This is a genomic window from Terriglobales bacterium (assembly GCA_035543055.1).
Taxonomy (GTDB): domain Bacteria; phylum Acidobacteriota; class Terriglobia; order Terriglobales; family Acidobacteriaceae; genus JAIQFD01.
In genome coordinates this window covers 1-47,282 of the sequence record DATKKJ010000048.1, presented here as the reverse complement: position 1 = coordinate 47,282, position 47,282 = coordinate 1, and the positions used below count along the sequence as shown (strand labels likewise).

Below are 47,282 nucleotides of genomic sequence, written 5' to 3'. Positions count from 1 at the left end.
GGTCAGCGCCCGGCAACCGATCATCGATTCAGCCGAACACAACCTCCTGACGTTTTATCGCGTTGCGCCCGCCGCCTTTGCCAAGGGCCTGGCCCTGAATTTCTTGTGGCACGCGCTGGCGGTGTTGGAAGTGTTTCTGATCCTGCGCTTCATGGGAACGCACGTCGCGGCGGTCGGCGCCTTCGTGGTCGAGGGCCTCACCAAGATCATTAACCTTCTCGGCGTGCTCAACCCGGGGAACCTGGGGACTTACGAAGGAGGGAACATGCTGATTGCCAGGTTTCTGGGTGTGCCGGCCACTACCGGATTGACTCTTGCATTGTGCCGGCGCGCGCGCAGCATCTTCTGGGCAGTCATCGGGGCCGTCTGCATGATCGTGATGCGAAAGCCAAGGGAGTTGAGCCAAAGTGCGGCGGCAGAGTAGCACTTTGGATGTGGCAGCTTCGATCCGGACATGTGAGAGGCAGCCCGTAGTCTAGCGCTCTGTTGTGGCGGCAGCTTCCTTTTTTGGGGGCTTCACGTAGTCCCGATTCAGCTTCGATAGGCCCGTAGCCGGCGACGACAATACCAATGAATTCGAGAATGTAACCACGTTGCCCGTGGGCTGCTGCGTTCGGCTGTCGATCTCCCCGACTTGGAATTGCAGCCAACCAATATCGGTCACGTCCCCCATGACCCCTGAAATCTGCACTCGGTCGCCAATGCGTATTCCGCGCCTTCCCACCAGCACGAAGTAACCAGCGGCGGAGACGATGAAACTCTGAAGCGCTACCGCGATCCCGGCCGTCACAAGTCCGAAAAACGTAGCCAAAGACGTCCAGTCGGAGGCAAAGGCAAACGCGCCGACCACCACCATCGTGAACCAAAGGACAACCCTCTGGACCACGAGCATGACATGCCGGCGCTCAACATCGCGCACGTGGCGTCGAGTGGCCCTTCGCGCAACCACACCTATGATGAGCAGTGCGCCAATGACTACCGCGACCCCAAGCACATGCAAAATGAGGTTCTTCCATGCCTTCTCATTTTCGCTGACCACGGCTGCACGCCAAGTGTTAAGGTGGGAGGTGTAGGCGCCGAGCAGCACGATCTGCTTATCCAGCGCCACAATTGCCGGCGCAAGCGCCTTCACCCTGCCTCGAAGCTCGTCCAGTTGCGCCTTTTGCAGTTGCAACGCCTGGGGATCGTTAGCCTGAAGCACCTTAGTCGCCATCACCGAGAACTGTTTGTCAAAGTAAGCGGCGAGAGGATTACGGAGCGCTTGGGTAGATAGCCTCAGGTTTGCAGTTTCGCGGATCTCTTCATCGACGATGCGAAGTTTTCGCGCCAGCGCTGAAACCTCCGAACTGATACCGAGGATGCCGGTACCGCGTGGTCCGATGGCCGCTCCCAGATCGGAATTCAGCGTTTTCGATGGTGGAACCGCGTTAGTGACGTTGGGAACAGTTCGTGCAAGGTCCTCGACGGTGGAGGTTAAATCGCCGGTGCCGCGCCCTCCAGTTGTTCGCGCAAATTCAACTACCTCGTGAAGACTTGCCAATCCTGCATTGAGAAGATCCAGGCGGCTTCGCGTAGCATCCAGGGCAGCCAGCAATTTGTGGCGGTCCGCTCCGCGCGCGGTCACAAGCTGCTTCTTGAGATCCTCCATTTGCTGGGTTGCTTCCCGGGCTGCAATCTCCGCCTGGGCTTGCACCTGAATAACCCGCGCCAATTCCGGCGAGGCGCCGCCCGCGGCCGCAGTGTCCGTTTGTTGGGTTCCGCGCGGAGATAAAGACGCAACCGATGCCTCGGCTCTTGCGAAATCAAACGATAGTTGAAGAATCTGCGCTGCGATGACCCGATTGTCTTCCAGAAACACAACATCGACCGGATTGGCCGCGATTTGTGTTTCGACCCCGAGGTGGCGGTACCATGCGATGGACTGCGTCAGGAACGCGATCAGTTGCTGGTCGGATGGCAGATCAGAAACCGCAGGCGTAACTTGGGCGGGCAGCCCGGACACAAGCACCGCCACGAGGAGCGCAATGTGCGTGCGATTCCGCGACATTGAATGCCATTGTATGAGAAGTGAGCCGACTCAGTCCCCTCTAAACCAACAGTACCTCTTACGCAGACCAAGCCTGTAGAACCGGCAGCCAGGCGGACAAGCGTTGTTGGCGGCTAGAAGTCGCCGGAGAGAGTGAGTGAATTGTGAGTAATGAGACGTGGTAACAAATCTGGTAACAACCATGGCTGAAACTGCCTACTTGTTACCAAAAGAGGGGTCGGGAAACCGTTGAAACCATTTGTTTATGGTTCCTGATAGCAGGTCAGTAGGTTGAAGGTTCGATTCCTTCCGCGCTCACCAACTCATCCCCGTTGCAAGCCCTGTGTTTCCGCAGCCTTCCAGCGATTTCACTGATTTGCCGCAGGTGGCCTCAACCGCTTGCGCGTTGCTTCGAATCGCCCTGTAGGACGACCGCAAGCATGATCAGGAGAGGAACGAAGGGACAATCGGCAACCCGAGACAGCTTGGCGCTCGCCGCGGGGACCCAGTTGAGCATGTGCCGGCGGAGGAAATCCGTCTCGAGCTGCGCCAGAGCGCCGGTGTCCGGCGCATTTTCCCGGGTGTAGCGCACCGCCGCCAGAAACTCGAGCTGGGTGATGAGATAGTCGGGGACAGCCTGGTTTGAATCCCACTTCAGCCCGAGGGTGTCGTAGAACCACGTGTTCTCGAGCGCGATCTCCTGCGCCGGCTTCGTCTTGTCGTGCGCAGACTCGAAAAGTGGGACCGGAGGCTCGGGGACACCAACATCGAACAGGGCGATGTAGGTGGCTTCGTACTCCGCATAGTCCGTGAACCAGTCAAACTCCGGGGGACCTCCCGCGCAGCCCAGACGCCGCCAGAGCTCCGGAAGCGCAGCCCTCAAGGCCGGTTGCGCGAGAATGTCGAAGCGCTCTGGTGAGGGTGCTCCGAAGGCGAACGCGAAAAATCTGTACAGGTCGAGGTCTTCCCAATCGAATCTCGGGGAAGTGCGCGTCTCGCCGGCTACTGCCATGGATGCACTCACTTCAGGACCTGCCATACGGAGAAGTACTTTCGCCCGTCGCGGTCCTGCTGGCTCCCATTCCACACGGCGAACGCCAAGGGCGTGCCCCCGGCGAGGTCGGGCAGCTCGAAGACCACGGTCCACCGGCCCTTCTCGTAGAGGCTGCGAGCGGGGAAGGTCGCTCCACTCCGGTGAGTGGTGCCCCGTCCGGCAGCCTGCATCACCATCGGCCCGCGCACCGCGCTCCAGTAGTAGATCTGCACCGGGTCCTCGGAGTCTCCCATCTGCAGCGATGGAGCCATCGCTCCCGGCTTTTCGGGGAACATGACGGCGGCCGCATCGAAGAACCGGTCATTGGCTTCCGTGGGGACTTTGAGGAACCGCGTTTCTGGAGCGGTCTTCGGCACCTCCGGCAGGGCAGCGGAGTCCTGGGTGGGATCGGCCCAGGACATCTGCACCAGCAGCTTGCCGCCGGCGCGCGCGACCCGGGCGTCGAGCACCGCGACCTCCAGTGTCGCCGGCTCATCCGTGTCATACAAAGGCGGCGTGCGGTTCAGGCTGATCCGGTGGACGGGGACCTGACTCCACGCGGCCGAGCCATCGAGCAGGGCGCCGGCCGGGACCGGCAGCGCCGTCGCGTTCAGCGTCTGGCCTGCCGTTGTCCTGCCGGCCTGCGCGCCGGCAAGCGTCGCCAGAACGACCGTGGCGATGAGCAACGCGCCTCGACGAATGTGCATGGCAATCACTCCTAAAGCTTGATCTGAACCAACTCGGGCTTGATGCGATACCGTGTCTCCGCGTCGCGGCCGATCAGCAGTTGCAGAAGTTCGCTGCGTCCGCCAGCCTGTGTTGTCTTCAGCTCGGCCTCCAGGCGTGTGATTAGGTCCTGTACCTCGGGGCCGAAGAGGTAGATCAGGTAATCGAGCGGCAGACGTGGATCTTCCAGGATGCTCTTGTCGTAGTTCCCGCGTTTCGGAGGATTGAAGGGCGGGACGTAAAAGACGTTGGGTTGCGTGCCCTTCTCTGGAAACAGCGGGAGCGCTGCACGGTGAACGAGCACAAGTTTATGTACCGGCGACTCCGGATCGTCGAGCAGGCCGACAAAGCGCAGCCGCCCCGGACACTGCGCGGCGCAGGCGTTCACTTCGCCCTTCTCCAGCCGGGGATAGCAGAAGATGCACTTCTCCGACTTGCCGGTCACTTCGTTGTAGTAGATCTTCTTGTAGGGGCAGGCCTTGATGCAGTAGCGGTAGCCCTGGCAACGGTCCTGGTCGATGACTACGATGCCGTCTTCGTCGCGCTTGTAGATGGCCTTGCGCGGGCACGCCTCCAGGCACGCCGGATAGGTGCAGTGATTGCAGATGCGCGGGAGGTAGAAGAAGTAGTTCTCATCGCCGTTCATGCCGCCGACGTCCTCGTCCCAGTTCACGCCCGATTGCGGGGCGGGCGAGGGCATGACCGGCTTCTTCTTTCCCTCGTAGAGCCGCTGCTCGTAGTCGAATTCCCAGGCGTGTCCGTAATCGTCCATGGTGGGCAGCGGGCTGGGCTGCAGCTGGCCGTCTTTCCAGCCGCCGCCGATGCGGTCCCACTGCCGCGGATATCCCATCCCGGGGCGGGTCTCGACGTTGTTCCAGTACATGTACCCGGTGCCATCGCGGTCGGTCCACAGCTTCTTGCAGGCGATGGTGCAGGTCTGGCAGCCCAGGCACTTGTTCAGGTCCATGACCATCGCATATTGATGTTTTGACATGGCCTCTCCCTTACACCCTGGCCTTTTCGATCTCGACCTTGATGTCGCGGTTGTTGCCGGTCGGCCCCCAGTAGTTCAGCCGGAAGTTGACGTGTCCGTACTTGCCGATGAGCTGGGTGGGCTTGATCTTGATGTAGGTGAGTGACTGCCAGCCGCCCTGCTGGAAGCCCAGATACTTCTCCCAGCCGTGATACATGGTGACGCGTCCCGGTTTCTCTCCCGGCAGGAGTTGCAGGCGGCAGACGCATTGCCCGACGTTGTTGTAGATGCGGACCCAGTCGTTGTCCTTGAGGCCGCGCTTGCGGGCATCGTCGGGATGCATGTAGACGATGGGCCCGCCGCGCTGCAGCCGCAACATGGCGCGATGGTCGCGCCAGGTGGAATGGATGGACCAGCGCCCGTGCGGCGTATTCCAGTACAGCGGATACTTTTCGGGGAGCGGTTCCTTGAATGTGGGCAGGGCCTCGCCTAGTTCCAGGTACCAGGGGTGGTCGATGTAGAACTGCTGCCGCCCGGTGAGGGTACGCCAGGGGCGCTTCTTCTCCAGCTGGTGCTTGAACGGCGTGTAGGCGATGCCGTTCTCCACGTCGCTGTTCCACGACTCGGGGTCGGTGGCGACGAAGCGCTGTGGCTTCTCTAGCAGCCCCTGGTAGGTCATTCCCTTGGTCTCTTCCGCGTTGGCCAGGATGAAGTTGGCCGCCTGCTCGTCGGTGAGGATGGCGCCCTTGCCCGTCCAGTCGTGCGCCAGCTTGGTGAAGTCGCGGTTCCATTCGAAGGCGTCGTCGCGGAAGGGCTTCAAGCCCTTCTTGGACGCGACCTCCGCCATCTTCTCAGCCAGGGCGTGGAAGATGTCCCAATCGGTTTTGCTCTCGAACAGCGGTTCGAGCGCCTTGCCGAAGGGATGGATGTAGCTGTGGCAGTCGGTGGAGTTGAGGTCCACCTTCTCGTAGTAACTCGCTGCCGGCAGCACCACGTCGGAGTAAAGCGCCGTGGTGTCCATGCGGTAGTTGATGTCCACGATGAGGTCGAGATCGCGCCACAGGGACGATTCCAGGATCTCGTTGCCCTTCGCCTGGTTGAGATAGTTGGCACGCCACACCACCATGGCGCGCGGCTTGCGGCCGCCCTTGGGCCATAGCGGCATCCAGCCATTCTTCACCGATTCCTGGATGTACCAGTCGATGGGCTTGCCGTTGTAGAGGTGCGGGTCCTTGCTGGTGGAATGGACATAGCTCCACAGCGTGGTGTTCTGGAAGCGCTGCTTCTTGCGCCCTTCGGGGAAGGCGAGCTGGAAGAAGCCGTGCTCCGGCCAGATGCGTTCCTGGCCGACATAGTGGTTAAAGCCCCCGCCGTTCTTGCCGGTGTTGCCCGTGAGCGCGACCAGCAGGATGAACGAGCGGTTGATCAGGTCGTTGTGGAACCAGTGGTTCGTCCCGGCGCCGTGGATGATCATCGCGGGCTTGCGGGTGCCGAGTTCTCGGGCGAAGAGTTCGATCTCCTTTGCCGGGAGCCCGGTGCGAGCGGCCACCCTGTCCAGCGTGTATTGCGCGAGCTCCTGCTTCAGCATCTCGAAGACGGTGGTGACCTCGGCGGTCGTACCATCCGCCAAGCGGACGCTGAAGCTGCCGGCCAGAGCCGGATCGATGCCACTCAACTCGATGGTCTTCTTGTCTGATCCCATCGAACCGGGCGTGGGCACGGCCCGCTGCTGCTTCGTATCCCAGACGTAGAACACATCCTCCTTGCCCTTTGCCTCCACATCCGACTGCCGCAAGAAGCGTTTGCGTGTCTTGAGTACCAGCAGCGGCAGGTCGGTCTGCTCTTTGACGTAGGGGATGTCGATGAGGTTCTGGTCGATCAGCAGCTTGGCCACGCCGAGGGCGAGAATGCCGTCGGTGCCGGGATTGATCTGGAAGAAAAGGTCGGCATGGGTCGCGCTGGCGTTGTAGTCCGGCGAGATGCAGACGATTTTGGCGCCGTTGTAACGCGCTTCGTAGGCGAAGTGCGCGTCGGGGATGCGGGTCTGCGAGATGTTCGAGCCCCAGAGCACGATGTACTTGGAGTTGAACCAGTCAGCGCATTCGCAGGCTTCCGTCTGGACGCCCCAGGTGAGCGGCTCACCCGGAGGCAGGTCGCAATACCAATCGTAAAAAGAAAGGAACACGCCGCCGATGTAGTGCGCGAGCCGCGAGCCGGCGCAGAAGCTCACCGGACTCATCGCCGGGATCACGCTGAAGAAGGTGTTGGTATCCGGTCCGTGGTGGTAAACGTTGTCGAGCAGCTTTTCCGCGACCAGCGTGAGCGCTTCGTCCCAGGTGGCCCGCCGCCACTTGCCCTCGCCCCGCTCGCCGGTCCGGATCAGCGGGTAGCGCAGCCGCTGCGGGCTGTAAACGTACTCCACGAAGCAGCCGCCCTTCTGGCAACCGCGCGGGTTGTAGTCGGGCAGGTCCTGGCTGATGCGGGGATAGTCGGCCGCCTGCTCTTCGCGCACCATCACCCCATTGCGGACATAGACCTTCCAGGAGCAGGAACCGGTGCAGTTGGCGGAATGCGTCGAACGCACCACTTTGTCCCAGGTCCAGATCTTGCGGTAGAAGTCCTCCCAGCCGCGATAGGGATAGGTGCGGAGCGGATCGAAGTCGCCCACGAGCGTGCTGAGCACCGGTTTTTCCTTGCGCGAGCAGCCGGGGATCGCCAGGGCCGCGGTCGCCAGCGCCGCAGTCTCAATGAAGTTGCGCCGCGACCAGCTTTTCTTCTGCTCTTTATCGCTCATGGTTACCTCCAGACGCTGGAATCGCGTTTTGCGCAACAGCCTTGTCGCGCTTGTGCTCCCCCAGCGTGCGCACGTAGGCGAGAACGTCAGCGACATCCTGATCGCTGAACGCCGGCGCGTCCGGCCGCTGGAAGGCCGGCATCGCGGTGCCCTGCCGTCCGTGGCGGATGGTGCGGACGATGAGCTCGTCGCTGGCCGCCTTCTGGAAGACCGGGTTGCCGATCTCCGGTGCGACCCCGCCGCGGCCATTCATGCCGTGACAACCGGCGCAGTTGCCGAGAAACAGCGTTACGCCCCGTTTGGCGTCACCCGACAGGGTGAGCGGGGGCATCTTCTCGGGCACAGGAGCTCCGGCCCGCAGGTACTCGGTCACAGCGGTGATCTCCTCCGGCAGCAGGCCGCCGGCGTGCTTGTCCCAGGCCGGCATCTGCGTGCCAGGCCGTCCCTGCCGGATGTTGCCGGCCAGATACTCGGGGCTGGCGGCCGCGACCAGAGAAATACCGCGCACCGCGGGAATGAAGCGTTTGAAGGTCTTGTCCCAGCGGCTGTAAGTCCCGCTGCCATGGCAGGCGAAGCAATATTGCCGGTAAACCTGCTCGCCGGAGAGCGGCGCCGGATGCAAGGCGCGGTATTTCTGCTCGATCTTGTCCGGCGCCAGGTAGCTCTCGGGGATGTCGCGCTTCCACTGTGAAAGCATGTATACGGTCAGCGCCAGCGCCTCTTGCCGGGTGACGGTCGGGTTGCGCATCTGGCTGCCGGTTACGACCGCTCCGGGATCGCGGAAGTGAGCTTCCTGCCATCCCCAAGTGGTGTGCGGCGCCTTCAGGTTCGCCATCGTGAGCTGGTGGCGCGTCTTGGCGCCTTCGTTATCGAGCGCCGGCCCAAGCGCGCCTCCACGTCCACCGAGCTTGTGGCAGGAACCGCAGCTCTTCTCGCGATAGAGCTTCATCCCAGCGGCCAGCAGCGGGATCTGCGCCGCCGGCAGCTTTTCCGCGTCGTGACAGGTGACGCAAGTGGCCTGGGTCAACTCCGCGGGCAGCAGAGGATAGTCCCAGAAAGCGTCTTCGGCCTTGGCGTCGCGGAAGTTGGTCGCAGGGCCCTGGCCGTGATGGCAGATGGTGCATCCGAAGCGGTCGACCGGATGGATGTCGAGGATGCCGGCAGGGTGGACGCGGTGAGGCAATGCCACATCGGTCATCCTGGGGTCGTCGATGCCGTTGTGGCAGGTGACACAGCGGTCCACCGTCCCCAGGGCCGGCAGGCTGACCTGCTTCAGCTCGATGCGGAACTTGCTCTGCAACTCGCGGCCGCGCGCGTCGGTGGCCTTCTGCCGGAGGATCTCGCGGTACTGCCGCTGCACGCCGCTCCACTGGGTGAAGTAGTTCTCGTGGGCCGCGGAGGCCAGCAGATAGATGATGGTGAGAATGCTCGCCCCGAGTACGGTCCAGCGATAAATGCGCGAGGGATCCTTCATCTCATCCCCCTAGTGCACCGGCCACTGCGAAGGCCACCAATAGAAATGCCAGTTCGGTCCTCGGTGGACGGTGGCGAAATAAGTCAGAATCGTGAAACCGACCAGGAAGCAGGTGAAGAGCGCGACTGCCGCCAGCCGCACGGAGTCTCTGCGCCTCAGCACTACCAGCGACCAGGCCGCGAAGATCAACACCAGCAGCGAGCCGGGGTTGAAGGTGATGATCCAGAGCTGGTGGATCTCGGGGAACCAGTTGCGCAACCAGCCGTAGTCCACCGTGAAGATCAGCATGCCCACGGTCACGAGTACCGCAAACAGCAGGGAATTGAGAAAGACGGAGCGTTCCCCCTTCGTCCCGAACCACACGCCTTCGCCGCCCGACCTGCGGTCGAGGAACGGGATGAGCGCGAGCCCCACGACGACGATCAGCGGGATCAGCAGTCCTCCGGTGAACGCGGAGTACGAAACCAGCTCCTGGATGCCGAGGAAGTACCAGGGCGCCTTGGCCGGGTTCTCAGGAATGCCAGGATTGGCCAGTTCCTTGAGCGGCGCGTCCCAGTAGAAGGAGAGTATGAGGGTCGCGGCTACGGTGATCATGAATACGGCCAGCTCCGCCCAGAACAGGTGCGGCCAGGCCATCACCGTGTTCTCCGGCCCTCGGTTCACCGTAGGGCGCTTGCCCTTCACCAGGGCCATCAGGCCGTAGGTCTTGGTGGGCACGGGCTCGAAAACCGTGCGGCGGGCGCCGCCCCACTCGGCCGGGCCTCCCATCGGGTCTTCCGGGCGGGCGAGGCCGCCGTCTTTGCGGATGCGCCAGAAGTGCACGCCCAGCAGGGTCACCAGCGCCAGGGGGAGCAGGAACACGTGCAGGACGTAAAAGCGGATCAGCGCGTCCTGCCCGACATAGTTCGCGCCCAAGAGCAGCCGCTTCTGGAAACCGCCGGGGTCGAGCCAGCGCGTGACGCCCACCGCGTCGGTCAGCTCGCGCGGCGAGTTGGCGATATTCGACCCGATGGTGATGGCCCAATACGCAAGCTGGTCCCAGGGCAGCAGGTATCCCGTGAAGCTGAGCGCCAGGGTGAGGACCAGCAGCCCCAATCCGACCAGCCAGTTGAACTCCCGCGGTTTCTTGTAGCTGCCGGTGAAGAACACCCGCGCCATGTGCAGGAGCACGGTCAGGACCATCAACTGCGCCGCCCAGCGATGGATGTTGCGGATGAATCGCCCGGTGTAGACGGTGAAGTGGATGTCCTTGATGGACTGGTAGGCCAGGTCCGTGGAAGGCTTGTAGTAGACCATCAGCAGAAGGCCGGTGACCACGGTGATGCCGAACGTCGCCGCCGCCATCAGACCCAGACCAAAGGTCAGCGTCGGGCTGAGCGTGCGCACGTGCACCCGCACGCTGTGGATGTGCAGGAAGAGGTTGTGAAAAGTGGCTTGTGATTCTTCGCGCTCGGATTCCGGCGTCTTGCCCAGGCGGAACCACGCGTCCTTCACGGTATGAGGGAGTTCGCGCAGGTTGTGAACGAATTCCTGGGTCGCGGTTGCCATGGTTCGCCTCCTAGACGCGGTAGCGCGTGCCGGCGGGCACTTCGTTGTCGGCATTGATCACGAGCTGTCCATCGGCGGCGCGGCTTACTTCCAGCCAGGGCAGGGGGCGCGGCGCCGGACCGCCCACTACGCTTCCGCGCTCGTCAAAACGCGAGCCGTGACAGGGACAGGCGAATCCCTCCTTGGCGCGCGAGACGATGCATCCCAGATGAGTGCAGGTGGTGGAAATCGCGTAGAAGCCTTCGTCATCGCGGAACAGCACCAGGTTCTCCTCCGAGAACAGGGTTTCGGTGCCGGGCGTGAACTGCTCCGGAGCGCCCAGCTTGAAGCGCCGCACCGGCCCGGGCAGCACTGCCGGGTTGGGCAGACGGAAGAGCCCGGCGGCCGCGGTGCCGACCGCGGCGATGAAGCTGCCCAGCGACGCGATACTGAGAAAGCTGCGCCGGGTCACGCGGGGTGGGTCGAGTCGGGACATGGCTTCCACTCCTTGGCAAAACTGAATCGCTCCATGGTGATGGCGGTCGTGGGGCAACGTTCGGCGCACAATCCGCAGCGGATGCAGCGCTCTTCGTCCTTGATGATGGCGGAGAGGTCGGACGGGTCCAGTTCCAGCGTGTTCACTGCCGTCTGCAATTCAGGCGCCGGCGCGATGCGATCGAACGACACCAGCTTCAGGCAGACCGTGGGGCAGACATCGACGCAGCCGCCGCACAGGATGCAACGCTCACCGTCGAAGATCGTGTTGATGCCGCAATCCAGGCAGCGCCCGGCTTCGGCGCGCGCCTGTTCGTCGTCGTAGCCGACCTCCACCAGCGACGAAGGGTCCCTCAGGCGCTGCTCCGCAGAAAGCGTGGGAATGTGCAGGCGGGCGCGGCGCTCGTAATGCTTTTCCCTGCGGTAATGCTCCAGAGGCGCGTGGAACTGCACCTCTTCCGGCGCAATCTCCCGGCCGCGCAGATAGCGATAGATGGAGCGAGCCGCTTGCTTGCCGCTGGCGATGGCGTGGATCATCAGCCGCGGCCCGTAGGCGATGTCGCCGGCCACAAAGACCCCAGGCGCAGAGGTCGCGCAGGTGGCGGGATCGTTGACGATCTGTTGTGGGGAGCGCATCTGGATGCCGTCGCGCTCCGCATTCAGGAAGCTGAGGTCGGCCGATTGCCCGACCGACAGCAGCACCGTGTCGCCCTCGACCTCGGTGGTTACAGTCTCATCGAACTTCGGGGCGAAGCGCTTGTTCTCGTCGTACACCTGGGTGCAGCGGACGAAGCGCACGCCGCGCACGAACTTCTGGCCGTTGATCTCACGGACCAGGATCTCCTTCGGCCCCCAGCTGTTGTGCCGCAGCACACCCTCTTCCTGCCCCTCGAGGATCTCCACCGTGTCCGCGGGCATCTCCTCCAGCGATTCCAGGCAGACAAGATTGACCTGGCGCACTCCGGCCATGCGGGCGGCGGTGCGCGAGACGTCGTATTCCTCCTGCCGCAGCACGGTGCGCGCCACGTCATAGGCGACATTGCCGCCGCCGACCACGATGACCCGCTCACCCAGTTCCACCTTCTTGCCCAGCGCCACGTCGCGCAGGAAATCCACGCCGCCCAGCACGCCGATGGCGCCCGCATTGGGGATGGGCAGCGCCCGCGAGCGCTTGGCGCCACAGGCGATCACCACTGCCGCAAAGTCACGCCGCAGTTCGTCGAAGCTCACATCCTTGCCCACCTGGACGTTACAGCGGATCTCGACACCCATGGCTTGGATCACCGCGACTTCGGCCTGGATCAGCGCGCGCGGAAGGCGATATCCGGGGACGCCGGTGGCCAGCATGCCGGCAGGGATCGGGTCCATTTCGAAGATGGTCGGGCGGAATCCCATGAGCGCGAGATCGTGGCCGGCAGCCAGGCCGGCCGGCCCGCAGCCGATGATGGCGACGCGTTCGCCGCTGGGCTGGGGGAACTGGGAGTCAGCCAGGAAATCAAGGAGGTGGCGAAGCTCGTCAAGGTCGTCACACTGCCGCTCGGCGCTCTGACTCTTCAGGTAGGGGAACAAGCCGGCACCGGCGTCGGCCCGGGATTCACTGCCGAACTTCTCGCAGACAAAACGCTTGAGTGCCCGGATGGAGATGGGCTGGTCGATGCTGCCCCGGCGGCAGGCGGCCTCACATGGAGCTCCGCAGATGCGCCCGCAGATGGAAGCCAGGGGATTCGGCCCGCGGGCGATCAGGTAGGCGTGCTCGTAATCGCCGGCGGCGATGGCGCGCACGTAGCCCCGCGCATCGGTGTGGACCGGACAGGCGTACTGGCACTTGATCTGTTCGCGCCAATACTCCCGGTCTGCGACTCGGATCTGGTATTGCGGGTGGTCCAACGACACCACCTATGAAGAATGAATAAGGTAGAGACTGGACCTCAGACCCGGCCCCGTCTATGACAGAAGTCACACCTCACAGCGACTGCGATTACAGTGCCCGGCACGCCCGAAGCTCGAACCCGCGCGGGCTTCCGTCCTGGCACGGGTGCCCACGGGCTCCTGCTTAATATACCTTGACACGTATATTCCATTTGGAGTATATTAAGAGCATGGAATCTGTGTTCGAAATCATCGCAGAGCCGAACCGCCGCGCGATATTGGGCCTGCTGGTCTCGTCACAACAGTCGGTGGGGGAGATCGAGCGTCAACTTCGTATGCCGCAGCCGACCGTGTCAAAGCACCTGCGAGTGCTGCGCGAGGCCGGTTTCGTGGAATCCACGGTGGACGCACAACGTCGTCTCTATCGACTGAAACCTGCACCGCTTCAGGAGGTGGATGCCTGGCTGGCTCCGTTCCGCCGGTTCTGGTCCGCTCACCTGGATGCTCTCGAACGCCACCTTGACCGTATGGATCAATCAACACTGACGAAAAAGAAGACAAGGAGAGGATGACCGATCGCGAACAGTACGCACCCGGTCCGGCCAGCGGGGCAAAGGTACGAAAGGACGGAGAGAAGTGGACGCTCATTCTCGTCCGGGAACTGCGCCACTCGCCGGCAAAAGTCTGGCAGGCGCTTACCGATCCGGTGCATCTGCGCGAATGGGCGCCCTTCGACGTCGATCGGAACCTGGCTGCCGTGGGGCCGGTGAAGCTCTCGACGGTCGGGACGCCGACACCGCAAGTCTCCGAGACCACCGTGAAGCGGGCCGAGGCGCCGAGGCTGCTCGAGTACAGCTGGGGTGGCGGCGACCTCCGCTGGGAGCTCGAGGCGCTCGGCAGCGGCACGCGCCTCACGCTCTGGCACAACATCGATCGCCGCTTCATCTCGTGGGGCGCCGCCGGGTGGCACATTTGTTTCGATGTTCTGGATCACCTTCTCAGCGGAACTCCTATCGGACGCATCGTCGGCGCCGAGGCCATGAAGTTCGGCGGCTGGCAGCGATTGAACGCCGAGTACGCAAAGCAATTCGAAGGAGGCTCGTAAGATGGGAGTCACCAAAGCGAGGAGCATCGCCTACTGGACTTGCACCACACTGGTCGCGTTCGTCATGACCTCCGGCGGGTTCGTGAATACCTTCGTCGAAGCATCGATCGCCGGGCTCGTCAAGTTGGGCTACCCTCATTACTTCGGGCCGATCCTCGGCGTTTGGAAGATGCTCGCGGGCATCGCGATCCTTGTACCTAGGTTTCCGCGACTCAAGGAATGGGCCTACGCAGGGATGACCTTCGAACTGACGGGTGCCGCGATCACGAACGCCGTCGCTGGCGCCGCCAATGCGGGGGCGGGGTATGTAGGCCACATCGCAGCGCCGCTCGTCATCGCGGCGCTGGCGCTCGTCTCATGGGCGTTGCGCCCCGAGAACCGCACTCTGGGCGTCCCAGTCGCGCGCTGGCTGGGGCCGAAGGAGGGCAGATCCTCGCTCGCCACGGCAGCAAATCAGTCGAACGCCGCACTCGCGGGGAGATCCCGGTGAACTTAGACTCCGAAAATCCAAGCAGCGTCAATGGGTGGGGACGGGCCCCACAGCCCGCTTCAGACCGCAAACGCGAGCGGCCGCCCGTTTAAGGATAAAGCCCATGCCAAACGTAACCCTTTCAAAGAAACAACGTGAAGAACTACTCAGAGCATTGAAAACCCGTTTTGAGAAGAACATGAACCGCCATAAAGGTCTTGAATGGGCTCAAGTACAGGCAAAGCTGGAAGCGAATGCTGAAAAACTGTGGGCACTCAATGAAATGGAAAGAACTGGCGGTGAACCGGACGTTGTTGGCCTTGACAAAAAGACGGGCGAGTACAATTTTTGTGATTGTTCAGCGGAAAGCCCTAAAGGCCGCAGAAGTGTTTGCTACGACCGTGAAGCGCTGGAGTCAAGGAAAGGACATAAGCCGGAAGATAACGCTGTTGATATGGCTGCTGCCATGGGCATCGAGCTCTTAACAGAGGAACAATATCGAGAGTTGCAGAAACTCGGAAACTTCGATACGAAAACGTCGAGCTGGGTGAAAACACCTTCTGATATCAGAAAACTCGGCGGCGCCCTCTTTTGTGATCGCCGCTACGACACTGTTTTCGTGTATCACAACGGTGCGGAATCCTATTATGCCGCTAGGGCGTTCCGCGGCTCGCTAAAGGTCTAACTTTGCACCGGGAAGAGCCCATTCTCGATAACTCCACAGAGCCTGCGGTGCGCGGGGTGCTGCATCGCCCGGACACGCCCAAGGCTGCCCTGGCGCTGACCCACGGCGCCGGCTCCAACTGCAGCGCGCCCTTGCTGGTGGCCTTGGCACAGGCCTTCGCCGAGGCCGGGTTCGCCGTCCTCCGATTCGATCTTCCGTTCCGGCAAAAGCGGCCGCACGGTCCTCCGTCGGCCGGGGCAGCCGTCGCGGACCAGGCGGGGATCGTCAGGGCGGTCGAAGCGTTGCGCACGCTTGTTCCGGGGGAAACGTTTCTCGGCGGACAGTCCTACGGCGGCCGCCAGGCCACGATGGTGGCAGCGGAGCGTGGCGACCTGGCCGCGGGATTGCTCTTGTTGTCTTATCCACTCCATCCTCCCGGCAAAGCGGGGCAGCAGCGAACACGGCACTTTCCCCAGCTCCGACCTCCGGCCCTGTTTGTGCAGGGCACAAAGGATCCGTTCGCCTCCCCTCAGGAGATTGAAGCCGCGCTCGGCCTGATCGGTGGCAGAAGCTCGCTCCTGCTGGTTGAGGGAGCTGGTCATGATCTTGGCTTCGGACGCAAGCAGGCGAATGCCGCTGTGGTCCCGCTAATCGTGAGCCGCTTCCTCAAGTTCATCGGCGACAAGCATTCCTAGGCCCACGCTCGTCGAGCGGGCGAAACACTCGTGCATCCAGCGCTTGGGCGATGGAATCCAAATCCTATGGAACCGGCGAATCGCCGGAAGCAGGGAAGTGCAACGTGGCCAGAGTCGAAGGGGTAGATCCGAAACAGACTTCATTCCTCATGCGGCAGGTGTTCAAGAAGGTGCGCAAGCTGCTGGGTCGTGACCTGACTCCGCAGAAGATCCAGGCCCGCGTGCCCCGCGTATTTTGGGTCGGTGTGCTGACTGAATGGCTGCTCGGCCAGAAAGCACAGGTGCTGCCGCGGCTGCGATCGTTGGTGATGCTGCGGACGGCGGTGCGCGTCGGATGTCCGTTCTGAATCGACGCCAATTCTGCCGGGGGCAGAATGTACGGAAGCAGCGACGATGAGATCAGCGCCATTCGCGACGGCAACTTCCAAGGCTTCGCGCCTCAGGAAGCCGCGTTGCTGCGCATGGCCGACGCCATGGCGGACACCCCGTCGAACGTGAGCGACGGGCTCTACTCCGAGCTGCGGCGCTATTTTTCTGAAGAGCAACTGATCGAGCTCGCCGCCAGCGCCGCTCAGGAGAACTATCGCGCGCGCTACAACCGGGTGTTCGATGTCGGGAGCGACGGGCTTTATCGCAGGGGGATGCACTTCAAGCAACGCCAGTCGGCGGCCGATTGAGCGCCAGCTGGCAGAGCCAAGGGATGTCCGGTAGCCTTCACTTATGATGCAAACTCGTGCATCTCGGGGGGGGAGGAGGTCCACCTAACTCGCTGAAAATGCGAGACCGGCGTTGGTCTCCAAATTGCACCTCAGTAGCCAAGCCCTCGTCTTTTTTCCGTCCTTAAGTTTCTCTTTGGCCAGTGAGGAGAGTCTTGTATGAAAAGGCCTGCCGGGTTGCTCGCGGTTTCTCTTCTGCTGCTGTTCGCCTCCACTGTCGGGTCAGCCGATACTCTTCTCGGAACAATCAGCGTCAGCGCGGGTTTCGCCCAAGCGCCCCAGATCAGCGGTTCCTTTCTGGAGATCATGGCGGGGCCATACGATCCGATCAACATAACCTGCAACCCCTGTTTCACGGCAAACTTCGCGCCCTCCAACTCTCCCCAGTCCGTTGACTTCACCGCCTCGGACGCGAACTTCGCTGCCATTGCCGCGGATTTCAGCAGCGCGGTGGATTCTTGGTTCATATGGTACTTTCCGGACGGGGGGCTCGGGGGCGGCGGCCAAGGCGTGGGGCCGTGGGGAGCGCCAGGCTCGACCCCGACCCATTTCACCATCACCATGTCCGGGTTCCAGTTCGTCCAAAAGGAGGACTGCGACTTCGGGTTCAACCAGATTCTGCCCTGCACGGTTACGGCCGGAGTCTCGGGGCCCCCAGTCTTTGAAGGCTACCCTCTATTTACGGTGACCGTGGAGGCGTTCGGAACTCCTGCGCCGGCCCCCGAGCCGGTAAGTCTGTTGCTGCTGAGCACGGGTTTGGCCGCTGTGGGTGCGACACGGCGCAAGGTAAAGCGCTAGCACATCAAACCGACACATATCCCCCCACCTTCGCTACGCGCCTGCTGCGACTGCGCGTCGCTCTTCGATCCGAATCACTTCGCCGGTGCTGCCGTTGACTTCCACCCGTTCCCCCTGGCGCAGGATGCGGGTTGCGCCCTTCACCCCCACGACAGCCGGGATGCCGTATTCGCGCGCTACGATCGCCCCGTGGCTGACGATCCCGCCGACCTCCATGATCAGCCCCGCCGCTGTCAGGAACAGCGGCGTCCACGACGGGTCGGTGAACTTGGCCACCAGGATCTCGCCGGTATGCAGCCGCGCCCCGTCGGTCGGATCGAACAGGACGCGCGCCGGCCCCCGCACCACGCCGGGCGAAGCCCCGGCGCCTTTCATCACCTGGCCGGCAGGCGCCGGCCGCATCACCGCCTTGCCGTCGCTGCGCACGATCAGCGGCGGATCGATGCGCATGTTGGCCGCCAGCTCGCGCCGCCGCACCGCCACCTGCTCGCGGACCCACGCTTGGTCCAACTGGCCGGTCGACAGCTTCTCGATCTCCGGGATGGAGAGGAAGAAGTAGTCATCCGGTTTCTCCAGCAGCCCGCGCTCCGCCAGCCGCCGCGCGACTTCCAGCAGCAGGTCGCGGGCGTGCGCCGCCCCGTAGAGGGTGTAGAACTTGAACGCCTCGCGCAGCGGCATCCGCTCCTCGATCACCCGCACCAGCTTCGCCGCCAGCAGCCGGCGCAGGGGATGCCCGTGCAATCCCCGCCGCAGGTCCTCCTTCGCTTGGGCGTGCTCTTTCTTCTGGTTCTCGTAGTGCTGCCGCGGCGTGGCCTGTCCCGAGGGGTGCGCCAGGTAATTGCGAACGCTCTCGTACACGAAGGTCGGATCGTCACGCCAGCGCGGGCAGGAGAAATCGAACTCCCGCACCGCCCGGTGTCCATGCTCTTTCAGGAACTCCGCCATCTGCGCCAGGAATTCCTGCCCTGCCTCCGACTGCTCCAGGACCTCCGGGATGCGGGTGACGTCCTCGCTCGCCAACACGCGCCGGACTTCTCCGTCCGCCTTCTGCGCCAGGTCCCAGATGGCCAGTGCGGTTTCCACCGTCGGATTGCGGCCCAGTCCCGAGATCAGGCGGGGCAGCAGGTGCGCCAGGCCCCACCTCTCCAGGCACCACGACAGGATGGTCGCCGCCGGCAGCGAGGGCCCGGAGGCAAGCAGCGGGAACAGCGTCCGGACCATGTTTTCGGTGGCAAAGTGCCGGGCGAGCGCGACGATTTGCTCCTCGCTCATCAGGCGCATGTCGGTGCGGCTGAACTCGTCCACCTCGCGCCGGCTGAATTCCAGGTCCTTCCACGCCTGCTTGGGGTTAGCCCTCGACCAGATCCGGTAGATCGCCCGCACCCCATGCCAGACCCTGAAAGGCAGCTTCATCGGCACCAGTTCGCCGGAAGCGTTGATCGGCCCCAGTACTTCCGGCAGCTCCGCATCCAACATCCCGGCAAAACGCGTGGACAGCCTTGGAAACCGCTTTGGGGAGAACAACGCGCTCCAGAAGTTCATGTTGAAGTAGGCGCGCCCGTCCACCAGGTCGCCGATTGCCGGCAGCATCTCGCACTCGTCCGCATGCTCGATGAATCCGGCCCCCTTCAAGAAACACGGCATCACCAGGTAGTTCCAGAAGGACCAGGAAAAGGGCGTATGGGGGAAGGGCATGGTGTCCCGCATGTTGTAATTGCCCCAGAAGACCAAGTGGGTCTTGGCGAACTCGGCATTGAAACGGCTGCCGAAGCGCACCACCGGCGCGCGCGTTCCCGCCGCGGTGACCGTCCGCGCCTGGAGTAGGAAGATGTTCCCGCCCGCGACCGCCCATTCCACGTCGGCGGCGCGTCCCAGCAGACGCTCGCAGGCCAGGCCCAGCTCGGCGATCTGCCCCAGCAGCGGCGTTAGCAGGGCAGCGGTTTCTTCGCCTTCACGCTCAATGACCTCATGCGGGGAGCGGCGCTTCAGGCGGTATCGGTCGGGCGTTACCTGCGCCGAGACCACCTTGTCGCCCAGCCCCAGCGCCGCCTCGATTACCAGTTCATCGATCGCCCCGCTGACAGGATGAACGGTGAACAGCACCCCGGCAGCTTCGGCGGCAACCATGCGCTGCACCACCACTGCCATGGCGACGCTGGCGTCGGGGATGTTGCGGTCGCGGCGGTAGGCCACAGCCCGCTCGGTGAACATCGATTTCCAGCAGTCCTGCACTGCCACCACCACGGCGTCGTCGCCACGGACGTTCAAGTAGGTGTCCTGCTGTCCGGCGAAGGAGGCATCCGGCAGGTCTTCCGCAGTGGCCGAGGAGCGCACCGCCACCGCCGGCGAGCCCAGCGCCCGGTAGGCGCGGACGATCGCCGCGCGCAGTTCATCGCTCATCCCCGCCCGAAAGGCCTCGGTGGTGACGCAGAAACCGTCGGGGACGGAAAGCGACGCGCGCAGCATGGCCCCGAGCTGCGCGCCCTTTCCTCCCGCCAGGGACAGCGATTCCTGCCCGACCTCCGTCAGTGGCACGACCAGCGGCACGTTCGCACCTGCTGGCCGGAAACAGTAACACCCTTCCACCCCCGCGCCCACCTCGGGCTGGCGGCTCTTTCCCAATCTGGCAACCGGGGCAGAGGCCCGTTCTACCTTGATTTCGCCTCGCACCCCGATGTATAGTCCGGCAAATTTTTTCGGTTGCTGCTGTCAGATCGAGAACAGACTCAGACAGACCTCTGGAAAAAGGGAGGCTATGAACCGTTTGCATCGCGGTTTCCGCCATGTTCTCCAAACAAGCATCGTATTGGCCATCTGCGTTCTGCTGGCTGCGCCCGCGTTCGCGCAACAAGCCACAGGCAGGATTGTGGGCACGATCACGGACCCACAGGGCGCCGTCCTGCCGGGCGTCACCGTGACCGCGATCAACGTTGCCACGGACGTCAAGAGCCACACCGTCACCAACAAGGACGGTTACTACCAGGTCCTGAATCTTCCGGTCGGCAACTATCGCATCACCGCCGAGCGCGACAATTTCCGCAAGCTGCTCACCGAGGCCCAGAAGCTGGAGATCAACCAGGCGTTGCGCATGGACCTGAAGATGGAACTGGGCGCGCGCACCGAGACCGTCACCGTCGAAGCCAATGCGGTCATGGTGGATACCGTCAATGCCACCCTGGGACAGACGGTCACGGAACGCGTGGTCCAGGACATGCCCCTGAACGGCCGCAACGTCCTCGACCTTGCCCTGCTACAGCCCGGCGTCACGGAAGTGAACCCCGGCGCGACGGACAACGCACAGCAGGGGACTTACGGCATCGCCGGCGGCAAGTCCGATTCCGTCACCTTCCTGCTGGATGGCGGCGTGAATAACGGCATTCTCGGGAACGAGGTGATCTTCAATCCCAGCCCGGACACGGTCCAGGAGTTCAAAATCCTCACCAGCAACTACTCGGCGGAATACGGACGCAACGCTGGCGGCATCATCAGCGTGGTCACCAAGTCCGGGACCAACACACTTCATGGCAGTGCTTACGATTTCCTGCGCAACGACGCCCTCGACGCCAACAAATACTTCAACAACCAACAGGGAATCCCGCGGGATGTGCTGAAGCGCAATCAATTCGGCGCCACCCTCGGCGGCCCCATCTACATCCCCGGCGTCGTCAACGGCAAAGACAAGTACTTTTGGTTCCTCAGCTACAGCGGGCAGCGCCAGACCCAAGGGATCACCGGTCAGGCGGTGCCGGTCTTCACCCCGGCGGAACTGGGAGGAGACTTCTCCCACGCGGTGAACAATGGGCCGGATCCCAACGTCGCGGCCTTCCTCCTGGCCAATCCTTACTATCAAGCGAACGTTGCCAATGCGGCCAACGCCATTATCGACCCCGCCAAGATCGACCCGGTCGCCGCGGCCTACATCACGGCCAATTTGATCTCCTCCGATCCCAGCGGCTCCAGGCTCCCGCGCGGCACCAGCACCGACAACAGCGATCAGATCACGACCAAGTTGGATGCGCAGTTCAATCCCAACAATAAGCTCAGCGCCACCTTGGGCTGGGGACGGAACCCACTGCTGAATCCGTTCAGCTACACTTTCGGATCGACTCCGTCGGATGCCTTAGGCTTCGGCAGCACCAGCGACAATCATCGCTGGTTCGCCAATATCGCCTGGAACCACACCTTCTCTGCGTCGCTGCTGAACGAGGCCCGGTTCACGGCCCAGCGTATCACCCACTTCCAGGCCATTCCGGCAAGTGCAAACGGCGTTCCCGCCAGTCAGCTGCCTACCCCGGCCCAGCTGGGCATCGCCGTGACTCCCGACCAGGTCACCGGGCCGACGCGGCTCTTTTTCGACAACGGCCTGGACGTCGGATTCAGTCCGCAGGGGCCCACCACCGAAACCGACAACACCTTCACTTGGGCCGATACCTTGAGCTGGGTGAAGGGGAAGCACACCATGAAGTTCGGCTTCCTGTTCTCGCCGTATCAGGACAACACCAACTACGACTTCTACGTAGACGGGGAGTTTGACTTCATTTCCTTATGCGGCAGCCCACCCGTCCCCTGCTACAGCGGAAACTCCTTTGCCGATTTCTTGCTGGGGCTTCCCAACATCTACTTTCAGTCCTCGCATGCGCCGTCCAACATCCGCAGCAAGGCCTACGCCGCTTTCGCGCAGGACGAGTGGCATGTGCGCAAGAACCTGGTGATCACCTACGGGTTGCGCTACGAGTACAACTCGCCCAAGCGGGACACTCAGGGGCGCACCTTTTCCATCGTTCCCGGAGCACCGCAGTCCACGCGCTTTGTGAACGCCCCCAGCGGATTGGTGTTCCCCGGCGACGCGGGCGCGCCGGACGGCTCGAACTTCCCCGACCGCAACAATTTCGCGCCCCGCATCGGCTTCGCCTGGGACCCCTTCGGCAATGGCCGAACCAGCGTGCGCGGCGGCTTCGGCATGTTCTATGACTTCCTCAAGGGCGAGGACAACCTTCAGTTCAACGGTCAGCCGCCTTTCTTCGGCTACAGCTTTTTCGGATTTCCAGCCGCACCGATCCTGGCTGCTCCGAACGATATGAGCACGCCTTATGCGGCCAGCGGGAACACAAACCCATTTCCTTCGACCCCGCCCGCCTCTAACGTTGACTTCAGTCCGTTCCTGCCTTACGGGATCGGCCTCTACTTCGTGGATCCCCACCTGAAGACCCCGTACACCTACCAGTACAACCTCAGCATCCAGCATGAGCTTGCGACCGGGCTGGTCCTGGAAGTGTCCTATGTCGGCAACTCGACCCATGGCCAGACCGCCCTGGCCGACGCCAATCCCATGGTGCCCGGTACCACCGATCGTGTGCTCAACCTCCTGCCGGGGAATAGCACCTGTGTATTCAACACCTATGCCTGTACCTTCGGTGCTCTTCCTGAATTCCAGAACGTAGTTCGGGCGAATTACAACAGCCTGGAGGCCAGCCTCACCAAGCGCATCACCGGAGGCCACTGGTATAGCAGCAGCTATTTCACGTTCGCCTACACCTGGGGTAAGTCCATTGACAACGCCTCCGGCTTCCGCAACGTCAACTCGCAGGTGCCGGCATACAACCACGAGCTATTCCGCGCAGTTTCGGATTACGACGTCACCAATCGCATCGTCTTCAGCGGAGGATGGGACCTGCCCTTTGACCGTGCCTGGTCTTCCGGGCCGAAGCGCCTGGTCAAGGGATGGAGTATCTATCCGATCGTCACCTGGCGCAGCGGGTTCCCCATGGACCTCAACGGGCAGTTGTCTGACTCGGATCCTGCTGACCCCGGGACCTCAGGCTTCGGCGACCCGCTACTGACCCGGGTCAATGTAAACACGAACAATGTGCCGATCTTCAACCCACACCAGATCCAGACCTTGGGCGGCAACACCGGCAGCTTCTATTTCGATCCGACCGTTTTCGACAACACCATCTACGCGCCCGGAAGTTATGGCACGTACCCGAGAAACTACCTGCGGGGACCGAGCCGCAGCAACTTCGATTTCGCTATCAGCAAGAAGACCCCGCTTTCGGGTGAGCGCTTGGTGGTGGATTTCCGCGCCGAATTCTTCAACATCTTGAACTCGACCCAATTCCAGATGCCCGACCTCAACATCTTTTCGAGCACCTTTGGCCAGGTCACCTCGACCTATCCACCGCGCATCATTCAATTCGGGTTGCGATTCAGCTTCTGAACTCGAGACCCCGGGGGCGACTGCAAAGCCGCCCCCGACGTCACCTTCACATGCACTGTCGCCGCCGCATCGGCGAATGCTCCATCAATTCCATGAAGAAGTCATTCCTCCATGTTCTCGCGGCGCTGCTTTCCTGCCTGTCCTCACTGTCCGCGGCCGACAAGCCGCGGATCACGCTGGACGAGTACTTCGATTCCGTCTCCATCTCCGACGTGAAAATCGCGTTCGATGGCCGCGCGGTGGTCATCGCCACCGAGCGCGCCGATTGGGAGAACAACCGCTACCGCAAGGACCTGTGGCTCTGGCGTGCCAGCACGCGGGCCCTGGTCCCGCTGACCCAGTCCGGCCACGATTCCGATGCCCAGTGGTCGCCGGACGGCCGCTGGATCGCTTTTCTCTCCGACCGCACGCCGCAGAGCGACGTCGGCGTCAAGCAGGATGCCGAGCCCGCCAAGGAACAACCGGCGCACCTCTACGTCATCAGCGCCGAAGGCGGCGAGGCCTTCGCCGTCACCCGCGGGGAAGAGGAGGTCCACGCCTTCGCCTGGAGCGCCGATTCCTGCGGCCTGTACTTCTCCACCCGCGTCCCCTGGAGCAAGGCCAAGCGGGAGGCCTACAAGAAGGAGTGGCAGGACGTCACCCACTGGCGCGAGAGCGAGCGCGGCGACGTGATCGCGCGCATCTCGCTGGCCGAGGCCACCTCCCGCGCCCTCGCCATCACCCCCGGCAGCGCCGTTGCTGAGGACGAGAAAACGAAAAAGGAGAAGGATGCGAAGGAGGAAACCGCGCTCACTCCGGGCGCAGTCCTGCTGGCCACCATTCCGTTGCGTGTCCGCAATCTTGCCCCGTCGCCCGACGGCAAGTGGCTGGGCTTCGACACCGACTCGATCTCCCAGCGCGTCGAGACGCCGCAAGCTTACGAGATCTACCTCCTCGACCTGACGGCGGGCGGCGGCGCGCCGCGACAACTCACCCATAACCAGGCCATCGAGGAAGACCTGGGATGGAGCCCGGACTCCCGCGAGCTCTTCTTCATGGTGCGGATGGGAGCGGTCGAAAGCAAGTACTCCGACGTGCAGAACCGCGTTTACTCGGTCACCCCGGCGGGAGAGGTCCGCCGCTGGGGCGAGAAATTCCTGGGAGCGGTGGACAGCTTCGCCACGCAGCCCGACGGGGCCCTGGTGATCGCCGGACAGCAAGGAACGCAGCAGCCCCTGTTACGGATCACCTCGCCGGCGGCCGCGCCCGTCTCCCTCTCGCGACAGGAAGGGACCTACGGCAAGCTGTCCGTCGCCAAGGCTGCGCCTGCCATCGCCTATGTCTATTCGCGGCTGAACATTCCGTCCGAGGTGTACCTCTCGAGTGACGGCTCGCCGGCCTCGGCCACCGCCATCACTTCATTCAACAAGCTATTCACCGAACGCGAACTGCCGCAGGGCAGGCCCTACCGTTGGAAGTCGGACGACGGCACCGAGGTCGAGGGCATGCTGGTCTATCCCCCCGGTCAATTCGGGGGGAAGAAGCTGCCCACGCTAGTGCTGATCCACGGCGGACCGCAGGACGCCGACGGCGATCGCTTCGGCGCCGATTGGTACGAGTGGGCCATCCTGGCGGCCAGCCGCGGCTGGCTGGTGTTCCGTCCCAACTACCGCGGTTCCAGCGGCTACGGCGACAAGTTCATGCGCGAGATCGTGCCCCACTTGGTCTCGGTCCCGGGCAAGGACATCCTCACCGGCGTGGACGCGCTGGTCCGGGACGGCATCGCCGATCCCGACCGGCTGACCATCGGCGGCTACAGCTACGGCGGCTACATGTCCAACTGGCTTATCACCCAGACTTCGCGCTTCAAGGCCGCGGTCACCGGTGCCGGCGCCGTCGAGCACGCCGCCAACTGGGGCAACGATGACCTCACTTTCGACGACGCCTTCTTCCTCGGCGGCGCTCCCTGGGAGGTTCCGCAGATGTACCACGACGAAGCCGCGCTCTGGCAGTTGAACAAGGTGCGCACGCCCACCCACATCGTGGTCGGGGCCGAGGACATCCGGGTCAGCGCCGCCGAGAACTACCTTCTGGAACGTGCCTTGCACACCCTGAACGTGCCCTCTTCTCTCCTGGTGTTTCCCGGCGAGGGGCATTCGCTCAAGAAGAATCCCTGGCACGGCAAGATCAAGGTGCGGGAAGAACTGAACTGGCTGCAGAAGTACGTGCCGCTGCCCTGAGATCTCCGCGCATCGGTCCCGCCGCGTTGTTTCCGCGACGCCCTTCTTCCCGCATTGAACCCGCCCGGTTTTTCCGATAGCTGCGATTGGAATTTTGCGTTTCTCTCTGGACGCCGATGCGGCTATGAAGGAGATGTACTTTTCTCGCGGAGGAGCTGCCATGATCTGTCCGTACTGCAACGTCGAATACGAGACTCACGCGCCCTGCTTCTGTCATCCGGCGCCACAGGCCGTGGCGGCTGCTCCCGACCCCGGCAAGCCGGCCTTGAAGGAAGAGCGTCTGCCTCCTACAGGCCTCGATAACCCGTTCTGGAAGCCGGAGGTGAACCTGCCCCCCGCGCTCTCCTCGACCCCGGCGCCGCCCCGCGGCCGTCCCGGGTTCTCCGTCTGATTCCTGGTTGCGGTGACTCGAGCCCTGGCTCCGGCCAGGGCTTCTGCTTGGTGGGGGAAAGGCTACTGCTTCTCGAAGACCAGTCTTTGGTCGGTCTCACCCTGCGGTGTAGTGATGTGTTTCTGGACGGACAGGGTCTTGCCGTCCTCGGAGACGGTCCAGCGGCTGGTCCACCTGACGCCCCGGCTCTCGTGCGCCGGCCGGGCCTTGTCGCGCGCTTCGAAGATCAGCACCGGCCCCGCCCAGTACACCCGTGTCCAGAGCTCGCTGTCGCGGCTTGAGTCGGTGACCCGTTCCTCGCCGTCGGTGGTGAATTCCAGGTGCGTCTTCTTGCCGTCCTGCTCCAGGTCGAGCAGCAGGCTGGCGCCGTTGTGGCGGATGCCGTAGACGAGCGAATCAGGCGGGGGCATGGCTCCGAAATCGCTCTTCTCCAGGTTCAGCTTCCATTGTCCGGAGAGGTTCGGGTGGTCATCGGCCCGGCCCACGGCCGTGAGCAGCAGGCAGGTGCAGAGCGTCGTCAAGATCTGCCGGAGCCACCTCATTCGGCTGCTCTGCATGTCGAGGATTGTAGCGCCCCGCACCTCGTTGGTCACCCCCTTCCGTTACCTCGGTTACCTTGCTGGCCCGGCGGAACTGGGCGATTCTGCGGCTGTTGGCGCATTTATTCATCCCGGACTTACAGATCCCAGTGGCAGGCAGGTGCAGGATGGAGCTCACGGTACGGGCGCATCACGCCGGGAACGTGGTGGTGGTGAGATTCGCCGGGCGGATGGTCCTCGGACCGGCCATGACGGCCGCCACCGATTGGCTGCGCGAACTCATCACCCGCAACCCTCAGGTCGTGCTCGACCTGAATGAGCTGTTCTTCGTCGATCCCAGCGGGATCGGCGCTTTGCTCAGCCTTTACACCTCGGCCACCTCGTGCGGCGGAAAGCTGCGCTTCGCCCGCCCCTCGCGCAAAGTCGCCCGTCTGCTGGAAACCACCAAACTCACGACCGTCTTTCCGGTCCATGACTCCGAGGAAGCGGCCATCGCCGCCTTCGTTGCCGGCTAGGTCAACCGCTCCCGCCCGCGACGCCGCCCGCGCCGCGGGCATTTTTTTTGCTCGCGCGCTGCAGTAGAATGCCCCGCCATACAGGAGAACTCATGCCTAGCACCCGCAAGACCGCCGCCAAGAAACCTGCCAGGACCAAGTCGAAGACCGGCAAGTCTTCCCCCAAGCGCAAGTCCGGCACTCCCGCTGGCCCGCTGGTGAACGTCGCCCGCAAGATCGGCACCACCCTGGGCGAGGTCGCGGTGCGCACCGGACTCGTCAAGCCCGGCGGCGGTGAGCCTTCCGGCCAATAGTGGAGCCCTTATGTCTGCTGCCAACGCCGAACCTCTCTCGCCCGCCAGCGTGATCGACGAAGTGCTGCTCAACTGCGAGCGCTGGGCCCGCGACTTCGCCTGGGGCCACCTGTCTCCCGAACCCGTCCGTGAACTGGTGGTGGTTTCCTGCATGGACTCGCGCCAGCCGCTCAAGGCCATGCTCGGCCTGAATCCGGGCGATGCCCACTTCATCCGCAACGCCGGAGGCCTGGTGAGCGACGACGTGCTGCGCTCGCTCCTGATCTCGGTCCATCTGAAGGGCACGCGCGAGATCATGGTCATCCAGCACACCGACTGCGGCCTGCTCGATCTCCGCGAGAGCGAGCTTCGCTCCCGCCTGGAGCGCGAGTACGGCATGCACTCCCAGGGGCCGGCCCATTTCGGCGGCTTCAGTTCGCTGGAGGGAAGCGTGCGCGAGCAGATCGCGCGCGTGCGCTCGCATCCCTGGTTCCCGCACGACGTGCCCGTCCGCGGCTTCATCTACGACGTCAACACCGGCAAGATGCGCGAGGTCCGCTGACCCTTGTGTCCTTCGTGAAGCCTTTGTGCCCTTTGTGGTGAGGTTTTCTTAAGCTCCGGCCGCGTGCGTCTTCTCCGCGGCCCCGCCGCGCAACCACAGCCAGCCAACGCTCGCGGCCATGCCCAGGAACCCCAGGGTCCGCACCACCGCCGCGATGCTCCTGTCCTGCTGCAGCAGCCCCAGCTGCGACAGCATCAGGTACCAATCGTGCTCCACCGGGCCGTCACCGCCGCCCAGGCTCACCAGGTCGAGCTGCTGGATGCGCGCGTCGGCCATGTACGTCGCCACGTAGAGGAAATTTTCGAAGAAGACGAACAGGCAGAACGCCGCCGCCGCCGTCTGCCGCCTGTAGGCGAACGACGCCGCCAGCAGCAGCGGCACCAGCAGCTGCATGATGGTCCCGCCCCACAGCCCCAGCGTCTGCCCGAACCAGCCGAACAGCGCGTGCCCCGATTCGTGGACCACCAGGTTGACGTTGTCGACGAACAGGAAGCCCTCGCGATTGCGCAGCGCGTACACCAGGAACAGCCCGTAGCACGCGGTCCAGGCGATCAGCGCCCAGCGCGGGACCGGCCGCCAGGGCCGGGAGAACGCCTCTCTCAGGTCTTCCAGCACGCTCTCGCCATCCTGTCCGAAATCCGTGCCTGAATCAATATCAAGCCGTCTTCCTTGTGCTCTTTGTGCCAGCCTTGGTCCCCTTTGTGTTGAGGTCTTTGGTTTTTGGACCCCCAGCTACCCAATTCCCCAATTCCCCGATTCCCCAATTACCACCGGCCATGTCCTCTCACCGGGTCATGTCCTGCCGTCCCCTGTTCCCCCGATACTTGCGGCATTTGGCAGTCCGTTCCAGCATATGCAGAACAAATTGCGCTGCATTTCCGCGCAGCGTGGGAGACGTTATGGCCCACATGCATACCACCGAGATTACGAGCGTTCCCCCCAGCCCGCCGGCCGAAGCTCCTTCGGAGCCCATCGCTGAGATCAGCGCCACCCTGTTGCGCGCCCAGGCCTTTCTTTCCGGCTGCGCCATAGCCCTGATGGTGCGTGAGGGTGCGTGGCTGGTCTGCCGCGCCAGCAACGGCGCCGCCGCACCCGAGATCGGCGCCCGCATGGAAGTGGACCACAGCTTCCTCGGCCTCTGCGTCACCCAGAAGAAGCCGCACAGCTGCGAAGACGCCGATTCCGACCTGCGCGTCGAGAACGTCGCTTACTCGCGCCTGCGCCCCAAGTCGATCCTTGCGGTCCCGGTGCGCGCCGGACAGGAGGTCCTCGCCGTCCTCGCCGGTTTCTCCGCTGCCCCCAATGCTTTCACCCATACCCAGATCGCCATCCTGCGCACGGTGGCCGATGCACTCAGCCGCCCGGTGCAGCAGCTCCCGTTGTCGCCCCCCGCCGATGCTCCGGCCCGTTCGCCGGAGCCCTGGCCGTCTTCGCCTCGCGATGCCATGCAGGAGAGAGCGGCGAAACCGGAGCCGCAGCCGGCCGTACCGCCGCCTCCGCCCGCCCCGCCGGTCGCCAAGCCGCGCGAGGAGGTGCTGGCCCTGGCCGATGAGCCCGCCCCGCCCCCGCGCCCGCCGGAGCCGCGCCCCACGCCACCCACGGTGCGGATCGTGAAGCTGCCGGTTCCCCGGACTCTCGATCTGCCGCGTCCGCGCCCCCGTTGGCGCTTCCGGCCGGCGTTGTTCCGCATCGCCACTCTCACGGTGCTCTGCCTGATGTGCGCGCTGGCGACCGCCGGCTGGTATTCGACCCGCATCCCCGACGCGCCTCGTGTGTACACCGCGCCTATCCTGACGCCGCCCGTCCCGCCCACGACCCAGGCTGAGCCGGTGGTCGCACGCGTGCCTGAAGTCCACGAGGCTTCCGTTTCCGCGATAGCCTCCGCTCCGGAACTGAAGCCGCGGGCCGACGTTGCCACCCACCCCGAGCCGCCAACCGCGGAGCCTCCGGTGTCGGCCATCGCGCCTCCGACTCCGCTGCTCCCCAAGTTGCCGCCGGCCGAGGCGCCTGCCGAAGAAGCTCCGACCCTGGCCCTGAACTCCGCTGCTCCGCTGCCGGCGCTGGTCGCCCCGCACGCGGCTGCGCCCGGGATCCACCAGTCGCACGCTACTGCGGCGCAGCTCGTGCAGCAGGTCCCGCCGCGATATCCGCCCGTGGCCCTCAGCCGCCGCATGGCCGGTGAGGTCACGCTCTCGGTGTTGATCCGCAAGGACGGCTCCGTGGGCGACGTGAAGGTGCTCAGGGGCAATCCGGTCTTCCACATGAGCGCGCTGGACGCAGTCAGGCAGTGGCGGTATTCGCCCGCCACCCTCGACGGCCAGCCGGTGGAAGCTCACGCTGACGTGGTGCTTAAGTTCGACCTGCCGGTACGGCGCTGAAGAGCGGATAGACCGTCCGCTGGCGCTTTCTTGCTACTAGGTACCAGGTACTTGGTACTTGCTCTCCGTAGCCACAGTGTCGAATCGCCGAATCCGAAACCCGCATTCAGCGCAGCGGTGAGAATTACGTCCCCAACTGAGTACTGAGTTGACCACCCCCCACCCCGGAGCGTTCCATCACATTTACGCAATCAGTACATTCGCTGCCACCGTTTCTTACTACAATCGGGACGATGGACGAATTCGCGAATGCGCTGACGCACGGCATCGGGCTGCTGCTGGCGCTTATTGCCGTACCGGTCCTGATCATGCTGGCCGCAATGCATGGTTCCGCATGGCACGTGGTCGGCATTAGCGTGTATGGCAGCAGTCTCATCGCGCTCTACGCCGCGTCAACTCTCTACCACTGGGTGCAGCATCCGCCGGCAAAGCGCATCCTGAGGATCATCGACCATTCCGCCATCTACCTTCTCATCGCCGGCACGTACACGCCATTCATGCTGGTGAACCTGCACGGACCATGGGGTTGGACACTGCTCGCGCTGGTCTGGACGATGGCGCTGTTCGGGATAGCGTGGAAGCTGGTGAACCTGGAGCGTTACGTGGTGGCTTCGACGATCGTCTACATCGCCATGGGATGGCTGGTGTTGATCGCGGCCCGGCCGCTTTTCCGCGCCGTTCCGCTACGCGGCCTGGCCTGGCTGCTGGCCGGAGGACTGGCCTACACCGTGGGCATCGTGTTTTTCGGGTGGTCGCGCATCCGCTTTAACCATGCGGTGTGGCACCTGTTTGTGCTCGTCGGCAGCGCCTGCCATTATGTCGCGGTGATGCGCTGCGTCCTGCCTCACGGTAGCGTGTAGCGCGGCGGCTTCGTCTGCCCCGATCGGCAGTCCGGGTAGTCAAGCTCCTCAAAGATTCGAAACGTGTTCCAGCTCGGGCACGATTTTCGCGGCGGGAGGCTTCACGTAGCAGTTACACAAGCAGATCTTGCATGCACCGTACCCCTTCGCACCAACAGCTAGCCGGTGGTCTCTCTTTTCATGCCCGCACTTGCAGTTTGCAGTATTCATGTCGCCTTCGGGACACGGGCTCCAACTCGGCGGTCTAAGGCAGGAGAACTTCAGAGGGACTGACTTAGTTCAGTAGATCTGAAAGAGGAGGGAAACTGCTCACTCCGCAACCACCCTAGTCTTATGCGACGGTAATGTCAATGATGCGTCCAATCAGGGTCAGCCGCCTGGCCGCGCCTCCCGCCCAGCGCTGGCTGCGCCGCAAGTTCCGCGAGCTCATCCGCAAGGGCAGGTTCGAGGATATCGCCAAGATCTCTTACGGCTGGCCCGGCTAGTTCCTATTTACCCGATTACTCAATCACCCAATCTCCCGCCGGAGTTAGTACCTCATCCCCTCCGTACTGAACAGCGGACCGGGCGATTCGCCCTCGGCGGCCGCTTTCAGCCGGAACATTAGCTCTCCCCAGGTGGTGTTGCAGGAGACGAAGTAATCGGTCTCGTTGCGCCAGTCGGCGTGGGAGAACTGGAGTTGGCTACCGGTTTTGGTCGAGCTGAGGCGGAAGAGGATGCGGGTGTCTTTCCACTCCTTGCCCGAGCTGACCAGCCACTCCACCTCGGTGGGCGCAGCCGCCCGGACCCGCCGCAGGCGATAGATGGTCTGCCGGTTGAAGAATCCCAGTTCCACAGAATCCGGGCTGACGTCGGTGATGTCCTCCGCCCACCACTGCGCGAACCCCTCGCCCGAAGACAGCAGCGGAAAGATCCGCTCCGGCGGCGCATCGATCGCGATCGAATGTTTGATGGCAGGCATGGCGGCTGCTTCAAATTACCCGATTACTCAATTACCCGATTTCTCCGCTTCTCCCGTGTCCTCCGTGGTTAGTTGTTCTCTCCGCAGCAGCGGGAACAGGATCACGTCGCGGATGGACTTGGAGTCGGTCAGCAGCATGGTGAGGCGGTCGATGCCGATGCCTTCGCCGCCGGTCGGCGGCATGCCGTAGGAGAGCGCGCGCACGTAGTCGTGGTCGATCTCCGCCATGGCCTCTTCGTCACCCGCCTGCCGCTGGCGCACCTGGTCCTCGAAGCGCCGCAGTTGGTCTTCGGGGTCGTTCAGCTCGCTGAAGGCGTTGCCGATCTCCAGGCCGCCCGCGAACACCTCGAAGCGTTCCACCCAGTCCGGCTCGCCGCGCTTCTCCTTGGAGAGCGGCGACACCGATTTCGGGAAGTCGTAGAGGATAGTCGGCTGGATCAGCTTCTTTTCCGCGACCGCCTCGAACATCCCGACGATGGTCTTGCCCACGTCCTTGGCCTCGAACTTGACGTAGTCCGTGTGCTCGCGCCCGACGCCGTCCAGCGCCGCCGTGGGCGAGATCGGGGCGCCCCCGCGCGCCTGGTTCAGCGTCTCCACGAATGGCTTGAGCTTGGCGGGGTCGTGGAAGTCGGCCATCGCCGGTGCGCTGCCCGCCCACGCCGGCCAGTACTTCACCACCGACTCGCGCATGGACAGCCGCTGGAAATTGCCCCAGTCTATCTCATGCTCGCCGAACTTCACTTTCGTTCCGCCGGTGACCTCGCGCGCCACGAAGCCCAGCAGCTCTGCCGTCAGGTCCATCATGTCGTGATAGTCGGCATAGGCCTGGTAGAACTCCAGCATGGTGAACTCGGGGTTGTGCTGGGTGGAGATGCCCTCGTTGCGGAAGTTGCGGTTGATCTCATACACCCGGTCGATGCCCCCGGCGATCAGCCGCTTCAGGTACAGCTCGGGCGCGATGCGCAGGTACAGGTCCATGTCCAGGGTGTTGTGGTGGGTGGTGAAGGGCCGGGCCGCGGCCCCGCCCACGATGGGCTGCAGCATCGGGGTCTCCACCTCGATGTAGCCGCGGGCGTCAAAGAATTTGCGGATGGCCCGCACCACCGCACTGCGCTTGACGAAGGTCTCGCGCACCTCCGGGTTCATGAACAGGTCCACGTAGCGCTGGCGGTAGCGGGTCTCGACATCGGTGAGCCCGTGCCACTTCTCCGGCATGGGCAGCATGGCCTTGGCCAGGAAGGTCAGCTCTTCCACGTGCACTGACAGTTCATTGGTCCGCGTGCGGAACAGGAAGCCCTTGACCCCGACGTGGTCGCCCAGGTCGAGCAGCTTCCACAGGGCGAAGCCCTTCTCCCCGACGTCATCTTTCTTGACGTAGATCTGGAGGCGTTGCCCGCCCTGCTGCAGGTGGGCGAAGCCCGCCTTGCCCATCAGGCGGATGGCCATGATCCGCCCCGCCACCCGCACCTCCACCCGCTGGGCCGCGAGCTGCTCGGTGGTCGAGTCCTTATATTGCGCGACGATGGCGGGGATCTCGTGCGTCGGCTCGTACTTGTAGGGATAGGCGGGCTGGCCGAGGGCTTCGATCTCCTTCAGCTTCTGCCGCCTCAGTTCGTAGATCTTCTGGTCGAGTGCCAAGTCCTGGGCTTACCTCTTCGTTCCGGAGGGGAAACGCAAGCCAGCGATTATATACGGGCAACCTTTGTGCCCTTTGTGTTGAGCCTTTTTCTCGGGCGGAGCCCTGTAGCCACCGGCAAGCCGATGTGTGCGCTAAATCACATACTCTCGTGACGTTGCGGATTGAAGATGAGGTCGAACCGGTTTACTATTTCCAGTTCTCTCCGAGACTTGGCCGAGGCCTGATGCCCCAGAACTACGTTCCCATCTTCATCTTTGGCGCCGTGGTGGCCGTGCTCATCCCGCTCACCCTCATCCTGGCCAAGCTGGTGCGCCCCGAGAACCCCAACCGCACCAAGCTCATGCCCTACGAGTGCGGCGTCGACCCGGTGGGCGACAGCCGCCAGCGCTACACCGTCCGCTTCTACATCGTCGCCATCCTCTTCGTCATCTTCGATGTGGAGACCATATTTTTGTTTCCGTGGGCGGTGCAGTACAAGCTGCTGGGGTTGTTCGGATTCGTGGAGATGATGATCTTCCTGGCGATCCTGGTGGTGGGGTACGTGTGGATCTGGAAGAAAGGGGCGCTGGAGTGGGTCTAAGGCGATGAGCGACGAAAACAAGGACAAAGTCTCCCCTCCGCAGCCCGGCGCAGGCGCGCCGGCAGACCAGCCACGCACTCCTCCCGCGGCCACGCCCCCGGCGGCCAAGCCTGCGGCGGCGGCGGCACCGCCCGCGGCCGGGGCGGCTCCGCCCAAGCCGGCGGCGCCAGCCAAGCCGGCGGGACCGGCGCCCACGCCGTGGGAGCACGAGCGGGTCGCCAAGCTAAGAAAGCAGTACGGCTCGGGGATCCAGGAGGCCAGCACCTACCTGGGGCAGAACTACATGGTGGTGGACAAGTCGATCCTGCACGAGGTGCTGCGGCTGCTGCGGGACGATGAGCAGTTCGACTACCTGGTGGACCTCACCGCGGTGCACTACCCGAAGCGCGAGGCGAGCCAGTTCGACATCGTTTATGTCCTTTACTCCTTCCCCAAGAACGAGCGGATGCGGGTGAAGACGCAATTGAAAGAGGGCGAGGACGTGCCCAGCGCCGTGCCCCTGTGGCCGACGTCGAACTGGCTGGAGCGGGAGTGCTTCGACATGTTCGGGATCCGGTTCGAAGGGCATCCGGACCTGCGGCGCATCCTGCTGCCGGACGAGTGGAAAGGGTACCCGCTGCGCAAGGACTACGGGATCATCCAGCAGGACCAGGAGTGGGTGAAGATCAACCTGGGGATCGAGAGCGGGCAGTAAGGAGATTGAGCAATTGGGTAATCGGGTAAATTGGGTAATTGAAAAACCCAAAGACTCAACACAAAGGACACGAAGGTAAGCACGAAGGGAACAAAGGAAGAGTCGGGGAATTGGGGGATCGGGGAATTGGGTAATTGAATGGCAGACATCTTAAAGAGCGAACAGAACCCGCTGGCGCTGGAGCAGCTGGAGAAGCGTCCGGCGCCGGAGCAGACGATACTCGACGCCAGCGAGCTCATCATCAACATGGGGCCGCAGCACCCGTCCACGCACGGCGTGCTGCGCGTCATCCTGAAGCTCGACGGGGAAAAAGTCCTGGGCACGGAGTGCGTGATCGGCTATCTGCACCGCGGGGTGGAGAAGATCGCCGAGAACCGCACCTACGCGATGTTCAACCCCTACGTGGACCGGATGGACTACGTGGCGGCGGTATCGAACGGGCTGGGGTACTGCGAGGCGGTGGAGAAGCTGCTGAACGTGGAGGCGCCGCCGCGCGCCGCCTGGGTGCGGACCATCCTGACGGAGCTGAACCGGATCGCCAGCCACCAGCTGTGGCTGGGCACGCACGCGCTCGACATCGGGGCCATCACCCCGCTGTTCTACACCTTCCGCGACCGGGAAGAGATCCTGAAGATCTTCGAGAAGTACTGCGGGGCACGGCTGACCACGCACGCCTTCCGCATCGGGGGCTGCCTGTACGAGACCTATGACGGGTTCGAAGACGAGGTCAAGAACTTCATCAAGTTCGTGGTCCCCAAGGTGGACGAGTACGAGACCCTCCTGACCACCAACCGCATCTGGCTGGAGCGCACCAAGGGCGTCGGCATTCTGAAGGCGGAAGACTGCATCGCGCTGGGCGTGACCGGGCCGGTGCTGCGGGCCAGCGGGGTGAAGTGGGACCTCCGCAAGGCGCAGCCGTACGCGGCCTACAAGAACTTCGAGTTCGAGATCCCGACCGGGCAGAACGGCGACACCTACGACCGGTACATCGTGCGCATCGCGGAGATGCGGCAGTCGCTGCGCATCCTGGAGCAGGCGGTGAACTCCATCCCGGAGGGGCCGATCATGGGAAAGGTGCCCAAGGTGATCAAGCCGCCGGTGGGCGAGATCTACCACTCGATCGAGGCGCCCAAGGGCGAGCTCGGGTACTTCATCGTGAGCGACGGCTCCACGCAGCCCTACCGGGTGCGGGTGCGGCCGCCGTCATTCGTCAACCTGCAGGCGCTGGACAAGATGGTGAAGGGAGCGCTGGTGGCGGACGTGGTGGCGGTGATCGGGACGCTGGATATCGTCTTGGGTGAGGTTGATCGATAGAGATTGGGTAATTGAGTAATCGGGTAATTGGGTAATTGGGTAATTGAGAGCCTGAGTCGGGTGAAGCGAGGAAATGAGTAAACCGGAAGAATTGAGAGACAGGACCAAACGATTCGCGCTGCGAGTCGTGCGATTGTTCCGGTCTTTACCGCGGTCTTCCGATGCGGAGGTCATGGGAAAGCAGCTACTGCGTTGCGGTACCTCGGTTGCCGCGAATTATCGTGCAGTTTGCCGGGCTCGTTCTAAGAAGGAATTCATCTCTCGCATCGGCGTCGTGGTCGAAGAGGCGGACGAGGCCGTGTTCTGGCTGGAAATGCTGGTGGGATCCGGGGTATTCCAAGCAGAAAAACTCGAGCCGTTGCTGAAAGAGGCCAGGGAACTGACGGCGATATTTACCGCAGCAGAGCGCACTGCCAAGAGCCGGAAGAAGCAATTACCCGATTACGCAATTACTCAATTACCCAATCGCGGATAAGAGATGCTGGAATACATAACTGGATACTTGTCGCAGAACACGACGCCGGGGGAGGCGGGGAATGCCTTCTGGGCGCTGGTCTATATCCTGATCATCTTCGCCGGGGTGTCGCTGGCGGTGATCGCGATGAACTGGCTGGAACGGAAGATCCTGGCGCACATGCAGGTGCGGCTGGGGCCGATGCGGGTGGGCCCGCACGGGCTGCTGCAACCCATCGCCGACGCCATCAAGCTGCTGATCAAGGAAGACATCATCCCGGACCAGGCCGACAAGGTGGTGTTCTGGCTGGCGCCGGTGGTGATCGTCATCGCCGCCTTCACCACCTACATCGTGATCCCCTTCGGCCCGACCCATGCGGTCACCGACATGAACATCGGGCTGCTGTTCATGCTGGGGGTGGCGTCGATGGGGACGCTGGCGGTCATCATGGCGGGCTGGGCGTCGAACTCGCACTACCCGCTGCTGGGCTCGCTGCGCTCCAGCGCGCAGATGGTCTCCTACGAGATCGCGATGGGCATGGCGGTGGTGTCGGCCATCCTGATGACGTCGCTGAGCACCGGCACCGGCACGTTGAGCATGATCGGCATCGTGCGGGCACAGGAGGCGCAGCAGACCTGGTTCGTCTTCAAGTTCTTCCCCCTGGGACTGATCGCGTTCTTCATCTTCGCCGTGGCCATGGTGGCGGAGACCAACCGGGCGCCCTTCGACCTGCCGGAAGCGGAATCGGAGCTGACCGCGGGCTTCCACACCGAGTACTCAGGCTTCCGCTGGTCGCTGTTCTTCCTTGCGGAGTACGCGGCGATGCTCGCCGTCTCGTCCATCGCGGTGGCCCTGTGGCTGGGAGGGTGGATGCGGCCGTTCCCGCACTGGCTGAGCGGGCCGGCCTGGGACATGGCATTCTCGTTCGTGCCGGCGCTGACCTTCTTCTTCCTGGCGGGGATGACGTTCCGCACCTTCCTGCGCATGCCCACGCATCCGGCGTTCAAGATCCAAAAGCTGGGGCTGGGAGGTTTCGGAGCGGTGCTGGGGCTGATCGGGCTGATCCTGCTGGCGCCGCCGGTGCGGGCTCGGGTCCAGGACATCTACTGGTTCGTGCTGAAGGTGTCGGCCTTCATGTACCTCTACATCTGGTACCGGGGGACGTTCCCGCGGTACCGCTTCGACCAGCTGATGAAGCTGGGATGGAAGTTCATGATCCCGACGGGGATCGCCGTCCTTATTCTTACCGCCCTGGCGGGGCTGAGGTTGTCATGAGCGTCTCGCAATTCTTCCGGCGGCTATTGCTGGTGGACCTGATCAAGGGGCTGTCGGTGACGTTCCGCTACCAGCATCCGAAAGAGATCTATACCGAGCAGTATCCGATGGAGCGGCCGAAGGTGGCGGAGCGCTACCGGGGGCTGCACCGGCTGAACGTGAACCCGGAGACGGGGGAGACGCTGTGCATCGCCTGCGACCTGTGCGCACTGGCCTGCCCGGAGAAGCTGATCAAGGTGACCAGCGAGCGCGACCCGATAACCAAGCGCAAGAAGATGGTCGGCTACACGGTGGACCTGAGCCGCTGCATGTTCTGCGGGCTGTGCGAGGACGCCTGCTCGACCGACGCCATCGAGCTGACCCAGGACTTCGAACTGGCGCTCTACAGCCGCGAAGGCCTGGTGCTCGACCGCGAGCAACTGGAGCGCGGATTGCAACCGACGGTGTACGTGAAATGAACCCAGTCGCCACCCCATTCTTCTTCTACTTCCTGTCGGGGCTCGCGGTGCTGAGCGCGCTGGCGGTGATCCTGCGCCGCAACCCGGTGCACTCGGCGATCGCGCTGATCGTCACCCTGCTGTCGCTGGCCGGGCTGTACCTGATGCTCTACGCCCCGTTCGTGGCCGGCGTGCAGATCATCCTCTACGTGGGCGGGATCATGGTGCTGTTCCTGTTCGTGATCATGCTGGTGAACATCGACCGCACGCTGGTAGAGGAGCAGTTCAACAAGCAGTGGCTGGTGGGGATCGCGGCCACGCTGGCGCTGGGCGCGCTGTTCGTGTCGGCGTATTTGAAGGGAAGCTCGATGTTCCCGACAAGGGTGGTGGAGCTGTCGGAACGCAGCAATACCCAGGACATCGGGGTGATGTTGTACCGCAATTACCTGCTGCCGTTCGAGATCGCGTCGCTGCTGCTGCTGGTGGCGATCGTGGGTGCGGTGGTGATGGCGAAGAAGAGGATCTAGAGGGATTGGGGAATTGAGTAATCGGGTAATTGGGTAATTGAGAAGCAAGGAATTCACCACGAAGGACACGAAGGTAGGCACGAAGGACACGAAGGAAGACGTCAGATGGAGATCACGACTTTACATTACCTGGTAGTGGCGGCGGCGCTGTTCATCATCGGCACCATCGGGGTGGTGACGCGGCGCAACGTGGTCATCATCCTGATGTCCATCGAGCTGATCCTGAACGCAGTGAACCTGAACCTGCTGGCGTTCTCGCGGCTGTACAACCTGCAAGGACAGGTGTTCTCCATCTTCGTGATCACCGACGCAGCGGCGGAGGCGGCCGTGGGACTGGGCATCCTGATCGCGTTCTTCCGGAACAAAGAGACGATCAATGCGGACGAGGTGGACTTGCTGAAATGGTAGCTAGTAGCTGGTAGTTAGTAGTTAGGAAAGACCTCACTACAAGGGGCACGAAGGGCACGAAGGAAAGCCAAGAGCCAAGAGCATGTTCTTCTTAGAGCAGATTTGGATCATACCGCTGCTGCCGGCGTTCGGGGCGGCGATGATGTTCTTCTTCGGGCGGCGGCTGCCCAAACGGGCGGTGAGCGTCATCTGCGTGGGCGTGGTAGTGCTGGCCTTCCTGATGGCGGTGGGCGCGGTGTGGCAGCTGACCGATTACTCGGCGGCCAACCACGGCAAGCCCTTCGAAAAAGTGATGTACACCTGGCTGGGGACGGACGACGGCCAACTGGGCTACGCCACGCGCGACGGGCGCTTCGCCAACTTCAAGGCGGAGGCCGGGTTCCTGCTCGACCCGCTGTCGGCCATCTGGCTGCTGTTCGTGACCGGCGTGGGCATGCTGATCCACATCTACAGCATCGGCTACATGGGCCACGAAGGCGGCTACTACCGGTTCTTCGGCTACTTGAACCTGTTCATGTTCGCCATGCTGACCCTGGTGCTGGGGAACAACTACGCCATGATGTTCGTGGGCTGGGAGGGCGTGGGCCTGTGCTCCTACCTGCTGATCGGTTTCTATTTCCTGAGACATTCGGCTTCGACGGCCGCCAACAAGGCGTTCATCGTCAACCGGGTGGGTGACGCCGGGTTCCTCCTGGGCATGTTCACCATCGCCTGGTACCTGGGTTCGGTGAAGTACACGGCGATCAACGAGCTGGCGCACAGCGGACACTTCCAGGTCGGCGACCCGATCATCACCGCGGCCTGCCTGCTGCTGTTCGTGGGGGCGTGCGGCAAGTCGGCGCAGGTGCCGCTGTACGTCTGGCTGCCGGATGCGATGGAAGGCCCGACCCCGGTGTCGGCGCTGATCCACGCGGCGACCATGGTGACCGCAGGCGTGTACATGGTGGCGCGCTCCAACGCGCTGTTCATGCTGGCCCCGGAGGCGATGAAGACGGTGGCCATCATCGGGGCGGTGACGGCCATCTTTGCGGCCTCGATCGGGCTGGTGCAGAACGACATCAAGCGGGTGCTGGCCTACTCCACGGTCTCGCAGCTGGGATACATGTTCCTGGCGCTGGGGGTGGGGGCGTTCGCGGCCGGCGTGTTCCACGTGTTCACCCACGCCTTCTTCAAGGCGCTGCTGTTCCTGGGCTCGGGCTCGGTGATCCATGCGCTCTCCGGCGAGCAGAACATGCAGAAGATGGGGGCAATGGCGGAGAAGATCCCAACCACCTTCCGGACGATGCTGGTGGGGACGCTGGCCATCGCCGGGATCCCACCGCTGGCCGGCTTCTTCTCGAAGGACGAGATCTTGTGGCAGGCGTGGTCGGCGCACGAAGGGGCGTTCCGCGTGCTGTGGTACATCGGGTTCGCGACTGCGGTGATGACCTCGTTCTACATGTTCCGGCTGATCTACCTGACGTTCTGGAGCCCGTCGCGGGTGGACCACGAGGTGGAACACCACATCCACGAGTCGCCCAGGAGCATGACCGGGCCGCTGGTGGTGCTGGCCATCGGGTCGGTGCTGGCCGGGTTCCTGGGAGTGTCACCGGCGCTGGGCGGCTCCAACCGGTTCGAGAAATACCTGGAGCCGGTGTTCGCGCGCGAGGCGGCGGCAGGGGAAGGGCACGCGGCGGCTCCCGCAGAAGCGCCCAAGCACGAGAACACCGAGTACCTGCTGATGCTGCTCTCGGTGGGCGCGGCGTTTGCCGGGTGGGGGCTGGCCAAGCGTTCCTATGCGAGCGCGGGGAAGGACTACCGCGAGCCCATCGACGCAATCGCACCACCGGTCTATAACGTGCTCTTCAACAAGTGGTACGTGGACGAGGCCTACGACTACGCCTTCACCGGCAGGCGGCCGCTGGGGCCGGTGCGGCTGGGGGCCATGGGCCTGGGCGAAGCGGCGTGGAAATTCGACGCCAACTTCGTGGACGGCGGGGTCAACGGGGCGGGGTGGCTGACGCGCTTCACATCGGCGGTCTCCATCTGGTTCGACAAGTGGATCGTGGACGGGATCGGGGTACACACGGTGCCGGGGATCACCTACTTCGGCGGGCTGGTGATGCGGGTGGTGCAGTGGGGCTTGGTGCAGTGGTATGCGCTGGTGATGGTGGCGGGACTCTTGGGATTCGCAGTGTATTACCTGGTGAAGTGATTTTGCGCGGGCGTGGACGCCCGCGCGACAGCCGGCAGGACGCCGGCGGTACAAGACGCAGGAATTGGTGAACTGAAATCATGTACAACCACATACTCTCGATCATTCTGTTCACGCCGCTGGTCGGCGCCATCGTGTTGCTGTTCGTGCCGAAGGACAATAAGAACGCCATCCGCTGGGTGGCGAACCTGTTCGCGCTGGCGGGACTGGTGGTCTCACTGCCGCTGGTGCCGTGGTTCTGGGCGGTGAAAGGCCAGCCGGGCTTCCAGTTCTTGGAGCGGGCGACGTGGATCCCCTCCATCGGCGCCGAATACAGCCTGGGCATCGACGGCATCAGCTTCCTGCTGATTATGCTGACCACGCTGCTGGGGTGGGTCTCGATCCTGTCGTCGTGGACGGCGATCGAGGAGCGGGTGAAGGAATACTACGTCTGGTTCCTGGTGCTGCAGGCCGGCATGCTCGGCGTCTTCATGTCGCTGGACTTCTTCCTGTTCTTCGTCTTCTGGGAAGCCATGCTGGTGCCGATGTACCTGCTGATCGGCATCTGGGGCGGGCCGCGCAAGCTCTACGCGGCGATCAAGTTCTTTTTGTACACGTTGCTGGGCTCGGTGCTGATGCTGCTGGGCATCCTGTTCCTGTACTTCAACCACCACGCCAAGACCGGGGTGTACACCTTCAGCGTGACGGAGTTGTACAAGACGGCGCCGGATATTACGGGGACGGCGGCGACGCTGCTGTTCCTGGCGTTCTTCATCGGGTTCGCCATCAAGGTGCCCATGTTCCCCTTCCATACGTGGCTGCCGGACGCGCACGTGGAGGCGCCGACCGCGGGCTCGGTGATCCTGGCGGGCGTCCTGCTGAAGATGGGAACGTACGGGTTGGTGCGGTTCTCGCTGCCGCTGTTCCCCAAGGTGGCGATGAGCGACTCGATGCGACTGTGGATGATGGTGCTGTCGGTGATCGGCATCGTGTACGGCGCGCTGGTGTCGCTGATGCAGAAGGACATGAAGAAGCTGGTGGCGTATTCGTCGGTGAGCCACCTGGGGTTCTGCACCCTGGGCATCTTCGCGCTGAACCCCCTGGGACTGAGCGGGTCTGTGCTGCAGCAGATCAACCACGGGATCTCGACGGGAGCGCTGTTCTTGATCGTCGGCATCCTGTACGAGCGGCGGCACACGCGCGAGATCGCGGAGTACGGCGGGGTGAGCAACCGCATGCCAGTGTACGCCACGGTGACGCTGATCATGTTCCTGTCGTCGATGGGGCTGCCGCTGCTGAACGGGTTCATCGGAGAGTTCACCATCCTGCAGGGCACCTTCATGGAGCCGATGATCGCCGGCTACAGCGGGCGAGTGTGGGCGGCGTGGGCGGTGCTGGGCGTCATCCTGGGCGCGGCCTACCTGCTCTGGCTCTACCAGCGGGTATTCTTCGGGCCGATCAACAATCCGAAGAACGAGAAGCTCAACGACCTGACGCCGCGCGAAGTAGTTACGTTCGTGCCGCTGATCATCCTGGCGTTCTGGATCGGGCTGTTCCCCAAGCCGTTCTTCCAGATCCTGGAAACGCCGGTGAACAACATCGTGTACAACCAGCTGCATCGCGAGCTGCCGAAGCCGCAGCCGGAGGCGCCGAAGGAGGCGGGCGCGCCACACCAGGAGCATGCGGCCGCGGCCGAGCCGGCCAAGGCGGAGCAGGCCAAGGCGGCGGTGACGCCGGGCGCCGCGGGGCAGAGGAAATAGCATGCCGCAGATCATCGCCAACTATTTCACGAGAATGGATTACGTGCTGGCGTTGCCGATCGTGATGCTGACGGTGTTCGCGCTGGGTATTCTGCTCATCGATCTGATGCTGCCGGAAGAGTGGAAGCGGCTGAACGCGGTCACCGCCCTGATGGGGATCGGATTCGCGGCGGTGGCCTTGATCAAGAACATCCACCTGCCGTACGACGCGCTGGCGTCGGAGGGCATGTCGCTGGCCCCGTTCTGGCATGGGTTCGGCGGCGCGGTGCGCATGGATTCCTTCGCCATCTACTTCTGCTACCTGTTCCTGGCGGGGGCGGCGATCACCGTCCTGATGTCAGTGCGCTACCTGGAGATCGAGGGCGAGAGCCACGGCGAGTTCTATGCCCTCATCCTGCTGTCGGTGATCGGCATGATGGGCATGGCCATGGGCATGGACCTGATCATGCTGTTCATCAGCCTGGAGCTGATGGCCATCTCGACCTACGTGCTGGTGGGGTTCCTGCGGCGCGACAAGCGGTCGAACGAGGCGTCGCTGAAGTACCTGCTGCTGGGAGCGTTCTCGTCGGGCATCTTCGCCTACGGGCTGTCGCTGCTGTACGGACTGTCGGGAAGCACCAAGCTGCACGTGATCGCGCAAAAGCTGGGCACGGAACTGGCGCGGGAGCCGCACAGCCCGGTGGTCATCCTGGCGCTGCTGACCACGTCGGTGGGGCTGTTCTTCAAGATCGCGGCCGTGCCCTTCCACCAGTGGGCGCCGGACGCCTATGAGGGCGCGCCGACCTCGATCACCGGCTACATGTCGGTGGCGGGCAAGGCGGCGGCCTGGGCCCTGCTGCTGCGCATCTACCTGTGGGGCCTGCCGGCGGTGCGGCCACTCTACATCCCGCTGCTGGTGTTCGTGGCCATCGCCACCATGACCGGCGGCAACCTGGGGGCGCTGACCCAGACCAATCTGAAGCGCCTGTTCGCATATTCTTCGATCGCGCACGTGGGCTACATGCTGCTGGGCCTGATCGCGGGCGACAAGTACAGCCCGAGCGGTACCGGCATCAAAGGCATCCTGTTCTACCTGATGGTGTACACCTTCATGAACCTGGGGGCGTTCGCGGTGCTGACCTCGCTGCGGCGGCGGGAGATCATCGGCGACGAGATCGACGACATCTCCGGGCTCTACTTCAAGGCGCCGGCGGAGGCGATGCTGATGTTCGTATTCCTGCTCTCGCTGGCCGGTATCCCGCCATTCGCCGGGTTCTACGGGAAGTACTTCATCTTCCTGTCGCTGATCGAGACCGGGCATTACGGGCTGGCCTCGATCGCGGTGCTGTACGTGGCGGTCGCGATGTACTACTACCTGCGGGTCGCCAACGCCATGCTGATGCGCCCGGCGGTGGACGCCGAACCGGTGCACATCTCGCCGGGAATGGGCGTAGCCCTGGCGATAACCGCAGCGGCGACCATCGGGATCGGATTGTTCCCCGAAGTGTTCATCCGGCTGACCAACTGGGGCATCGGGATCACGCGGGTAGCGCCGTCGGTGGCGCAAATCGTCAAGTAATTGGGTAATTGGGGAATCGGGTAATTGGGTAATTGAAAAACAAAACCTTCACCACGAAGGACACGAAGGAAGGATCACGAAGGAAGGCGTGATCCTTTTGGCGTTTAGGGCGGATAGAATCGGGAGCTGATGATAGGGGACCGCAAGACGTGGCTGCAGGTGAGCCGGTTCATTGAGCTGGGAGTGCTACTGCCGGCATGCACCTTCGTGGGATGGCTGGTCGGGGCAGGGCTGGATAGGTGGCTGCATACGACTTGGCTATATCTGCTGGGGCTGATCTTGGGGATTGCGGCGGGGTTTGTGCAGTTGATCAGGACGGTGCTGGCGGAGGAGAAGAAAGGTTAGAGTACCAAGTACCCAGTACCAAGTACCAAGCCAAAGACCGCGGTGGATCACTTGGTACTTGGTACCTGGTACTTGGTACTGTGGCGGACGAGACCATTTCGCAAGAATCCGAGCAGTTCTACGCCGGGGCGTACGGCCGCATCGTGCGGGTGATGGTGGCGGTGGCGGTGGCGCTCAGTGTGGTGGCGCTGGTCCGCTTCGGGGCGGCGATCGCGGCGGGATTCGCGGTGGGATGCGCCATCGGGATGCTGAACTTCCACTGGCTGAAGCGGGTGGTGAGCGCGTTCGCCGACCGCGCTACCGGGAGCAGCAAGAAGGCGGGCAGCGCCGGGGTGGTGTTGCGCTTTCTCCTTCGTTATCTGTTGGTTGCAGCGGTTGCGTATGTTATATTCAGAGTTTCTTTGGCCAGTCTTTACGGGCTCTTGGCGGGCCTGTTCCTCCCGGTTGCGGCGATCATGATCGAGGCAGTGTACGAGGTCTATGTGGCACTTCGGCGGGGAGTGTAGCTGGGCGTTGACATGGAACAGCTTCCTTTCACAGCACTCTTGAACAAGATCTTCGGTGGGGTCGCGCTCTCCATCCTGAACGCATTGGGCATCCACGCGGAGCATCCGGAAACCCCTATCACCAACTTCGTGGCCATGGAGATCCTGGTGGCGCTGCTGCTGCTGGCCTTCTTTGTGCTGATCCGGTCGCGGTTGTCGGTGGAGAGCCCGGGCGGGATGCAGCACATCCTCGAGGGCTTCAACGGTTTCGTCCAGGACCAGAGCAACGAGATCATCGGGCACCACAGCGAACCGTACACTCCCTTCCTGGTGACCCTGGGACTGTTCGTGCTGGGCTGCAACCTGCTGGGGCTGATCCCGGGATTCGAGACACCGACGGCCAACCCGTCGGTGCCGCTGGGTTGCGCTCTGTGTTCCTTCGGGTACTACCACTGGCAGGGGATCAAGAAGCAGGGACCGCTGCACTACGCGATGCATTTTGCCGGGCCGCTGCCGGCGCTGGCGCCTCTGATGATCCCCATCGAGCTGGTCAGCCATTCGGCGCGAGTGCTGTCGCTCACCATCCGTCTTACGGCCAATATGTTCGCCGGGGACCTGGTGACGCTGGTGTTCATCTCGCTGGTGCCGATCGGGATCCCGATCATTTTCCTGGGACTGCACATATTCGTTTCATTCCTGCAGGCATATATCTTTGTGCTGCTGACAACGGTGTATTTGTCGGGAGCGGTGGCGGAAGAGCACTGAGTTTGGGAGACGCCCTGACGGGCGTCTCTACCGTAAGGCCGTACAGCGTGAGGGCGTCTGCACGAGGATGACGTCAACCACCCACTGGCGGCGATTCATAGAAGGAGCAACACCGATGCGCAAAACGATGATGTATGTCTTCCTGGTCATGGCGGCGCTGTGCTTCGCCATGCCCGTGTACGCCCAGGGGGAGCACGCCGCCGCGGCGGGCCCGAACTGGGTGGCGATCACTTCCGGCTTCGCCATGTCCATCGCTTCGGCGGTCTGCGGACTGGCACAGGCTCGGGCTGCTTCTGCTGCTGCAGAAGGGATGGCCCGCAATCCTGCTGCCCGTCCGGGGATCCAATTCGCGCTGATCCTGAGCCTCGTGCTGATTGAGTCGCTGGCACTCTACACGCTGGCCATAATCATCGTGAAGGTGAAATAGTTTTCTGGCCGGCCGAGGTCGGCCTGCCTACGGAACAGAGCCTCCGCTGCGGCGGAGGCTTTTCTTGTTGATCGGGTAATTGGGGAATCGGGTAATTGGGTAATTGAAAAGCTCACCACAAAGGACACAAGGGTAAACACGAAGGGCACAAAGGAAGACCCGC

The 47,282-nt window shown here is 63.2% G+C and carries 48 protein-coding genes; 33 read left to right on the top strand and 15 right to left on the bottom strand.

The annotated features are described in order from the left end of the window. The coding region (locus VMS96_03695) for a lysylphosphatidylglycerol synthase domain-containing protein (protein ID HVP42506.1) at positions 1–424 on the top strand (424 nt) is incomplete at its 5' end. A 51-nt stretch (positions 425–475) separates the two neighbouring features. Here VMS96_03695 and VMS96_03690 read toward each other — a convergent pair. The 9 genes from VMS96_03690 to VMS96_03650 form a co-directional block, all read right to left on the bottom strand. Beyond that, positions 476–2,014 carry a mechanosensitive ion channel domain-containing protein gene (locus tag VMS96_03690; protein ID HVP42505.1) on the bottom strand — a complete coding sequence of 513 codons (1,539 nt, stop codon included), beginning with the start codon at positions 2,012–2,014 and terminating at the stop codon, positions 476–478. 403 nt (positions 2,015–2,417) lie between these two features. Beyond that, positions 2,418–3,038 (bottom strand): molecular chaperone TorD family protein, encoded by a 621-nt coding sequence (locus tag VMS96_03685; GenBank protein HVP42504.1) that lies wholly within the window; start codon positions 3,036–3,038, stop codon positions 2,418–2,420. Between the two features lie 8 nt (positions 3,039–3,046). Further along, positions 3,047–3,766 (bottom strand): ethylbenzene dehydrogenase-related protein, encoded by a 720-nt coding sequence (locus VMS96_03680; protein HVP42503.1) that lies wholly within the window; start codon positions 3,764–3,766, stop codon positions 3,047–3,049. Positions 3,767–3,777: 11 nt separating this feature from the next. Beyond that, complete coding sequence (locus VMS96_03675; protein HVP42502.1) at positions 3,778–4,779, bottom strand: 4Fe-4S dicluster domain-containing protein; 1,002 nt, start codon at positions 4,777–4,779, stop codon at positions 3,778–3,780. A gap of 10 nt (positions 4,780–4,789) precedes the next feature. Further along, entirely contained in the window at positions 4,790–7,552 is a 2,763-nt protein-coding gene (locus VMS96_03670; GenBank protein ID HVP42501.1) for a molybdopterin-dependent oxidoreductase, read from the bottom strand. Next, positions 7,542–9,026: a c-type cytochrome gene (locus tag VMS96_03665; GenBank protein HVP42500.1), complete on the bottom strand. Its 1,485-nt coding sequence runs from the start codon at positions 9,024–9,026 to the stop codon at positions 7,542–7,544. Before VMS96_03665 ends, VMS96_03670 begins: the two co-directional genes overlap by 11 nt. Before the next feature lie 9 nt (positions 9,027–9,035). Further along, positions 9,036–10,574 (bottom strand): cytochrome b N-terminal domain-containing protein, encoded by a 1,539-nt coding sequence (locus VMS96_03660; protein ID HVP42499.1) that lies wholly within the window; start codon positions 10,572–10,574, stop codon positions 9,036–9,038. Between the two features lie 10 nt (positions 10,575–10,584). Then, the gene (locus tag VMS96_03655) at positions 10,585–11,049 is read right to left on the bottom strand and encodes a ubiquinol-cytochrome c reductase iron-sulfur subunit (GenBank protein ID HVP42498.1); all 465 of its coding nucleotides are present in this window, start codon (positions 11,047–11,049) and stop codon (positions 10,585–10,587) included. Beyond that, on the bottom strand, positions 11,022–12,935 hold the full coding sequence (locus VMS96_03650) for an FAD-dependent oxidoreductase (GenBank protein HVP42497.1): 1,914 nt from the start codon (positions 12,933–12,935) through the stop codon (positions 11,022–11,024). The genes VMS96_03655 and VMS96_03650 overlap by 28 nt, the downstream gene beginning before the upstream one ends. Before the next feature lie 221 nt (positions 12,936–13,156). Between VMS96_03650 and VMS96_03645 the strand changes: the two genes are divergently transcribed. From VMS96_03645 to VMS96_03610, 8 genes are all read left to right on the top strand, one after another. Continuing rightward, positions 13,157–13,489 (top strand): metalloregulator ArsR/SmtB family transcription factor, encoded by a 333-nt coding sequence (locus VMS96_03645; protein ID HVP42496.1) that lies wholly within the window; start codon positions 13,157–13,159, stop codon positions 13,487–13,489. Then, complete coding sequence (locus tag VMS96_03640; GenBank protein ID HVP42495.1) at positions 13,486–14,022, top strand: SRPBCC family protein; 537 nt, start codon at positions 13,486–13,488, stop codon at positions 14,020–14,022. The genes VMS96_03645 and VMS96_03640 overlap by 4 nt, the downstream gene beginning before the upstream one ends. A gap of 1 nt (position 14,023) precedes the next feature. Then, complete coding sequence (locus VMS96_03635; GenBank protein HVP42494.1) at positions 14,024–14,512, top strand: DoxX family protein; 489 nt, start codon at positions 14,024–14,026, stop codon at positions 14,510–14,512. 103 nt (positions 14,513–14,615) lie between these two features. Next, positions 14,616–15,176 carry a DUF4256 domain-containing protein gene (locus VMS96_03630; GenBank protein ID HVP42493.1) on the top strand — a complete coding sequence of 187 codons (561 nt, stop codon included), beginning with the start codon at positions 14,616–14,618 and terminating at the stop codon, positions 15,174–15,176. A 2-nt stretch (positions 15,177–15,178) separates the two neighbouring features. Beyond that, positions 15,179–15,850 carry an alpha/beta fold hydrolase gene (locus tag VMS96_03625; GenBank protein HVP42492.1) on the top strand — a complete coding sequence of 224 codons (672 nt, stop codon included), beginning with the start codon at positions 15,179–15,181 and terminating at the stop codon, positions 15,848–15,850. A 104-nt stretch (positions 15,851–15,954) separates the two neighbouring features. Beyond that, positions 15,955–16,197, top strand: a complete 243-nt coding sequence (locus VMS96_03620) for a hypothetical protein (GenBank protein ID HVP42491.1) — start codon at positions 15,955–15,957, stop codon at positions 16,195–16,197. A 27-nt stretch (positions 16,198–16,224) separates the two neighbouring features. Then, the gene (locus tag VMS96_03615) at positions 16,225–16,527 is read left to right on the top strand and encodes a hypothetical protein (GenBank protein ID HVP42490.1); all 303 of its coding nucleotides are present in this window, start codon (positions 16,225–16,227) and stop codon (positions 16,525–16,527) included. A 198-nt stretch (positions 16,528–16,725) separates the two neighbouring features. Then, entirely contained in the window at positions 16,726–17,364 is a 639-nt protein-coding gene (locus VMS96_03610; GenBank protein ID HVP42489.1) for a PEP-CTERM sorting domain-containing protein, read from the top strand. A 33-nt stretch (positions 17,365–17,397) separates the two neighbouring features. Here VMS96_03610 and VMS96_03605 read toward each other — a convergent pair whose 3' ends face one another. Next, positions 17,398–19,911 (bottom strand): PEP/pyruvate-binding domain-containing protein, encoded by a 2,514-nt coding sequence (locus tag VMS96_03605; GenBank protein HVP42488.1) that lies wholly within the window; start codon positions 19,909–19,911, stop codon positions 17,398–17,400. A 319-nt stretch (positions 19,912–20,230) separates the two neighbouring features. Between VMS96_03605 and VMS96_03600 the strand changes: the two genes are divergently transcribed. The 3 genes from VMS96_03600 to VMS96_03590 all read left to right on the top strand — a co-directional run bounded on the left by VMS96_03600 (position 20,231) and on the right by VMS96_03590 (position 26,191). Further along, on the top strand, positions 20,231–23,581 hold the full coding sequence (locus VMS96_03600) for a TonB-dependent receptor (protein HVP42487.1): 3,351 nt from the start codon (positions 20,231–20,233) through the stop codon (positions 23,579–23,581). Between the two features lie 92 nt (positions 23,582–23,673). After that, positions 23,674–25,800, top strand: coding sequence for a prolyl oligopeptidase family serine peptidase (locus VMS96_03595; GenBank protein HVP42486.1), 2,127 nt, complete (start codon positions 23,674–23,676; stop codon positions 25,798–25,800). Between the two features lie 160 nt (positions 25,801–25,960). Continuing rightward, positions 25,961–26,191: a hypothetical protein gene (locus VMS96_03590; protein HVP42485.1), complete on the top strand. Its 231-nt coding sequence runs from the start codon at positions 25,961–25,963 to the stop codon at positions 26,189–26,191. 62 nt (positions 26,192–26,253) lie between these two features. Here VMS96_03590 and VMS96_03585 read toward each other — a convergent pair whose 3' ends face one another. Next, entirely contained in the window at positions 26,254–26,748 is a 495-nt protein-coding gene (locus tag VMS96_03585; protein HVP42484.1) for a hypothetical protein, read from the bottom strand. Between the two features lie 149 nt (positions 26,749–26,897). Between VMS96_03585 and VMS96_03580 the strand changes: the two genes are divergently transcribed. The 3 genes from VMS96_03580 (at position 26,898) to VMS96_03570 (ending at position 28,079) form a co-directional block, all read left to right on the top strand. Further along, positions 26,898–27,245 carry an STAS domain-containing protein gene (locus VMS96_03580; protein HVP42483.1) on the top strand — a complete coding sequence of 116 codons (348 nt, stop codon included), beginning with the start codon at positions 26,898–26,900 and terminating at the stop codon, positions 27,243–27,245. Between the two features lie 92 nt (positions 27,246–27,337). Further along, positions 27,338–27,538, top strand: coding sequence for a hypothetical protein (locus VMS96_03575; protein HVP42482.1), 201 nt, complete (start codon positions 27,338–27,340; stop codon positions 27,536–27,538). A 10-nt stretch (positions 27,539–27,548) separates the two neighbouring features. Then, positions 27,549–28,079 (top strand): carbonic anhydrase, encoded by a 531-nt coding sequence (locus VMS96_03570; GenBank protein ID HVP42481.1) that lies wholly within the window; start codon positions 27,549–27,551, stop codon positions 28,077–28,079. 48 nt (positions 28,080–28,127) lie between these two features. Here VMS96_03570 and VMS96_03565 read toward each other — a convergent pair whose 3' ends face one another. Next, positions 28,128–28,694, bottom strand: a complete 567-nt coding sequence (locus VMS96_03565; protein HVP42480.1) for a hypothetical protein — start codon at positions 28,692–28,694, stop codon at positions 28,128–28,130. A 284-nt stretch (positions 28,695–28,978) separates the two neighbouring features. Here VMS96_03565 and VMS96_03560 point away from each other — a divergent pair, with 284 nt between their 5' ends. The 3 genes from VMS96_03560 (at position 28,979) to VMS96_03550 (ending at position 31,802) form a co-directional block, all read left to right on the top strand. Further along, the gene (locus tag VMS96_03560; GenBank protein HVP42479.1) at positions 28,979–30,457 is read left to right on the top strand and encodes a TonB family protein; all 1,479 of its coding nucleotides are present in this window, start codon (positions 28,979–28,981) and stop codon (positions 30,455–30,457) included. 233 nt (positions 30,458–30,690) lie between these two features. Beyond that, positions 30,691–31,317, top strand: a complete 627-nt coding sequence (locus tag VMS96_03555; GenBank protein HVP42478.1) for a hemolysin III family protein — start codon at positions 30,691–30,693, stop codon at positions 31,315–31,317. Between the two features lie 350 nt (positions 31,318–31,667). Then, on the top strand, positions 31,668–31,802 hold the full coding sequence (locus VMS96_03550) for a hypothetical protein (GenBank protein HVP42477.1): 135 nt from the start codon (positions 31,668–31,670) through the stop codon (positions 31,800–31,802). Positions 31,803–31,846: 44 nt separating this feature from the next. Here the strand turns inward: VMS96_03550 and VMS96_03545 are convergent, their stop codons facing one another. Together VMS96_03545 and lysS are read right to left on the bottom strand one after the other, a co-directional pair. Continuing rightward, positions 31,847–32,278, bottom strand: coding sequence for an SRPBCC domain-containing protein (locus tag VMS96_03545; GenBank protein ID HVP42476.1), 432 nt, complete (start codon positions 32,276–32,278; stop codon positions 31,847–31,849). 27 nt (positions 32,279–32,305) lie between these two features. Next, positions 32,306–33,916, bottom strand: coding sequence for a lysine--tRNA ligase (gene lysS, locus VMS96_03540; GenBank protein ID HVP42475.1), 1,611 nt, complete (start codon positions 33,914–33,916; stop codon positions 32,306–32,308). Between the two features lie 224 nt (positions 33,917–34,140). On the opposite strand from lysS, the gene ndhC reads away from it, so the two are divergent. The 15 genes from ndhC (at position 34,141) to VMS96_03465 (ending at position 47,119) form a co-directional block, all read left to right on the top strand. Continuing rightward, entirely contained in the window at positions 34,141–34,497 is a 357-nt protein-coding gene (gene ndhC, locus VMS96_03535; GenBank protein HVP42474.1) for an NADH-quinone oxidoreductase subunit A, read from the top strand. 4 nt (positions 34,498–34,501) lie between these two features. Further along, a complete protein-coding gene (locus VMS96_03530) occupies positions 34,502–35,191 on the top strand; it encodes an NADH-quinone oxidoreductase subunit C (protein HVP42473.1) in 690 nt (229 codons plus the stop codon). Between the two features lie 138 nt (positions 35,192–35,329). Continuing rightward, positions 35,330–36,505 (top strand): NADH-quinone oxidoreductase subunit D, encoded by a 1,176-nt coding sequence (locus VMS96_03525; GenBank protein ID HVP42472.1) that lies wholly within the window; start codon positions 35,330–35,332, stop codon positions 36,503–36,505. A 73-nt stretch (positions 36,506–36,578) separates the two neighbouring features. After that, positions 36,579–36,980, top strand: a complete 402-nt coding sequence (locus tag VMS96_03520; GenBank protein ID HVP42471.1) for a four helix bundle protein — start codon at positions 36,579–36,581, stop codon at positions 36,978–36,980. Positions 36,981–36,983: 3 nt separating this feature from the next. Next, positions 36,984–38,234 (top strand): complex I subunit 1 family protein, encoded by a 1,251-nt coding sequence (locus VMS96_03515; protein HVP42470.1) that lies wholly within the window; start codon positions 36,984–36,986, stop codon positions 38,232–38,234. Further along, the gene (locus VMS96_03510; GenBank protein HVP42469.1) at positions 38,231–38,692 is read left to right on the top strand and encodes an NADH-quinone oxidoreductase subunit I; all 462 of its coding nucleotides are present in this window, start codon (positions 38,231–38,233) and stop codon (positions 38,690–38,692) included. Before VMS96_03515 ends, VMS96_03510 begins: the two co-directional genes overlap by 4 nt. Then, complete coding sequence (locus VMS96_03505; GenBank protein ID HVP42468.1) at positions 38,689–39,198, top strand: NADH-quinone oxidoreductase subunit J; 510 nt, start codon at positions 38,689–38,691, stop codon at positions 39,196–39,198. The genes VMS96_03510 and VMS96_03505 overlap by 4 nt, the downstream gene beginning before the upstream one ends. Positions 39,199–39,303: 105 nt before the next feature. Continuing rightward, positions 39,304–39,606: an NADH-quinone oxidoreductase subunit NuoK gene (gene nuoK, locus VMS96_03500; GenBank protein HVP42467.1), complete on the top strand. Its 303-nt coding sequence runs from the start codon at positions 39,304–39,306 to the stop codon at positions 39,604–39,606. 82 nt (positions 39,607–39,688) lie between these two features. After that, positions 39,689–41,800, top strand: a complete 2,112-nt coding sequence (nuoL, locus tag VMS96_03495; protein ID HVP42466.1) for an NADH-quinone oxidoreductase subunit L — start codon at positions 39,689–39,691, stop codon at positions 41,798–41,800. 80 nt (positions 41,801–41,880) lie between these two features. Next, positions 41,881–43,539 (top strand): NADH-quinone oxidoreductase subunit M, encoded by a 1,659-nt coding sequence (locus VMS96_03490; GenBank protein HVP42465.1) that lies wholly within the window; start codon positions 41,881–41,883, stop codon positions 43,537–43,539. A 1-nt stretch (position 43,540) separates the two neighbouring features. After that, positions 43,541–45,097: an NADH-quinone oxidoreductase subunit N gene (locus tag VMS96_03485; GenBank protein ID HVP42464.1), complete on the top strand. Its 1,557-nt coding sequence runs from the start codon at positions 43,541–43,543 to the stop codon at positions 45,095–45,097. A gap of 129 nt (positions 45,098–45,226) precedes the next feature. Then, on the top strand, positions 45,227–45,442 hold the full coding sequence (locus tag VMS96_03480; protein HVP42463.1) for an AtpZ/AtpI family protein: 216 nt from the start codon (positions 45,227–45,229) through the stop codon (positions 45,440–45,442). A gap of 80 nt (positions 45,443–45,522) precedes the next feature. Beyond that, positions 45,523–45,948: an ATP synthase subunit I gene (locus tag VMS96_03475; protein HVP42462.1), complete on the top strand. Its 426-nt coding sequence runs from the start codon at positions 45,523–45,525 to the stop codon at positions 45,946–45,948. 12 nt (positions 45,949–45,960) lie between these two features. Continuing rightward, positions 45,961–46,692, top strand: a complete 732-nt coding sequence (gene atpB / locus VMS96_03470) for a F0F1 ATP synthase subunit A (GenBank protein ID HVP42461.1) — start codon at positions 45,961–45,963, stop codon at positions 46,690–46,692. A gap of 115 nt (positions 46,693–46,807) precedes the next feature. Further along, positions 46,808–47,119 (top strand): ATP synthase F0 subunit C, encoded by a 312-nt coding sequence (locus tag VMS96_03465; GenBank protein ID HVP42460.1) that lies wholly within the window; start codon positions 46,808–46,810, stop codon positions 47,117–47,119. On the opposite strand, the gene VMS96_03460 is transcribed toward VMS96_03465, so the two are convergent. After that, positions 47,083–47,282, bottom strand: a 200-nt coding sequence (locus tag VMS96_03460) for a hypothetical protein (protein HVP42459.1), incomplete at its 5' end; no start/stop codon positions are given. The two genes, VMS96_03465 and VMS96_03460, sit on opposite strands and share 37 nt — an antisense overlap.

Coding starts and splice junctions, on each gene's coding strand:
- VMS96_03685 (HVP42504.1), bottom strand. CDS start 3,038: ATGGCAGTAGCCGGCGAGACGCGCACTTCCCCGAGATTCGATTGGGAA.
- VMS96_03680 (HVP42503.1), bottom strand. CDS start 3,766: ATGCACATTCGTCGAGGCGCGTTGCTCATCGCCACGGTCGTTCTGGCG.
- VMS96_03675 (HVP42502.1), bottom strand. CDS start 4,779: ATGTCAAAACATCAATATGCGATGGTCATGGACCTGAACAAGTGCCTG.
- VMS96_03670 (HVP42501.1), bottom strand. CDS start 7,552: ATGAGCGATAAAGAGCAGAAGAAAAGCTGGTCGCGGCGCAACTTCATT.
- VMS96_03665 (HVP42500.1), bottom strand. CDS start 9,026: ATGAAGGATCCCTCGCGCATTTATCGCTGGACCGTACTCGGGGCGAGC.
- VMS96_03660 (HVP42499.1), bottom strand. CDS start 10,574: ATGGCAACCGCGACCCAGGAATTCGTTCACAACCTGCGCGAACTCCCT.
- VMS96_03655 (HVP42498.1), bottom strand. CDS start 11,049: ATGTCCCGACTCGACCCACCCCGCGTGACCCGGCGCAGCTTTCTCAGT.
- VMS96_03640 (HVP42495.1), top strand. CDS start 13,486: ATGACCGATCGCGAACAGTACGCACCCGGTCCGGCCAGCGGGGCAAAG.
- VMS96_03635 (HVP42494.1), top strand. CDS start 14,024: ATGGGAGTCACCAAAGCGAGGAGCATCGCCTACTGGACTTGCACCACA.
- VMS96_03630 (HVP42493.1), top strand. CDS start 14,616: ATGCCAAACGTAACCCTTTCAAAGAAACAACGTGAAGAACTACTCAGA.
- VMS96_03615 (HVP42490.1), top strand. CDS start 16,225: ATGTACGGAAGCAGCGACGATGAGATCAGCGCCATTCGCGACGGCAAC.
- VMS96_03610 (HVP42489.1), top strand. CDS start 16,726: ATGAAAAGGCCTGCCGGGTTGCTCGCGGTTTCTCTTCTGCTGCTGTTC.
- VMS96_03595 (HVP42486.1), top strand. CDS start 23,674: ATGAAGAAGTCATTCCTCCATGTTCTCGCGGCGCTGCTTTCCTGCCTG.
- VMS96_03590 (HVP42485.1), top strand. CDS start 25,961: ATGATCTGTCCGTACTGCAACGTCGAATACGAGACTCACGCGCCCTGC.
- VMS96_03585 (HVP42484.1), bottom strand. CDS start 26,748: ATGCAGAGCAGCCGAATGAGGTGGCTCCGGCAGATCTTGACGACGCTC.
- VMS96_03580 (HVP42483.1), top strand. CDS start 26,898: ATGGAGCTCACGGTACGGGCGCATCACGCCGGGAACGTGGTGGTGGTG.
- VMS96_03575 (HVP42482.1), top strand. CDS start 27,338: ATGCCTAGCACCCGCAAGACCGCCGCCAAGAAACCTGCCAGGACCAAG.
- VMS96_03570 (HVP42481.1), top strand. CDS start 27,549: ATGTCTGCTGCCAACGCCGAACCTCTCTCGCCCGCCAGCGTGATCGAC.
- VMS96_03560 (HVP42479.1), top strand. CDS start 28,979: ATGGCCCACATGCATACCACCGAGATTACGAGCGTTCCCCCCAGCCCG.
- VMS96_03555 (HVP42478.1), top strand. CDS start 30,691: ATGGACGAATTCGCGAATGCGCTGACGCACGGCATCGGGCTGCTGCTG.
- VMS96_03550 (HVP42477.1), top strand. CDS start 31,668: ATGATGCGTCCAATCAGGGTCAGCCGCCTGGCCGCGCCTCCCGCCCAG.
- VMS96_03545 (HVP42476.1), bottom strand. CDS start 32,278: ATGCCTGCCATCAAACATTCGATCGCGATCGATGCGCCGCCGGAGCGG.
- ndhC (HVP42474.1), top strand. CDS start 34,141: ATGCCCCAGAACTACGTTCCCATCTTCATCTTTGGCGCCGTGGTGGCC.
- VMS96_03530 (HVP42473.1), top strand. CDS start 34,502: ATGAGCGACGAAAACAAGGACAAAGTCTCCCCTCCGCAGCCCGGCGCA.
- VMS96_03525 (HVP42472.1), top strand. CDS start 35,330: ATGGCAGACATCTTAAAGAGCGAACAGAACCCGCTGGCGCTGGAGCAG.
- VMS96_03520 (HVP42471.1), top strand. CDS start 36,579: ATGAGTAAACCGGAAGAATTGAGAGACAGGACCAAACGATTCGCGCTG.
- VMS96_03515 (HVP42470.1), top strand. CDS start 36,984: ATGCTGGAATACATAACTGGATACTTGTCGCAGAACACGACGCCGGGG.
- VMS96_03510 (HVP42469.1), top strand. CDS start 38,231: ATGAGCGTCTCGCAATTCTTCCGGCGGCTATTGCTGGTGGACCTGATC.
- VMS96_03505 (HVP42468.1), top strand. CDS start 38,689: ATGAACCCAGTCGCCACCCCATTCTTCTTCTACTTCCTGTCGGGGCTC.
- nuoK (HVP42467.1), top strand. CDS start 39,304: ATGGAGATCACGACTTTACATTACCTGGTAGTGGCGGCGGCGCTGTTC.
- nuoL (HVP42466.1), top strand. CDS start 39,689: ATGTTCTTCTTAGAGCAGATTTGGATCATACCGCTGCTGCCGGCGTTC.
- VMS96_03490 (HVP42465.1), top strand. CDS start 41,881: ATGTACAACCACATACTCTCGATCATTCTGTTCACGCCGCTGGTCGGC.
- VMS96_03485 (HVP42464.1), top strand. CDS start 43,541: ATGCCGCAGATCATCGCCAACTATTTCACGAGAATGGATTACGTGCTG.
- VMS96_03480 (HVP42463.1), top strand. CDS start 45,227: ATGATAGGGGACCGCAAGACGTGGCTGCAGGTGAGCCGGTTCATTGAG.
- atpB (HVP42461.1), top strand. CDS start 45,961: ATGGAACAGCTTCCTTTCACAGCACTCTTGAACAAGATCTTCGGTGGG.
- VMS96_03465 (HVP42460.1), top strand. CDS start 46,808: ATGCGCAAAACGATGATGTATGTCTTCCTGGTCATGGCGGCGCTGTGC.